The organism is Neobacillus niacini, from assembly GCF_000759675.1.
GTDB lineage: Bacteria > Bacillota > Bacilli > Bacillales > Cytobacillaceae > Neobacillus > Neobacillus niacini_A.
Map to the genome: position 1 here is coordinate 300,770 of NZ_BAWM01000152.1, position 57,671 is coordinate 358,440.

General features: G+C 37.1%; 62 protein-coding genes, 1 tRNA gene, 1 pseudogene and 1 riboswitch (1 of these 65 cut by a window edge). Of the genes and pseudogenes, 18 read left to right on the plus strand and 46 right to left on the minus strand.

Going from position 1 to position 57,671, the window contains the following annotated elements; genetic code table 11:
* Nucleotides 1–33 precede the first annotated feature (33 nt).
* Nucleotides 34–118 (minus strand) — tRNA-Leu (locus TR08_RS27905).
* 264 nt (nucleotides 119–382) lie between these two features.
* Between TR08_RS27905 and TR08_RS32885 the strand changes: the two genes are divergently transcribed.
* A complete protein-coding gene (locus tag TR08_RS32885) occupies nucleotides 383–529 on the plus strand; it encodes a hypothetical protein (RefSeq protein ID WP_193747864.1) in 147 nt (48 codons plus the stop codon).
* 48 nt (nucleotides 530–577) lie between these two features.
* On the opposite strand, the gene TR08_RS27910 is transcribed toward TR08_RS32885, so the two are convergent.
* The 3 genes from TR08_RS27910 to TR08_RS27920 all read right to left on the minus strand — a co-directional run bounded on the left by TR08_RS27910 (nucleotide 578) and on the right by TR08_RS27920 (nucleotide 3,260).
* Nucleotides 578–1,351 carry a class I SAM-dependent methyltransferase gene (locus TR08_RS27910; RefSeq protein WP_045523840.1) on the minus strand — a complete coding sequence of 258 codons (774 nt, stop codon included), beginning with the start codon at nucleotides 1,349–1,351 and terminating at the stop codon, nucleotides 578–580.
* A 94-nt stretch (nucleotides 1,352–1,445) separates the two neighbouring features.
* A complete protein-coding gene (locus tag TR08_RS27915) occupies nucleotides 1,446–2,201 on the minus strand; it encodes an exodeoxyribonuclease III (RefSeq protein WP_045523841.1) in 756 nt (251 codons plus the stop codon).
* A gap of 231 nt (nucleotides 2,202–2,432) precedes the next feature.
* Complete coding sequence (locus TR08_RS27920) at nucleotides 2,433–3,260, minus strand: MerR family transcriptional regulator (protein ID WP_045523842.1); 828 nt, start codon at nucleotides 3,258–3,260, stop codon at nucleotides 2,433–2,435.
* 105 nt (nucleotides 3,261–3,365) lie between these two features.
* Between TR08_RS27920 and norA the strand changes: the two genes are divergently transcribed.
* The gene (norA, locus tag TR08_RS27925; protein ID WP_045523843.1) at nucleotides 3,366–4,559 is read left to right on the plus strand and encodes a multidrug efflux MFS transporter NorA; all 1,194 of its coding nucleotides are present in this window, start codon (nucleotides 3,366–3,368) and stop codon (nucleotides 4,557–4,559) included.
* A gap of 67 nt (nucleotides 4,560–4,626) precedes the next feature.
* On the opposite strand, the gene TR08_RS27930 is transcribed toward norA, so the two are convergent.
* The 4 genes from TR08_RS27930 to TR08_RS27945 form a co-directional block, all read right to left on the minus strand.
* Nucleotides 4,627–5,412, minus strand: coding sequence for a divergent polysaccharide deacetylase family protein (locus tag TR08_RS27930; protein WP_045523844.1), 786 nt, complete (start codon nucleotides 5,410–5,412; stop codon nucleotides 4,627–4,629).
* 116 nt (nucleotides 5,413–5,528) lie between these two features.
* Complete coding sequence (locus TR08_RS27935) at nucleotides 5,529–5,969, minus strand: peptidylprolyl isomerase (protein ID WP_045523845.1); 441 nt, start codon at nucleotides 5,967–5,969, stop codon at nucleotides 5,529–5,531.
* Between the two features lie 222 nt (nucleotides 5,970–6,191).
* Nucleotides 6,192–6,641: a CBO0543 family protein gene (locus tag TR08_RS27940; protein ID WP_045523846.1), complete on the minus strand. Its 450-nt coding sequence runs from the start codon at nucleotides 6,639–6,641 to the stop codon at nucleotides 6,192–6,194.
* Complete coding sequence (locus TR08_RS27945; RefSeq protein ID WP_152597543.1) at nucleotides 6,568–7,695, minus strand: DUF2515 domain-containing protein; 1,128 nt, start codon at nucleotides 7,693–7,695, stop codon at nucleotides 6,568–6,570. Before TR08_RS27945 ends, TR08_RS27940 begins: the two co-directional genes overlap by 74 nt.
* An 81-nt stretch (nucleotides 7,696–7,776) precedes the next feature.
* Here TR08_RS27945 and shc point away from each other — a divergent pair, with 81 nt between their 5' ends.
* Entirely contained in the window at nucleotides 7,777–9,642 is a 1,866-nt protein-coding gene (gene shc / locus TR08_RS27950; protein WP_045523847.1) for a squalene--hopene cyclase, read from the plus strand.
* 155 nt (nucleotides 9,643–9,797) lie between these two features.
* Here shc and TR08_RS27955 read toward each other — a convergent pair whose 3' ends face one another.
* The 20 genes and pseudogenes from TR08_RS27955 to TR08_RS28040 all read right to left on the minus strand — a co-directional run bounded on the left by TR08_RS27955 (nucleotide 9,798) and on the right by TR08_RS28040 (nucleotide 28,990).
* Nucleotides 9,798–10,304 carry a mismatch-specific DNA-glycosylase gene (locus TR08_RS27955; protein ID WP_152597551.1) on the minus strand — a complete coding sequence of 169 codons (507 nt, stop codon included), beginning with the start codon at nucleotides 10,302–10,304 and terminating at the stop codon, nucleotides 9,798–9,800.
* A 54-nt stretch (nucleotides 10,305–10,358) separates the two neighbouring features.
* Nucleotides 10,359–10,934 (minus strand): YitT family protein, encoded by a 576-nt coding sequence (locus TR08_RS27960; RefSeq protein WP_045523849.1) that lies wholly within the window; start codon nucleotides 10,932–10,934, stop codon nucleotides 10,359–10,361.
* Nucleotides 10,935–11,032: 98 nt separating this feature from the next.
* Entirely contained in the window at nucleotides 11,033–12,346 is a 1,314-nt protein-coding gene (locus TR08_RS27965) for a Na+/H+ antiporter NhaC family protein (protein WP_045523850.1), read from the minus strand.
* A gap of 101 nt (nucleotides 12,347–12,447) precedes the next feature.
* Nucleotides 12,448–12,812: pseudogene (locus TR08_RS27970) on the minus strand (cell wall hydrolase).
* Nucleotides 12,813–12,913: 101 nt separating this feature from the next.
* Nucleotides 12,914–13,906 carry an L-glyceraldehyde 3-phosphate reductase gene (gene mgrA / locus TR08_RS27975; RefSeq protein WP_045523851.1) on the minus strand — a complete coding sequence of 331 codons (993 nt, stop codon included), beginning with the start codon at nucleotides 13,904–13,906 and terminating at the stop codon, nucleotides 12,914–12,916.
* Nucleotides 13,907–14,013: 107 nt separating this feature from the next.
* Nucleotides 14,014–15,891 (minus strand): ribosomal protection-like ABC-F family protein, encoded by a 1,878-nt coding sequence (gene abc-f, locus TR08_RS27980; protein WP_045523852.1) that lies wholly within the window; start codon nucleotides 15,889–15,891, stop codon nucleotides 14,014–14,016.
* Nucleotides 15,878–16,018 (minus strand): hypothetical protein, encoded by a 141-nt coding sequence (locus tag TR08_RS32890; RefSeq protein WP_193747865.1) that lies wholly within the window; start codon nucleotides 16,016–16,018, stop codon nucleotides 15,878–15,880. Before TR08_RS32890 ends, abc-f begins: the two co-directional genes overlap by 14 nt.
* Nucleotides 16,019–16,227: 209 nt before the next feature.
* Nucleotides 16,228–16,362, minus strand: a complete 135-nt coding sequence (locus tag TR08_RS33800) for an RAxF-45 family protein (protein WP_095251092.1) — start codon at nucleotides 16,360–16,362, stop codon at nucleotides 16,228–16,230.
* A gap of 222 nt (nucleotides 16,363–16,584) precedes the next feature.
* Nucleotides 16,585–17,001 carry a hypothetical protein gene (locus TR08_RS27985; RefSeq protein ID WP_238579264.1) on the minus strand — a complete coding sequence of 139 codons (417 nt, stop codon included), beginning with the start codon at nucleotides 16,999–17,001 and terminating at the stop codon, nucleotides 16,585–16,587.
* Nucleotides 17,002–17,024: 23 nt separating this feature from the next.
* Entirely contained in the window at nucleotides 17,025–17,915 is an 891-nt protein-coding gene (locus TR08_RS27990; RefSeq protein ID WP_045523853.1) for a peptidylprolyl isomerase, read from the minus strand.
* A 21-nt stretch (nucleotides 17,916–17,936) separates the two neighbouring features.
* Entirely contained in the window at nucleotides 17,937–19,355 is a 1,419-nt protein-coding gene (locus tag TR08_RS27995) for a S1C family serine protease (protein WP_081954680.1), read from the minus strand.
* Nucleotides 19,356–19,653: 298 nt separating this feature from the next.
* Nucleotides 19,654–21,078 (minus strand): sensor histidine kinase, encoded by a 1,425-nt coding sequence (locus TR08_RS28000; protein WP_081954681.1) that lies wholly within the window; start codon nucleotides 21,076–21,078, stop codon nucleotides 19,654–19,656.
* Nucleotides 21,050–21,751 (minus strand): response regulator transcription factor, encoded by a 702-nt coding sequence (locus tag TR08_RS28005; protein ID WP_045523854.1) that lies wholly within the window; start codon nucleotides 21,749–21,751, stop codon nucleotides 21,050–21,052. The genes TR08_RS28000 and TR08_RS28005 overlap by 29 nt, the downstream gene beginning before the upstream one ends.
* Before the next feature lie 261 nt (nucleotides 21,752–22,012).
* Nucleotides 22,013–22,987 carry a quinone oxidoreductase family protein gene (locus TR08_RS28010; protein WP_045523855.1) on the minus strand — a complete coding sequence of 325 codons (975 nt, stop codon included), beginning with the start codon at nucleotides 22,985–22,987 and terminating at the stop codon, nucleotides 22,013–22,015.
* Between the two features lie 125 nt (nucleotides 22,988–23,112).
* Entirely contained in the window at nucleotides 23,113–24,186 is a 1,074-nt protein-coding gene (locus TR08_RS28015) for a phosphotransferase family protein (protein WP_045523856.1), read from the minus strand.
* Nucleotides 24,187–24,300: 114 nt separating this feature from the next.
* Nucleotides 24,301–24,864, minus strand: coding sequence for a TetR/AcrR family transcriptional regulator (locus tag TR08_RS28020; RefSeq protein ID WP_045523857.1), 564 nt, complete (start codon nucleotides 24,862–24,864; stop codon nucleotides 24,301–24,303).
* A 97-nt stretch (nucleotides 24,865–24,961) separates the two neighbouring features.
* On the minus strand, nucleotides 24,962–26,575 hold the full coding sequence (locus TR08_RS28025) for a long-chain-fatty-acid--CoA ligase (protein WP_045523858.1): 1,614 nt from the start codon (nucleotides 26,573–26,575) through the stop codon (nucleotides 24,962–24,964).
* 28 nt (nucleotides 26,576–26,603) lie between these two features.
* A complete protein-coding gene (locus TR08_RS28030) occupies nucleotides 26,604–27,356 on the minus strand; it encodes an SDR family NAD(P)-dependent oxidoreductase (RefSeq protein WP_045523859.1) in 753 nt (250 codons plus the stop codon).
* 120 nt (nucleotides 27,357–27,476) lie between these two features.
* Nucleotides 27,477–28,685, minus strand: a complete 1,209-nt coding sequence (locus TR08_RS28035) for an acyl-CoA dehydrogenase (protein WP_045523861.1) — start codon at nucleotides 28,683–28,685, stop codon at nucleotides 27,477–27,479.
* 110 nt (nucleotides 28,686–28,795) lie between these two features.
* Entirely contained in the window at nucleotides 28,796–28,990 is a 195-nt protein-coding gene (locus tag TR08_RS28040) for a hypothetical protein (protein WP_045523864.1), read from the minus strand.
* Between the two features lie 253 nt (nucleotides 28,991–29,243).
* Here TR08_RS28040 and TR08_RS28045 point away from each other — a divergent pair, with 253 nt between their 5' ends.
* Nucleotides 29,244–30,125: a VanW family protein gene (locus tag TR08_RS28045; RefSeq protein WP_045523866.1), complete on the plus strand. Its 882-nt coding sequence runs from the start codon at nucleotides 29,244–29,246 to the stop codon at nucleotides 30,123–30,125.
* A gap of 26 nt (nucleotides 30,126–30,151) precedes the next feature.
* On the opposite strand, the gene TR08_RS28050 is transcribed toward TR08_RS28045, so the two are convergent.
* Both TR08_RS28050 and pssA read right to left on the minus strand, forming a co-directional pair.
* A complete protein-coding gene (locus tag TR08_RS28050) occupies nucleotides 30,152–30,424 on the minus strand; it encodes a hypothetical protein (RefSeq protein ID WP_052427653.1) in 273 nt (90 codons plus the stop codon).
* 148 nt (nucleotides 30,425–30,572) lie between these two features.
* Nucleotides 30,573–31,064, minus strand: a complete 492-nt coding sequence (gene pssA / locus TR08_RS28055) for a CDP-diacylglycerol--serine O-phosphatidyltransferase (RefSeq protein WP_045523870.1) — start codon at nucleotides 31,062–31,064, stop codon at nucleotides 30,573–30,575.
* A gap of 154 nt (nucleotides 31,065–31,218) precedes the next feature.
* Between pssA and TR08_RS28060 the strand changes: the two genes are divergently transcribed.
* Nucleotides 31,219–31,470: a sigma-G-dependent sporulation-specific acid-soluble spore protein CsgA gene (locus TR08_RS28060; protein ID WP_045523872.1), complete on the plus strand. Its 252-nt coding sequence runs from the start codon at nucleotides 31,219–31,221 to the stop codon at nucleotides 31,468–31,470.
* 204 nt (nucleotides 31,471–31,674) lie between these two features.
* Here TR08_RS28060 and TR08_RS28065 read toward each other — a convergent pair whose 3' ends face one another.
* The 3 genes from TR08_RS28065 to TR08_RS28075 form a co-directional block, all read right to left on the minus strand.
* Nucleotides 31,675–31,857 carry an Arc family DNA-binding protein gene (locus TR08_RS28065; RefSeq protein WP_045523874.1) on the minus strand — a complete coding sequence of 61 codons (183 nt, stop codon included), beginning with the start codon at nucleotides 31,855–31,857 and terminating at the stop codon, nucleotides 31,675–31,677.
* A gap of 12 nt (nucleotides 31,858–31,869) precedes the next feature.
* The gene (locus TR08_RS28070; RefSeq protein ID WP_045523875.1) at nucleotides 31,870–32,736 is read right to left on the minus strand and encodes an SPFH domain-containing protein; all 867 of its coding nucleotides are present in this window, start codon (nucleotides 32,734–32,736) and stop codon (nucleotides 31,870–31,872) included.
* A 96-nt stretch (nucleotides 32,737–32,832) separates the two neighbouring features.
* The gene (locus TR08_RS28075; RefSeq protein ID WP_152597552.1) at nucleotides 32,833–33,702 is read right to left on the minus strand and encodes a YitT family protein; all 870 of its coding nucleotides are present in this window, start codon (nucleotides 33,700–33,702) and stop codon (nucleotides 32,833–32,835) included.
* Nucleotides 33,703–34,854: 1,152 nt separating this feature from the next.
* Here TR08_RS28075 and TR08_RS28080 point away from each other — a divergent pair.
* The 5 genes from TR08_RS28080 to TR08_RS31600 all read left to right on the plus strand — a co-directional run bounded on the left by TR08_RS28080 (nucleotide 34,855) and on the right by TR08_RS31600 (nucleotide 37,508).
* On the plus strand, nucleotides 34,855–35,640 hold the full coding sequence (locus tag TR08_RS28080) for a GNAT family N-acetyltransferase (protein ID WP_045523877.1): 786 nt from the start codon (nucleotides 34,855–34,857) through the stop codon (nucleotides 35,638–35,640).
* A 382-nt stretch (nucleotides 35,641–36,022) separates the two neighbouring features.
* The gene (locus tag TR08_RS28085; protein ID WP_045523879.1) at nucleotides 36,023–36,226 is read left to right on the plus strand and encodes a DUF1657 domain-containing protein; all 204 of its coding nucleotides are present in this window, start codon (nucleotides 36,023–36,025) and stop codon (nucleotides 36,224–36,226) included.
* Nucleotides 36,227–36,290: 64 nt separating this feature from the next.
* Entirely contained in the window at nucleotides 36,291–36,494 is a 204-nt protein-coding gene (locus TR08_RS28090) for a DUF1657 domain-containing protein (protein WP_045523881.1), read from the plus strand.
* A 20-nt stretch (nucleotides 36,495–36,514) separates the two neighbouring features.
* A complete protein-coding gene (locus TR08_RS28095) occupies nucleotides 36,515–37,375 on the plus strand; it encodes a DUF421 domain-containing protein (RefSeq protein ID WP_045523883.1) in 861 nt (286 codons plus the stop codon).
* Between the two features lie 37 nt (nucleotides 37,376–37,412).
* A complete protein-coding gene (locus TR08_RS31600) occupies nucleotides 37,413–37,508 on the plus strand; it encodes a YvbH-like oligomerization domain-containing protein (RefSeq protein WP_238579271.1) in 96 nt (31 codons plus the stop codon).
* Nucleotides 37,509–37,571: 63 nt separating this feature from the next.
* Here TR08_RS31600 and TR08_RS28100 read toward each other — a convergent pair whose 3' ends face one another.
* Together TR08_RS28100 and TR08_RS28105 are read right to left on the minus strand one after the other, a co-directional pair.
* Nucleotides 37,572–37,772 carry a cold-shock protein gene (locus tag TR08_RS28100; RefSeq protein WP_045523885.1) on the minus strand — a complete coding sequence of 67 codons (201 nt, stop codon included), beginning with the start codon at nucleotides 37,770–37,772 and terminating at the stop codon, nucleotides 37,572–37,574.
* Between the two features lie 256 nt (nucleotides 37,773–38,028).
* A complete protein-coding gene (locus tag TR08_RS28105) occupies nucleotides 38,029–38,250 on the minus strand; it encodes a helix-turn-helix domain-containing protein (RefSeq protein ID WP_045523887.1) in 222 nt (73 codons plus the stop codon).
* A gap of 175 nt (nucleotides 38,251–38,425) precedes the next feature.
* On the opposite strand from TR08_RS28105, the gene TR08_RS32895 reads away from it, so the two are divergent.
* Complete coding sequence (locus TR08_RS32895) at nucleotides 38,426–38,599, plus strand: hypothetical protein (protein WP_193747866.1); 174 nt, start codon at nucleotides 38,426–38,428, stop codon at nucleotides 38,597–38,599.
* A gap of 230 nt (nucleotides 38,600–38,829) precedes the next feature.
* On the opposite strand, the gene asnS is transcribed toward TR08_RS32895, so the two are convergent.
* Entirely contained in the window at nucleotides 38,830–40,221 is a 1,392-nt protein-coding gene (gene asnS / locus TR08_RS28110; RefSeq protein ID WP_045523889.1) for an asparagine--tRNA ligase, read from the minus strand.
* A 252-nt stretch (nucleotides 40,222–40,473) separates the two neighbouring features.
* On the opposite strand from asnS, the gene TR08_RS28115 reads away from it, so the two are divergent.
* A complete protein-coding gene (locus tag TR08_RS28115; RefSeq protein WP_045523891.1) occupies nucleotides 40,474–40,704 on the plus strand; it encodes a hypothetical protein in 231 nt (76 codons plus the stop codon).
* Here TR08_RS28115 and TR08_RS28120 read toward each other — a convergent pair.
* Nucleotides 40,701–41,177, minus strand: coding sequence for a GNAT family N-acetyltransferase (locus TR08_RS28120; protein WP_045523892.1), 477 nt, complete (start codon nucleotides 41,175–41,177; stop codon nucleotides 40,701–40,703). The genes TR08_RS28115 and TR08_RS28120 overlap by 4 nt on opposite strands.
* A 98-nt stretch (nucleotides 41,178–41,275) precedes the next feature.
* Here TR08_RS28120 and TR08_RS28125 point away from each other — a divergent pair, with 98 nt between their 5' ends.
* Nucleotides 41,276–41,413: a BA3454 family stress response protein gene (locus TR08_RS28125; RefSeq protein ID WP_045523894.1), complete on the plus strand. Its 138-nt coding sequence runs from the start codon at nucleotides 41,276–41,278 to the stop codon at nucleotides 41,411–41,413.
* A 47-nt stretch (nucleotides 41,414–41,460) separates the two neighbouring features.
* On the opposite strand, the gene helD is transcribed toward TR08_RS28125, so the two are convergent.
* Both helD and TR08_RS30595 read right to left on the minus strand, forming a co-directional pair.
* Nucleotides 41,461–43,785, minus strand: coding sequence for an RNA polymerase recycling motor HelD (gene helD, locus TR08_RS28130; RefSeq protein ID WP_045523896.1), 2,325 nt, complete (start codon nucleotides 43,783–43,785; stop codon nucleotides 41,461–41,463).
* Between the two features lie 183 nt (nucleotides 43,786–43,968).
* Nucleotides 43,969–44,949, minus strand: a complete 981-nt coding sequence (locus TR08_RS30595) for a hypothetical protein (protein WP_052427654.1) — start codon at nucleotides 44,947–44,949, stop codon at nucleotides 43,969–43,971.
* A 771-nt stretch (nucleotides 44,950–45,720) separates the two neighbouring features.
* On the opposite strand from TR08_RS30595, the gene TR08_RS28140 reads away from it, so the two are divergent.
* On the plus strand, nucleotides 45,721–48,123 hold the full coding sequence (locus TR08_RS28140) for an immune inhibitor A domain-containing protein (RefSeq protein ID WP_052427655.1): 2,403 nt from the start codon (nucleotides 45,721–45,723) through the stop codon (nucleotides 48,121–48,123).
* A 43-nt stretch (nucleotides 48,124–48,166) separates the two neighbouring features.
* Here TR08_RS28140 and TR08_RS28145 read toward each other — a convergent pair whose 3' ends face one another.
* The 6 genes from TR08_RS28145 to TR08_RS28170 all read right to left on the minus strand — a co-directional run bounded on the left by TR08_RS28145 (nucleotide 48,167) and on the right by TR08_RS28170 (nucleotide 53,267).
* Nucleotides 48,167–48,898: a DUF3784 domain-containing protein gene (locus TR08_RS28145; RefSeq protein WP_045523898.1), complete on the minus strand. Its 732-nt coding sequence runs from the start codon at nucleotides 48,896–48,898 to the stop codon at nucleotides 48,167–48,169.
* 134 nt (nucleotides 48,899–49,032) lie between these two features.
* Nucleotides 49,033–49,530 carry a L,D-transpeptidase family protein gene (locus TR08_RS28150; RefSeq protein WP_045523900.1) on the minus strand — a complete coding sequence of 166 codons (498 nt, stop codon included), beginning with the start codon at nucleotides 49,528–49,530 and terminating at the stop codon, nucleotides 49,033–49,035.
* A gap of 61 nt (nucleotides 49,531–49,591) precedes the next feature.
* On the minus strand, nucleotides 49,592–51,100 hold the full coding sequence (locus tag TR08_RS28155) for an aminotransferase class V-fold PLP-dependent enzyme (RefSeq protein ID WP_045523902.1): 1,509 nt from the start codon (nucleotides 51,098–51,100) through the stop codon (nucleotides 49,592–49,594).
* 120 nt (nucleotides 51,101–51,220) lie between these two features.
* Nucleotides 51,221–51,568 carry a hypothetical protein gene (locus TR08_RS28160; RefSeq protein WP_045524297.1) on the minus strand — a complete coding sequence of 116 codons (348 nt, stop codon included), beginning with the start codon at nucleotides 51,566–51,568 and terminating at the stop codon, nucleotides 51,221–51,223.
* Between the two features lie 146 nt (nucleotides 51,569–51,714).
* A complete protein-coding gene (locus TR08_RS28165) occupies nucleotides 51,715–52,140 on the minus strand; it encodes a sporulation protein (RefSeq protein WP_045523904.1) in 426 nt (141 codons plus the stop codon).
* Nucleotides 52,141–52,220: 80 nt separating this feature from the next.
* Nucleotides 52,221–52,362, minus strand: a riboswitch (cyclic di-AMP (ydaO/yuaA leader).
* A 176-nt stretch (nucleotides 52,363–52,538) separates the two neighbouring features.
* A complete protein-coding gene (locus TR08_RS28170) occupies nucleotides 52,539–53,267 on the minus strand; it encodes a polysaccharide deacetylase family protein (RefSeq protein WP_052427656.1) in 729 nt (242 codons plus the stop codon).
* 112 nt (nucleotides 53,268–53,379) lie between these two features.
* Here TR08_RS28170 and TR08_RS28175 point away from each other — a divergent pair, with 112 nt between their 5' ends.
* The 3 genes from TR08_RS28175 (at nucleotide 53,380) to TR08_RS28185 (ending at nucleotide 55,803) form a co-directional block, all read left to right on the plus strand.
* A complete protein-coding gene (locus tag TR08_RS28175; RefSeq protein WP_045523906.1) occupies nucleotides 53,380–54,168 on the plus strand; it encodes a Cof-type HAD-IIB family hydrolase in 789 nt (262 codons plus the stop codon).
* A gap of 173 nt (nucleotides 54,169–54,341) precedes the next feature.
* On the plus strand, nucleotides 54,342–55,223 hold the full coding sequence (locus tag TR08_RS28180) for a MerR family transcriptional regulator (protein WP_052427657.1): 882 nt from the start codon (nucleotides 54,342–54,344) through the stop codon (nucleotides 55,221–55,223).
* 22 nt (nucleotides 55,224–55,245) lie between these two features.
* Complete coding sequence (locus TR08_RS28185) at nucleotides 55,246–55,803, plus strand: MerR family transcriptional regulator (RefSeq protein ID WP_370576418.1); 558 nt, start codon at nucleotides 55,246–55,248, stop codon at nucleotides 55,801–55,803.
* A gap of 323 nt (nucleotides 55,804–56,126) precedes the next feature.
* Here TR08_RS28185 and TR08_RS28190 read toward each other — a convergent pair whose 3' ends face one another.
* Complete coding sequence (locus TR08_RS28190; protein WP_045523912.1) at nucleotides 56,127–57,101, minus strand: acyltransferase family protein; 975 nt, start codon at nucleotides 57,099–57,101, stop codon at nucleotides 56,127–56,129.
* 275 nt (nucleotides 57,102–57,376) lie between these two features.
* Here TR08_RS28190 and TR08_RS28195 point away from each other — a divergent pair, with 275 nt between their 5' ends.
* Nucleotides 57,377–57,671 carry the start of an NAD(P)H-dependent flavin oxidoreductase gene (locus tag TR08_RS28195; protein WP_193747867.1) on the plus strand. 686 nt of this gene lie beyond the right edge of the window, so 295 of the gene's 981 nt are visible here — the first part of the coding sequence; it begins with the start codon at nucleotides 57,377–57,379; its stop codon lies beyond the right edge, outside the window.

Consider the following 57,671-nt stretch of genomic DNA (forward strand, 5'->3'; position numbering starts at 1 on the left):
ATATGGAAAATTATTTTGCTTTGCAAAAAATTTTGGTGCGGGTGAAGGGAGTTGAACCCCCACGCCTTGCGGCGCCAGATCCTAAGTCTGGTGCGTCTGCCAATTCCGCCACACCCGCATAATAGAAAACTAAGTTGCTAACTTCGCTACGTCGTAGCAGCGACATTGATAATCTTACAACGAATTACGACAGAAATCAACACTAAATTTTAAGGATTTTTTTGGAAGTAAAAAAACTACTGAAATTATCCTACAATATATTAAATTCCTATAAAAACAGACACAGATTTTGTCACGAAAAGATTAAAAAAATGGTTTAGAACCTTTTTTATGGGAAAAAATACAATATAATTCATTCCCCAAAAAAGGAGATGATGTAACCTTGAGTTACAACCAGAAAAAAGACGCCGAAAAAATTGGTCCGAATCATGTAGATCAGGAAGAAAACTCAAGTAACGGTGAGAAATCACCTGAATTTGATGTTTTTGGAACAGCGCTAAATGACTTACACAGTCCTTTTGAATTCTAAAAAACCCAGTGTACAAAAGAAAAAGTTCTTTTTTGTACACTGGGTTTTTTACTTTCGCTTTAACGCCTTTAAAATAATTGCTTCTCCAACAAAGGAAATAATTTTTTCATCTTGTATGACGATTCTAAATTTATCTTTAATCTTTTCGGAAGATTCAAGAATGTATTTGGTTAAATAAGTCTTTTCTGATTCTGAAAGCTTCATGTTGGCACACCATGGTTCAAATCGAAACGTCTTCTCAAACCGGTGCCATTCAAAAACTTCCAAACCACTTTCCTCGAGCTTTTGGATCCATTCGGATTTCCTCCAGGCGCGAAAATGGCTATAATCACGTTTTTTCTCAATCGTATTATAAAATTGATCGAATTCCTCAGTCTCGGGTACAACATTATCATCCAATAAAAATTGTCCACCTGGCTTCAATACTCGATGTACTTCTTTTATGAATAAATCCACATTCGGAAAATGATGTGGCGCAATCCTGCAGGTAACGATTTCAAACGACTCATCGGTAAAAGTCAATTTCTCGGCATCACCTTGAACAAATTCCACATTTTGATAACCATTTTCTTTAATGAATTCCTCAGCCGCTGCCAACATCTCAGAAGTAAGATCAACTGCTGTTACTTTTTTAACCAATGATGCAAACGCATTGGCTGTATGACCACCGCCTGTTGCAATATCAAGCAGAACTTCCTGTCCATTGATTTGGGCCATTTCCACCATCTTCAATAAGTCTTTACCATCCTTATGAATCGGACTGGAAACGTACGAAGCAGCATTTTTTCCAAATTGCTGTTGAACGTCACTTTTAATATCCATTCTCTATCACCTCTTAATTCTAATTTATTCCATCTTGCTTATAAATAAAATTACGAGGTTTTTATGATTTCCAATAAGAAAAACTTATGATGATTTATAGTTCAAATTCTAGGACGACTGGACAATGATCACTGCCCATTATTTCACAATGTATATCCGCGTTTTTTAAAGAATCACAAAGTCTTTCAGAGACAATAAAATAATCAATCCGCCAGCCAATATTACGCTCACGAACCTTTGCCATGTAGCTCCACCACGAATAGGCTCCTTCTTTTTCGGGATAAAAATGGCGATAGCTATCGACAAAACCTGACTCGAGCAGTGATGTCATCTTTCCACGCTCCTCAACTGTGAAGCCAGAATTACCTAAATTAGATTTTGGATTTCTCAAGTCAATTTCCTGATGTGCCACATTTAAATCACCGCATAATACTACTGGCTTAACTTGGTCTAATTCTTTTAAATGTGAGATGATCCGATCTTCCCATTCTAATCGGTAACCCAGTCTCGCTAAATCTCTTTGAGAATTCGGTGTGTAAACATTCACAAGGTAAAACTTTTCAAATTCTAACGTAAGGATTCGGCCTTCATCTTGTGAATCCTCATTCCCTAAACCATAACGAACTGAAATTGGTTCCATTTTTGTAAAAACAGCAGTACCTGAATAGCCCTTTTTTTCAGCATAATTCCAGTATTGATGGTAACCTTCGAGGTCTAGGGAGATTTGACCTTCCTGTAATTTTGTCTCCTGTACACAGAACATATCTGCGTTAACTTCTTTAAAGTAATCTAAAAATCCTTTATTAACACAGGCTCTTAGCCCATTGACGTTCCAAGAAACTAATTTCATGATTTAAATTCCTTCCTAAGAAAATTACATAATAGATTGATAGAAGACATTGTATCAAGTTTAGATAATGATGGAAAGCACTTCGTTTTCATGATTCCATTATTCTCTTAATAAATTTCAAAAATTTAGTTAGAATAATTTTAAAATAAGGCCGTCTCTATATCAAAGATTTAAAAATAAAAAAAGCTTGGGTTAATTTTCCCAAGCCCAACTATGAAGAGTTATTGCAGATTATTTTTGATCGACTTGTATCATAATTTTGGTGACATAATGTTCCTTATGATTCTTTACAACAGAATCATAGATATACTCTTCAAAAACATAATCTCCTAAGGATAAATATAAACGTTCAATCTCTAAAAAAAGTCGCTTATATGTGTTATGTATTGTTTTCTCATCCCCAATATGATATCCAATGATAAAATCACCCTTAACCGTTTGAAAATACGGATGTCCTTCCTTTGGATTTGGTTGTTCAATATATAAATAGCTATAATTAGTGAATTCTCCCTTTAATACTTGCTCCCGTTTCGTGATAACACCTATTGGATATCCAGTATCAAGATGTGATACGTTCAATTCATTTATAAAATCTGAAACGACCTCTACAAATTCTTCTTCCGTTATATTTTCAATATTTCTACTTAAATAAAGTGTTGCCTCTGGTAATTGTTCAAGTGTAACTTGATGAAAATCAAGGTGTGACGCTTCTTCCATTAATGCTATTTGTGCCTCGATAAATTTTTCCTTCATTTCAATCTCCTGACGCTTTTTCACAATCTCTTCTTTTTTTTGATACATTATTGACAAATAACTTTCAGGAGATTTATTTTGCATGTATTGTCGAATATCGTTAAGCGACATATCAAGATCTTTTAATAAATCAATAACAAAGAATAACTCTATTTGGCGAATTGAATAATAACGGTACCCTTTTTCATTTTTCAATATCGGAGACAAAAGTCCAATTTGATCGTAGTAAAAGAGAGTCTGTTTGTTTACTTTGCAAAGCTTCGCAAATTCACCCGTAGATAAATATTTTCCATTCTTTTTATTCATTTTTTACCGCACCACCCTTGACTATATAGTTACTATATACACTAGGATGGAAAATGTAAACAAATGATAAACAATAAGTTAGTTTTGTTAAGGAGAATGTAGAAGATGAAGACTCAAAAAGTCACCTTAGGATTATTATTAATGAATTTATTCATAGCCTTTTTGGGAATTGGACTTGTGATTCCAGTTTTACCTACGCTAATGAATGAATTAGGCATAACGGGAACAACAGTTGGTTATTTAACAGCAGCTTTCGCAATTGCTCAATTGATTGTTTCACCATTTGCAGGGAAAGCCGTCGATAAATTCGGCAGGAAAATTATGATTGTAATTGGCTTATTTATTTTCGGCATCTCAGAATTATTATTTGGAATCGGCAAAGAAATTGAAATGTTATTTCTCTCTCGTATTTTAGGTGGAATTAGTGCCGCATTCATTATGCCTGCGGTTACGGCTTATATTTCAGATATAACAAATTTGGATACTCGTCCCAAAGCACTCGGTTATATGTCAGCTGCCATTAGTACAGGATTTATCATCGGTCCGGGTATTGGTGGATTCTTAGCGGAATTTGGAACACGTATACCATTCTTTTTCGCAGGTGCACTTGGTACAATAGCTGCCATTCTTTCGATTATTTTATTATCTGAGCCAGATCGTACAAAGGAAAATAATGAACATGTCTCAGAAGCTAAGAATGGCTTCAAACGTATGATTGCACCAAAATATTTCCTTGCGTTTATTTTAATTTTTATTGCCTCGTTTGGTTTAGCAGCTTTTGAATCGTTCTTTAGTCTATTTGTAGACCACAAATTTCAATTTAAACCATCCGATATAGCCATTGTTATTACAGGTGGTGCAATTTTTGGTGCAATTTCACAAGTAATATTGTTTGATAGGCTTACACGGATTTGGGGTGAAATTAAACTGATTCGATACAGTTTAATATTATCAGCCTTGCTTGTCTTTTTAATGACCGTTGTGCATTCATATTTCTCTATTTTACTTGTTACATTTATAGTTTTTGTAGGATTCGATTTATTCCGACCAGCAGTTACTTCATACCTTTCAAATATCGCCGGGAACGAACAAGGTTTCGTTGGTGGAATGAACTCTATGTTTACAAGTTTAGCGAACATTTGTGGACCAATCATAGGGGGTATATTATTTGATATAGATATTAACTACCCTTACTACATTGCCACTGTGATCCTATCTCTAGGAATCGTTATTACATTGTTCTGGAAGAGGCAAGCAAATGTGTCTTCTAACAAAGTGAAGGCTAGTGTAGCTAATTAATCAAATTATAATTAGTTGAACAATCAGAAGAAAAAATGGCTCAATTCTAATGAACTGAGCCATTTTTTTATGGGACGAAATATTGTTCTGTTAATTTTATTGAAAATAGCTGCGAGGCGGGTACTATTTTGATATTGCGTTGCTTAAATTCATCCATCGATTGAAAAATCCCTACATAGCAAACCTTTCCTGTTACCCCAACATGACCAATGGCAATTCCCCTGCCAGTGAATTCAGTTATTTTAGCCAATCTCATCATCTGTTTTCTCACATGGCTAGACGATGAAATGTCATCAAGGAAAACATCTCTTTTTAAAAGCGGCACATTCAATTCCTTCGCAACTTTTGGAAACTTTGATTTTGGGCTTGTTGCACTATCGATAATATACAACTTTCTCTCTTTCGCCACTTCAACAATGGCTCTGACGATTTCCTCGTCCTCTACCGCAAGAGAGCCCATATGATTATTCATCCCAACTGCATATGGAACGGACTTTAATGCTTCCTCCACCCTTTGTTTAACCTCTTTAGTTGAAAGATCGACCGTAATCGGTTTGGGACCCAGCCAAGATCGCTTCCCTTTTTTTGGTTGCATGGGTAAATGAACGATTACCTCAAATCCATTTTTATGCGCCCATTCGGCATGCTTCTTTGAATGTTCTGTAAAAGGCATGACCGCAGCGGTAATCGGAATGTCTCCTTCAAGGAAATCCCTAACTCCGCCTGTTCCACCACCAAAATCATCAATAATAATAGCCGCTTTAAGCTGTTTTTTATCATTTTTCTCAGCTGATGCTGGATTTTGTAAGGATAGCAACAAAAATGGGATAAGTAACAGAGCAAACCTTTTCATAAAAACCTCCCATGGTAATGATTTAAGGTTACTTTGCCCTTAGAGAATAGATTCATTCCTTGAGGAATTGATGGTACAAAAAAAGGACCTTATGACAAGGTCCTTTTAACTAACGACTATTCTTCGTCGTATACTTCCACTTTTTCCATGATATCGCCATTTCTCATTGCTTTCGCTGCCTCAAGACCAGTAGTCACTTTACCAAAAACAGTGTGAACACCATTCAGATGTGGCTGAGACTCATGAACGATAAAGAATTGGCTGCCGCCTGTATCTTTACCAGCATGTGCCATAGAAAGTGCACCTGGTACATGTGTGTGTGGATTTCCTTGTGTTTCACATTTAATGGTGTAGCCTGGACCACCCGTTCCACGACCTTCTGGGCATCCCCCTTGGCTAACGAAACCAGGAATAACGCGGTGGAATGTTAAACCATTGTAAAAGCCGCTATTAACTAACTTTTCAAAGTTTTCAACGGTACCTGGTGCTTCGTTTGGATACAATTCAAATTCGATTTTTTCACCATTTTGCATGTGAATATGTCCTTTTTTTGCCACTATTACCATCTCCTTATGTAAAAAAATTCATTTTAATCATACACTTTCCACAGCAGAAAAGAAAGTTCCATGGTTTAAATCAATAAATTTGTGGTACTATAACAGTACCCCTTCCGAACATTCGCTTGTTGCGGGACACTTAACCACTGTACGGACGGAAGGGGTACGTAGTGTCGCTTCTTAGCGGCATTGCAAAAAGCCAAGACTTCGGTCTTGGCTTTTTTAATGTTCTTTATTTGTCAATAGATAAAATAAATAAATAAATGAGAAGAAAACCAAATAGCCATAGGAGCTATATATATGCTTCCAGTCACTAGAATGCTCAAAAAGACCAAACAGTTCAGAAAACCTCTCAAAGATGGGCATTAATAGGCTGAGAAATAAAGTAATTCCCACTTTTCCCCATTTATTTACCTGCTTCATCTTAATAAGGTACACTAGGACAAGAGTTGGAAGCCCTACGAAGGTGAAAGCAATATTAATCGAAAATACCTCAGGAAACGGTCTTATTGGGAACATGTACATATTCTTGCCAACAAAATAAAGATCCAAGCTAGTACCCAGCAATATCGCCAAAAGTACTGCAGGGGCATATTCTTTAATCAAAAATGGTAATGACTTTTTTTGCCAAGGCGGCAAGTTCAAGCCTTTCGAGCGTTTTACAGTATTCATATTCAATCTCCCCGTTTATTTGTGTTTCACTAAGCTCCGAGAGATAGTCGGCTACCTGCCAATCACTAAACCAATCTCCCTTTTCCGCTTCTTGGTGATGAACATTTTTCCATGCAGACGTTAAATCTGGACTATATATTCTTCTAGCCCCCCATCTCAGCTTGCAGGCATTTAAACGAAGCTGATAAGGAATCCCAGGAATTCCTTCGTTTACATTATTAAAGATATGCGGCCAATAATCTTTTCTTGAACCTGTATGTGGTTGAGCTTTTGACCAGTCTACGAATTGATTTAATCTTTGAAAAAGGACAGCATACAATCTTTTTCCTAATAAAATACGCTCATGTAAGGATTGAAATTGATGGAGCGTTTGCCCGGCTAGACTCTTTTTTCGATAGGGAAACAAAATATGATTAAAAGAAAGGTAATCCTGTAGTTTAAACTCCAATGTGTTTAAAACATCCTTTTGATAGATTGGGTTTTGGATCACCCTTTTTTCCAAATAATTTTGCTCATTAATAACGAGAGCTATTGTGAGAATGTACGGGTCTGGTCTCCTCCAAAAATAATTCCAAATAGTATCCATGAAGGTAGAAACATTTAAATATGGCAGCAGGTAAAAAAGTGGTTTATTTCTATTTAAGCTTTCACTGTATAGTAAAAATTGTGGATAGGCGTCTTGAAAAATCAGCCAATTTCCCCGCTCTAAAAAAGTAAAATAGGCATTCCTTTCTTTTTTCGTAAGCAGACGTGTGAGGAGATCACCCTTTAGATCGGTCATGTTCCAGCCGCCATTCCTTGATACCATATGACCTAGGAATGCCCAATGGATTTCGGGATGTTTTTGATAAAAATCAAAATAAGCCTTAGTCCTTATGACATTATTCTGGTTCAGTTCCCTTGTATTCCTCCTTATCCTTTCTAAAAGACCCTTATCATCATTTGTTAATTTATTGTTGTCGATGACGGCTGTCTGTTTCATTTTTTCCTTTAATTCATCCTTAATGGTTTCAATCGGCGGTTTTTCCCTGCTTCTGATAAAAAAAATAACCATTACCTCCCTCGAGAATTCTCCTTCTAGTTCCTGAATATGTATAGATGAGAATATTCAATTGGGAGAGGATGAACGCTTGCGATGATCAATACAAGTAAAGGCATTGACTGGCTGGTTGAAATGCTTAGAAGGGATCAATCTCCCGATGGCTCCTGGAATTATCCATTTGAAACTGGAATATCGACAGATGCCTATACGATCATTTTATTACGGACATTGGAAATAAATGATGAAGAATTAATTAAGGGACTTGCAGAAAGAATTTTAAGCAAGCAAGAAAAAAATGGTACCTGGAAGCTTTTTCATGATGAACGTGATGGAAATCTCACATCTACCGTAGAATCTTATTACTCACTTCTGTACTCTGGATACTATGATAAGACGGATAAACGTCTTCAAACTGCAAAAAAGTTCATTTTATCCAAGGGTGGGATAGAAGAGGTTAATATGTTCACAAAGGTAATGTTGGCCTTAACAGGGCAATTAAAATGGCCATCCTTCTCTCCGCTTCCGATTGAAATCATCCTATTACCACTCTATTTTCCAATCAATTTCTATTCCTTTTCCGTATACGGCAGGGCAAATCTAACCCCTATGATGATTCTTGCTGATAAGAAAATTACCTTAAAGACGAATAGGAGTCCTGACCTTTCGGATTTACGAGTAGACAGGGATGAACCTGATTCCTGGTTTCGTTCGGAGGAAATGCGTTCTCTCATCTCATATATCGAAGAAGGAGTAAAGAATTTAATCGGCTTGCCCCAACAGCTTCATAAGCTGGCCATACAGCGCGCGAAGAAATATATGCTTGATCATATTGAAGAGGATGGAACGTTTTACAGCTACTACAGCTCTACTTTTTTAATGATTTTCGCACTAATTGCACTTGGGTATAAGAAATCCGATCCTGTTATCACAGCAGCGATTGAGGGGATTCGTTCAATGAAATGTGAAATCACCGGACTTCCGCATATGCAATACACGACAGCAAATGTGTGGAATACCTCGTTAATTGGCTATGCACTACAAGAAGCTGGGATTTCACCAGGAGATGTAATGGTTAAGAAAGCAAATCAATATTTACTAAAAAGACAGCACGATAAATTTGGAGATTGGGTTATTCATAATCCTACTAGTTTGCCAGGAGGCTGGGGTTTCTCCGATGTTAATACCATCCACCCTGACGTTGATGATACAACTACATCTTTACGATCGATTTCTAGAATGGATTCAGGCAATCTTGACGCCTGGAGTCGGGGGATAAACTGGGTACTTTCGATGCAAAACGATGATGGCGGCTGGGCTGCTTTTGAAAAAAATACGGATAAAAAGCTATTTGAAATTCTCCCCATCGAGAAAGCAGAGTTTATCCTAACTGATCCATCGTGTGCAGATATCACAGGTCGTACCCTGGAGTACTTCGGTAACTATACCAATTTATCAAAAGACCACCAAAGTATTAAAAAGGGAGTAAAATGGCTGTTGAATCATCAAGAGTTAGATGGATCTTGGTATGGAAGATGGGGCATTTGTTATATTTATGGTACATGGGGCGCGGTAACCGGTTTAGCAGCAGTTGGTGTTCCTGAAAGTGAGGCTTCGATTCAAAAAGCAGTAGAGTGGCTGTCCCGAATTCAAAACGCAGATGGCGGCTGGGGCGAATCCTGTTATAGCGATAGTAAACAGACATATAAACCGCTGGGTGCTAGCACTTTAACCCATACAGCCTGGGCATTGGATACTTTAATAAGTGTTTCAGATAAACCAACACCAGAAATCCGCAAAGGTATTTCATATTTATTAAAGAATCTACAAAAAGAAGATTGGACGACAGCCTACCCGAAAGGGCAAGGAATGGCCGGTGCTTTTTATATTCACTATCAAAGTTACCGTTATATTTTTCCGTTGCTGGCATTTGCTCATTATCGAAAGAAATTCGAAAAATAACTCGACGGGACTATGAGTTCCGTCGTTGTTTTTTGTGGATCGCAGGTATATTTAGATTATCGCTGATATATTTCATTTTACGCCGATATATTCTAATTAACGCTGGTATATCTTCAAAATCGCAATATCTGTACAGAATTGGAGTTAAATTACTATTAGAGAGATATAATTTCCTCTAGTTTCTTATAAATTTCTACGATTTCCTCCACCTTCATTCTAACTAGACCGCTAGACGATGGTGCGACAAAGTCAATCGTGCCTGGAACCACTGCTTTCTGCTGCCTTCCCCACGGAACATTTTTCAAGCCACTATATTCTTGATACACTCCCTTCCCAACAAAACAAACCACCTTCGGCTTTAACATCTCTATCTTATTGCGGAGAATATCTTTTCCTTCTTTGTATTCTTCCTTAGTAATCTCATCGGCTGCTTTTGTAGGTCTAACCACAATATTAGTGATCCCCATACCCAGACCTAACAGCTTAGCGTCTTCAGAAGCGTCAAATTTCCGAGGAGTCAAACCCGCTTCATATAAAATTCGCCAAAATCGGTTGTTAGGATTGGCAAAATGATGTCCCGTTTCACTTGAACGTATACTCGGATTGAATCCGACAAATAAAATCTTTAAATGTTCTTTTATATGATCATTTACTGGCTTCAACATATTGACCCTCAATTCACTAAACATTATTGACTCTATTTTACTAAACCATTTTCATTTTTCATAATGATTCCAAGAGGTGAAGGCGGTCGCTAGTAACCCAACGATCGAAACGATTAACAACGAATATAGTAATCTAGGTTCCTGAAGAATCAATAGACTCGACAAAATAATCACTGTATCAATCACATAAGCAATAATCCCTACGTTAATTTTTGTCCATTTTGCAAGTAATAATGCGAGCAAATCCATTCCACCTGGACTTATATGATTTCTTAGCATGGTCCCTACACCGATACCAATGATAAGACCACCAATGATGACCGAGCTAATGATCGGTAAATCAAATACATCCTTTAAAGGCATTAACAATTCAATCATGAATCCTGAAAAAAAAGCCCCTATCAACCCATAAAAAAAATAGTCAAAATCCGATTTATATGCTAGAAGGTAAACCGGGATATTCAAAAAAACAAAGGTTAATCCAATACTAAAATGCCATAGATAGTTGAATAATAAGCTAATCCCAAACATTCCGCCATTAATAAGATGGAAGGGCAAAATAAATCCGTTCACACCTATTCCAATCATCGTACTTCCAAATCCGATCACGGCCAATTTTTTAAGCATGATTCCCATCCCTTGTCCAAATCTCTATATAACCACTTATATGTTTGGACAATGATGTTCATCACAACAAAAAAAAACGGAGGATAAACTCCGTTTCGTTAAGCAGCAACTACTCTTTTCGTTTTACGGGCATGTTTGAACATGGAAACCATAAGCGTTAAAAGTGGTAATAGCCATAAAAATATCGCATAGGGCAAATACTCCAAGATGGGAATTCCGACAATGGTACTGCACATAATCGCTAGCACACTCCATGGGACCATTCCTGGGAATAACATCGTTGTATCACCCATGACTCGCGCTAATTCCTCCTTCCCATATTTACTATTCCAATGAGGTAAGAAGGATCTCCCCGTTAAGATAATCGGAAGCGTTTGATTAGCTGCAATAAAACTGATTAATAAGGTAGCTGAAAAGGTTTTTAATGTGTCACCTGTTAAAGAAGTTGAACTTTGCAGCCATTTATCCAGATAAGGCTGAATGACATTCAATTCCTCCAATAGACCGTTATAGGCACCTGCCAAAGCAAGAAACAGCAGCAGTCCGTACATATGAAGGAATCCCCCGCCTAGCCCTTCTATCCCATTCCAAAAAGCGAACGCTATATCTGAAACATCATCACCTTCTATTATAGAAATGATTGCAGCACTTAGTACACTTGATAGAAAAGCATAAATAATGCTCAGTCTAAACAGGACTAGAAGCAGCAAAACAATGGGCGGAATAAACTTCAACAGCGTCAACTCTCTCCATTGCAATGAGACTGCATGATTCATTTTCGACGCGGAAAAGAGGTCAAATGCACTGTAGAACAGCAAAGATACCACAACAGCCATAGCCGTTGTAAGGATCATGGCATTCCATTGCTTTTTTACCGGTAATTCTAATGTATGGGCTAAAAGTTGATGAGCGCTAGAAAAGGGAGAAGTTCGGTCTCCGACAAACGCACCTGAAACCAGCGCTCCTGCTACAACCTCAGCTGGCAAATTTAGGACGACAGCTGTTCCCAAAATAGGAATACCAATCGCGCTAAGAGTTCCTACTGTTGTACCAAGAAGCATCGAAAAGACCATCGCCGTAATAAACGTTAACACAAAAAAATAGTCCGGATTAATAAAATAAAGTGCGATTTTTACCATTTGATCAATTGTTCCCGACAAATACCAGGAAGGAAGTAAAAAACTAACTAGGAATAGAATTAGAATAACAATTCTAGTCTTATAAACTCCTCTTATACTAATCAGGAGGATTTGTTTAATAGATTGCTTATTCTGTTTTGAAAGAATGACAAGAATAAGATACCCTGGCAGAAACCCTATGACGAGCGGATGATGGAAAATAACCGACCAGATCACACCGGCTAATGTAACCGTTAGGAGTAGAATTAATTGTTTTATTGAGAATCTATTCATTTTATACCAACCTTAATTGTTAATAAGTTTAATTATAATGATTGCCGTATATTTCGGAAAGCAAAATAAATAGAGCCGTAAAATTCACGGCTCCATTGAACTTAAAAGGTGTTATAAATATTTTCGCATTCTTCACCAGAAGGCTGATAAAAACAATGCAGCTTAAATCGTCCAACAAAGGGTTGATCATACCATGTTTGCGGACAATCACCCGGAGGTCTAAAATACCAAAGAGCAAATTTAGAAGGCCAAATTCTTGTTCCATTAACGGCTCTTTGAGCTAAGCATCTTTCGGCCGTTCAGCGCGTTGATAAAAATAACCTTTTGTTGTAGCTTCAAATGCATGTGGATGGTAAACCATTTGCGGAATTGTCCTAATACCTTGTTCGCCTTCTCCTTCTGCTTCTGCTCTTAATAGCCTTGCTAAAAGGTCAATATCCGATGAACTGGCTTTTACTACTGCCATAACGTCACCTCCCATATGTGTACACCTATATGATATTATGGGTAGATAAATCGTTAACCGTAAAGCCAAGTACTCTTTACAAACCATAGCGCAAAAACTGATTAACTTTTTAATATATATTCGATTCTATTTAATTCTTCTTCTGAGAAAGAAAGATTTTTTAAAGCAGCAACATTCTCTTCTATTTGACTTACTCGACTTGCACCGATTAATGCGGATGTTACTCTTCCTCCTCTGAGAACCCATGCAAGAGCCATTTGTGCAAGGTTTTGTCCGCGTTCAACCGCAATCTCATTCAGCTTTTTCACCCGATTTACTACATCTTCGGTGACTTGATCTTTGCTTAAAAAGCTTGCTGTTTTTGCCGCACGAGAATCCGTTGGAATGCCGTTAATATATTTATTTGTTAACAAGCCTTGAGCTAGCGGACAAAATGCAATCGAGCCAACTCCATTTTCTTGTAATACATCCTGCAAACCATCTTCTATCCAGCGATTTAGCATCGAATAGCTTGGTTGATGGATGACAAGTGGAGTTCCCAAGCGATTCAGTATTTTTACCGCTTCCTCTGTTTGTTCTGCATTATAGTTTGAAATTCCAACATACAAAGCTTTACCTTGGCGGACGATTGAATCTAGTGCACCCATCGTTTCTTCGAGAGGTGTATTTGGGTCCGGACGATGTGAATAGAAAATATCGACATATTCTAATCCCATTCGTCTTAAGCTTTGATCTAAACTAGCAATGAGATATTTTCTTGAACCCCAATCGCCGTATGGTCCAGGCCACATCGTATAACCAGCTTTTGAGGAAATAATCATCTCATCTCGGTAGGGTGCAAAATCCGTTTTTATCATTCGGCCGAACATTTCTTCAGCGGACCCAGGTGGTGGTCCGTAATTGTTTGCAAGGTCGAAGTGAGTAATCCCTAAATCAAATGCTCTTCTAAGCAATGAACGGCCATTCTCGTATGTATCAACTCCGCCAAAATTATGCCATAAACCTAATGATATCGCTGGTAATTGTAATCCAGACCGACCGCTTCTATGGTATTTCATCGTATCATATCGAGAATTATCCGCTTGATACACCATCAAAATTCCCCCTTTTGTGATTTCATTTCCTATTATAAACCCTTGCAAGAATGAAATCGAAAAAAAATCCCCAAGAGAAATTATTCTCTTGAGGATGGACTGTAAACTTACACCACATCATCTAGTTGTTTATATAAATTGTCTCTCTCGATTTCCATCTGTTCTAATTCTGCGAATTGTTTTTGAAGCATTTCCAAATCAAATCCTGTTTCCATTTTCTGCTTCAATGAGTAAATTTGAGCTTCTAGCTCCTCAAGCTTTTGTTCTATATCCAGAGTCTTGATAGATGTTACTGCAGCTTGGGGAGGAATATCAACCTTTTTAGGTGCTATTTTTCCAGGTGGTGCTGGCTGCGTCACCTTTACTGAATTTAATTTTCCCTTTGCCCAGTCATAGTTCCCATCAAAGAAGTAAACTGTCCCATCTTGAAGCCAATAAATTTTATTAAATAATTTATTAAGAAAATATCGATCATGCGACACAGCTAAAATCGTACCATTAAATTGTTCAAGAGCCTCCTCTAAAACCTCACAGGAATCAATATCAAGGTGGTTCGTCGGTTCATCTAGTATCAGAAGATTGATGTCTTGATACATAAGCTGAGCAAGACGTAATCGCATTCTTTCTCCACCACTCATTTGATTAACCTTTCGGAAAACAGCTGGTCCGTAAAACAAAAAACGTGCTAAAATATGGCGTGCTTCCCCTTCATTAACAGGTACTTCTGAACGGAAAACATCTATTACCCTTTCATCCCCAATACTATGAAAGACATGTTGAGATAAATAGCCGATTTTCACATTACTGCCAACTTTAATAGTTCCTTGGTCACCTTCGCATTCACGAAGAATCATCTTTAACAGGGTTGATTTTCCCGTTCCGTTTTCACCGACAATAGCTGTTCGATCCTTGTACTGAACAAGCATATTTACTTTTTCAAAAAGCGTGCGGCTGCCAAAGCTTTTTGAGACATCATCTAGTTTAATGACATCCTTCCCACTTCGTTCATTGGCTTCAAAATCAATCGCCATTTTTTTCACATCAAGCTTTGGACGGTCAAGTTTCTCAATTCGGTCGAGTGCCCTTTGCATATTCGTAGCCCGTTTATGAAGTGCTGCGCTAGGTGGATTGGCACGATTTGCCCATTCACGAAGTCGTTTTATCGCTTCCTTCATTTTTTTAATCTTCCGTTGCTGCTCCTGATATTCCTGGAACTCCCGTAATAACCGCTCTTCTTTCTCTTTCACAAAGCCGCTAAAGTTTGTATGGTAAAGCTCAATTTCGCCATCTTCCATATCGAGTACTTTTGTAACAACTTCATCTAAAAAGTAGCGGTCATGAGAAATAAGAATAATGGTGCCTGTATATTCCTTAAGGAACGTCCCGAGCCACTCGATCGCCATTAAGTCTAAATGGTTCGTTGGTTCATCTAATAACAGCAGCTCAGGTTTCTTTAATAAGCTTAACGCAAGACCGACCTTCGTCTTTTCACCACCACTTAAGAGTGAAAAAGACCTATCCAAAAGCTCAGTGATGTTTAAGCCATGTGAAACACGATCCATTTGCGCATCCATTTCATAGCCGCCGTTTAAGATGAACTCATCCTGGAGCTTTCCGTATTGATCCATGAGCCTTTGTAACTGGTTAGGAATAAGCACCTGCCCCATTTCAATCTCTAATTGCTGAAGTTTTGATTCTGTCTCCACCAACTGCTCAAATGCTGTCTTTAATACTCCTTTAACAGTTAGGTCCTTATAATCAGGGATTTGTGCAAGGTAGCCAATTTTGAGCCCTTTTTTCCAATGAATAACGCCACCGTCAACTGCTTCTTGATTGGCAAGCAGCTTTAACAATGTCGTTTTCCCGCAACCGTTTCGTCCAACTAAGCCAATCCTGCTTCCTTCGTGGACTTCAAAGGATAAATCTTCAAAAATAATATTTCCGCCAAATGATTTTGCTATATGATTAACACTACATACGATCATGTTCATTCTCCTTTTTTTGAACACTCTCTTTAATAAATGGCTGTGTTAAACTTGTCTGTTGATTTCCGCTCCAGGCGCTTCGCTTTCCGCGGGCGGTCCGGGGAGCCTCCTCGGCGCTTAAGCGCATGCGGGGTCTCCCCTGCCCCGTCCTCCCGCAGGAGTCTCACGCCTTCCACTCCAATCAACAGAGTGCAAAATCAACAATTAGCTTTAACACAGCCTAATAAAAAAATGCAGGCATCCATAGATACCCGCAGCATTAAAAAATGGCATGAAAAAAGAGTGCTATAAATGCACCCTCTTATAACCTATTTTACTAATGGGTAAAGAGACGTGTTATCGTTCTATATTCATTTTGTAATTTTGAAAAAAGGACAGACTCCCCCCTTTGAAAACTACCTCATGAAAAATTGCACGGCACAAATATAGCGCTTCAAGCCACTGTACACGTACAAAAATAGAACGGACCATCTCCTTACACCTCCGTTTCAACTCAAGATAGGTTTATTGTAAATATATCTAGTCTTGATTGCAAGCCTATTTTTTCTGACTAATCAAAAGGTTTTTAACATTATCCCCCTGTTTCAGCCATTTTCCCGCGAGTTTCAGACATAATCCGGCAAGAATTCGAATTATTCCCGCGACTTTTTATAATAATCCCGCCCATTTAGCTGATAATCCCGCGAGACAGCCCTAATGAAGATACTTTTTCCTGCCACCAAACCGCCGCAGGTAAACAAATTTCCTGAAATCTTCTTCGGTTATTTTTCCATCATATGCAGCAAATAACAAGGACTGGAGCTCGCGATAATGCTCCATGACAAAAAGGGCAAACGCCTTCCGTTCGCCCTTTGCCTGTTTTTGAAATTCCTCATCATTGATGATTTCTTCAATCTGATCCTGATAAAACTCCCTCGTATCCTCCCATTTTTCCTTTCGATTCTCTAAAATATCGCGAGCATACTCAGGCAATTTTTCAACAACCAAATCGATATACCCTTGAGACCACATAAGCATTTTGTCTTTTTCAGGTAGATCCATGACCATTTTCATCAGTTCGAACGCATCTACTTCTTCACTAGCTGCATATCTTCCCACCTGATTCACCATTTTCACCTCTTCATGAACAGTTATCAAACTACACTTTCAAGGGAATTTTCAATATCATAATCCTTTTTCTTTTCTTCTAGCCAAGTGGAGTATTCATTTTCCATTTTTTGACCAATCAAGGTTTCTTTAATATCAGCTTTACTGTCATCAAAATTTGCTTCTTTTGCTTCCTTTTTCTCTTCAACCTTAATAATATGATACCCATAATCTGATTTTACTGGATCACTAATTTCATTAATTGGCAGTGCAAAGGCTACATCCTCAAATTCTGTTACCATCGTACCTTTAGGGAAAAAGCCAAGCTCTCCGCCATTTTCTTTAGAACCCTCATCGGTTGAATATTCCTTTGCTAATTCTGCGAAATCAGCTCCATCGGTTAGCTTTTGTTTAATTTCCTTCGCAGTCGCTTCATCTTCAACCAAAATATGACTTGCTTTCACTTGTTCTGCTTCGCCGAAAGTATCCTTATTCTCATCAAAATAAGTCTGTAACTCTTCATCGGTAATCTCTATTTGCGGTTCAAGAAGCTTACGTAACGTTAAATAGTTTTTTAATTCTTCTTTAAGGACATCAACCGAAGTATTATTGGACTCCAACACCTGGTTAAACACGTCTTCGCCACCATATGATTCTTTTAATTTATTTACTTCTTTATTCAAATCTGCCTCTGATACAGAGACCTTTTGTTTTTTTGCTTCAGAGGCAACAATTTTATCGGCTATTAATTGTTCAACCGTAGCCGCTCCATATTGCTTCACCATCACATCATACAATTCATCTTTACTGATGGCGTCACCATTTATTTTTGCAATGGCTTTATCCTTTGATAATGCTAAGCTTAGAAAAATACCCATTGCTAGAATTAGTACCACTATAATTAAAACTATTTTTTTATTTTGCTTGATAAAAACCATTCTTCAGATTGCTCCCTTAGATTATTTCGCTAGCTTAACGTTTACAGTGGTAAGCTTTCCGTCACGATATACTTCAATTTTAATTTCATCGCCCATTTTTACATCAGAATACAAATACTTTCTTAATTCTGAGGAATTGGCGATTTTTGTACCATTCATGGAAACTATCACATCCTGTGCTTCTAAACCACCATTTGCTGCTGCGGAATTTGGTTCAACCGCCGTAATCATGACCCCTTCTTTTACACTTTCAGGTAGATTCTCCCAATATAATTGCGGCACTTCCGATAAATCAGCAAGTCCAATTCCGAGATAAGGTCTATCGACTTTACCATTGTCAATTAATTCATTAACGATTGGAATAAGGTCGTTACTAGGAATGGCAAATCCTAATCCCTCCACACCGCTATCTGCAATTTTTAAACTGTTAATTCCGATCACTAAACCTTCAGGGTTAATTAACGCTCCACCGCTATTTCCAGGATTGATGGCAGCGTCTGTTTGAATAACATTTGTTTCCCAATTTCCCGCTGATGTATTAACGGCGATACTTCTGTTTATCGCACTAACGATACCTTGGGTTACCGTTCTAGATAAATCAAGGCCGAGTGGATTTCCGATCGCATACACCTGGTCACCAGGTCGTAGTGTAGAGGAATCACCAAACTGTGCAGTTGCCTCCACATTTTTACTATCGATTTTTAAAACAGCTAGATCGGTTAAGGCGTCAGTTCCAACAATTTCTGCACTTACTTTTTCACCGTTATATAACGATACCTCTAATTTTGTTGCACCCTCCACAACGTGGTTATTGGTGACAATATAGGCAATGTCATTATTCTTTTGAAAAATAACCCCTGAGCCTGTACCTCTTTCAACACTTTGTGAAGGATTACTTCCATATAATCCGCTGCTTTGCTGCTGCTGATAATTCACGATCCCAACAATCGTTTTTGAAAGATGTTCAACTGTATCTGCTATCGATGAGGATGTTTTTACTGATGTTGGCTGAGCCGTTACGGTATTCGCATCGGTATTCTGTTGAACATTTCCAATCGATTGACTTTCTACATTGCTAGAAAAATTATCTAAGTAGTCTGTGTATGGCAGCACGGTTAAGGTTAAAACAGAACCCACCACACCTGCAGCTACCATTGACGTAAAACCTTTAACATTTCTTTTTTTCTTCTTTGCACTGTTTTTCAGCTCGATCCGGTTAATAGGTTGTTCTGATATAACCTCTTCAGAACTTCCTTCTTCCGTTTCTACTACTTTGCTTTCTGGTTCGTTAGCGATAAAAGCTGATTCACTCTCTCCTTCTTGATTTTGTTGAGTTAATGTTTCATATTCTGGCTTGCTATTATGAACGTCTGAAGTTTCTTCCGGTGTATGGTCGATTGTTTTGTCTTGTTCCCTTTCAAATTCATCTTTATAATTCATACTCTTTCTACTCCTTTACACTTGAATTTGTGTAATTTATTATCTTATTTATACTTTAGCCCACAAATATGAAAAAACTGTTAACAAACTATAACGGGAATTGGAAATTATTAAGAAAAAAGTTCTATTTTTAATAAGAAAAGCGCAAGCGCCTTGCTCAGCCCCGACAAGCGCTGTAGGGCCTGTGGATGAAGTCACGCTTTTCGACTTCATCCGCAGGACCGAAGCGACCTCGAGGGGCTAGGCGCTGAAGTTAGACAATTATCAAAAATAAAAGCAGCAGGGATCTCCCTGCTGCTTACTGTTTGAAGGTAATGGTAAATTTCGTACCTTTTCCTTTTTCGCTTTGTACATCAATCTCTCCGTTATGAAGAAGAACAAGCTGTTTCACAATCGATAGACCTAGACCAAATGCTCCATATGGATTGCTGGTTCTGGAAATTTCAGATTTGTAAAAACGCCGCCAAATCTTTTCGACTTCATTCGGATCAATTCCAACCCCAGTGTCTTCAACTTCAATTATCGTACCATTTTGTTCCTTTCGTCCTCTAAGCCAAATCGTACCATCTGAAGTAAATTGAATACTATTCTTTGTAATATTTATCAGAATTTGTACAAGGCGATCATAGTCAGCATTGACCATCACCTCTTCGTCTGCCTCAACGATGATTTGAACGTTTTTCTCTTCTCCCTGAACTGACAATTGTTCTTGAATGATTTCTAGTAGTTCTAATAACTGAATATCTTCCCGAAATAACTGAATTTGATTCGAGCGAATTTTTTCGTAATCTAGGTTTTCATTTACAAGACGAATAAGTCGTTTTGCTTCCTGACTAACTAATTGTATTCCTCTTTCTTTATCCTCTTCAGGAATCATGTCATTTTTCAAGCCTTCAATGACCCCGCTAATGGTGGTTAGCGGCGTCCGCATTTCATGTGAAACATCAGCCATGAATTGACGTCTGCGATTCTCTAGTGCTTCAATTTCCTCCATCGAATAGTTTAATTTTTTTACCATATGGTTAAAGTCATTGGCTAGTTCACCAATTTCATCAAAATTAGAGGACGGCACATGTACATGGTAATCTCCAGCAGACACTAGCGATGTAGCTTCACGGAGCCGCTTAATCCGGTTAACATGGATTTTTGATAGCAGCCAGCTGAGTAAAAAAGATACACCTAATGCAATTAGAATAGTATAAATTAAAAATTGATTCACTTGGTGAATCATAGCACTTGAACCACTGATAGGCGAGGTTAACAATATCCCGCCAATAAACCTGTCGCGATTATCAATATAAGGTAAAACAACAAAGGTAACACCATCTTGATCAAATCGCTTATAATCACTTTGGACAATAATGGTTTTACCATTTGTAATCTTTTCCCACTCTGAAGGTTTCAACTCAATAGCAGGTCCACTTCTTCCTACAGCATAAAGGTTTGCCTTTTGATCGAACATACTAAAACTAATTTTTCTTGATCGTAAAACATTACTATATTGACTTATAATTTGATCCGTTGCGATCGGATTTCGTTCAATATCCGAAAGGATGGCTTCTCCATAGGAGATCAATTCGTCTGATTTATTTTCATACACCAAATTACCGACATATTGAGAAAACAAAAGACTTAAGACAAGAAAAGCGACAATAATGATACTAATGTGGCTGATAAACTGTTGAGAAAAGTATTTAATTCTTATCTGTTTGAATCGACTCATCAAACTTATAACCTACTCCCCATACAGTGTGGAAGAATGGCTGCGTCTTTGTTTCTACTTTTTTCCGCAGTCGCTTAATGTGAACATCTACAGTTCGTTCATCACCGTAAAATTGATATCCCCAAACCCTTTCCAGCAGCTGTTCTCTAGAAAATACCTGCCGCGGATGTTCAACCATATAATATAAGAGATCAAATTCTTTTGGAGTAAGGTTTGTAATGGGTACCCCATCGACAAGCACTTCACGCGTATTTTTACTAATTTTAAAATGTTCTGACTGCAGGAAATCATTTGTTTGGTTCGTAACTTGAGTTTGATATCTGCGTGTTACCGCCTTAATTCTCGCCATCAGAGTAAGTGGGCTAAATGGCTTTGTGACATAATCATCTGCTCCCATTTCAAGTCCTAACACTTGATCGGACTCGGTATCCTTTGCTGTCAGCATAATAATCGGCACTGTATGTTTTTCTTCCCTTATTTTCCTGCAAATACTTACTCCGTCCATACCTGGAAGCATCCAGTCGACAATCAATGCGTCCCAAGTCCCTGTTTTAAAAGTGTTGTAACCTTCAAGACCGTCATTCACAAAGGTCCCTTCAATTCCTTCCTTGGCAAAAAACATTTCAATCATCGAACACACACTTGTATTATCTTCAATCACGAGTATTTTCAAAATCCGTCCACTCCTTGCAAAAAACTCTTCTTTTCTTCAGTTTAAACTTTTTTTTTTTCATATCAACTATATCGTAAAATCTTCCCGGCTATTTAATAATTTGTTCATAGTTTGTTAATATCCCCATGAAAAAGAGGTCTGGAAATTTCCAGACCTCTCAAATTTCTCGATTCTACGAATTTATCTGCGATTTTAAAAATTTTTTCTGAGAATAAAATTCATATCTGCTTTAATCCGAATATATCCGCTTGGTCGAATTAATTAAGGTTCTAATATTAACTTACCAGTCGTTTTTCGTGATTGTAATAACCGATGTACATCTGCCGCTTCCTCTAGCGGGAACACACCGCCAATCGTAAGCTTCAGCTTTCCTTCACCAAGATAGGTAAGCAATTTTACTAAACTAGGCTGCAGCAACTCATGTCGTCTCATAATCTGCGGCAGGAAAAAGCCCATAACAGATTGATTTCGAGCCATAAGTGAAGACGGATACATTCTGCTCTGCTCCCCGCTGGCTGCACCAAACACAACCAGACGGCCAAAGGCGGCTAGACATTTTAATGTTTTATTGAAAACATCGCCGCCTACCATCTCAAGTGCCACATCTACTCCTTTTCCTCCGGTTGCTTCAAGAACTTGTTCTACCCAGTTTGACTCTGTGTAGTTTACAAGTACATCCGCACCCATCTGACGTGCGAGTTCTAATTTTTCAGCAGAACTTGCGGTTGCAATGACTTTCCCAGCACCAAATAGCTTTGCCAATTGTACCGCTAGAGTTCCTACACCACCGGCTGCTGCATGAACAAGAACGGTTTCTCCCTTCTCCATTCGCCCCATCGTTGTTAACACATGATAGGCACTTAATCCTTGTAGCGGAAGAGCAACTGCATTCTGAAAATCTAATTGCTCAGGAAGCGGAATCAGTGCGCGCTCATCGGCAAGAGCGAATTCTGAATATCCACCTGATTCAATTAACGTAACAACCCTCATCCCTGGATTAACACTAGTTACCTTTTCTCCAACAGCCGCTACCACCCCTGCGATTTCAGCACCGGGAATAAAAGGAAGAGGTGTTTTTACCACATATTGTCCTTCCCTTCTTGCTGTATCTGCATAATTGACGCCAATTGCCTTAATTTCAATTAGCACTTCACGTCCTGTTGGAACAGGTCTATCAATCTCAACGATTTCTAATACTTCAGGTCCGCCATATTCTTGTAATCGAACTGCTTTCATGTTAAAACTCCCTTTCTATCTGCCTTTATATACTTGCTTTTTTTTTCCTTAAAGGCATCGACGCCTTCCTTGTGGTCTTCCGTTTGTACCATTAGCACTTGTGTCAGCCGTTCTTCTTCTAGGAGCTACAACTCTCCAGAAGCAACCTTGACAGCATGCTCAATTAACATTTTTGCTTTATAGTTAAAGTTAGCAAACCGAAGATCATTGGTTTGCCCTTTCTTATAACGGTAATAGATTTGTTGACATATAACGGCTAACTTAAAGTAGGAGAAGGTTAAATAAAAGTTCATATCGGTAACATCCCGGCCGCTTTTCTTCGCATAAAGCTCAATAAATTGCTTTCTTGTAAAAAAACCATCGTTTACTGTCACCGGCGCTTTTCCTAGCCCCTTTTTTAAATCCTCTGGGTCATCGGCTTGATTCCAATAGCCCATCGCTACACCCAGGTCAGCAAGCGGATCCCCCACGGTTGTCATTTCCCAATCAAAAAGTCCAACCATTTCAGATAGGTTCTCATTAAACATCGCGTTATTAAACTTGTAGTCATAGTGAATGATTGCAGCGGCTTGCTGGAGTGGAATATTCTCTGTCAGCCATTTTTCCAGGGAATCCACAGCATCAACTTCATCGGTTTTTGCCCGTTCATAACGAGCAATCCAACCATGGACTTGTCTTTCAGTGAATCCAGCTGGCTTACTGATCGCTCCCAGTCCAGTTTCTTTATAATTAATCCCGTGAAGCTCCACTAATTTATTGACCATTACTTCTGATAGCTGTTGACAATGCTCCGTTGTTACGGTTCTTTCCTCTGGAAAGGATGTATCAATGACGATACCGTTTTTTCGTTCCATGATAAAAAATGAACTTCCGAAAATTTCTTGTTGATTGGAAAATAGGATTGGCTTCGGTGTGACTGAAAAGACTGGATGAAGCTCAGAGATGATTTTATATTCTCTTTCCATATCATGTGCTTTAGGTGCAACAGGTCCTAACGGCGGGCGTCGTAGCACAGCTTCCCATTCACCGATTTTAATTTGATACGTTAAGTTAGAATGACCCGCGGAAAATTGCAGAATTTCAAGGGGGCTATTTGGCAAATTTTCAATATTGCTCCGTAAAAATTGTTCTAAAACTTCTAAATTTAATTCTTCCCCTTTACGGACTGGAATTGTATCCTTACTCATTTGATGGGGCATCATATCCCTCCCTACTATTCTAAAAATTCAGTCTCTTCAATTCATACCAACTGGATAGTATGCAATAGTGAAAGAAGAGTTTAGCTGTTAGACAAAACCCTCCATGAAATTTTATTAATTTGCTTGAATTCCCTCTAATATCATTTCAACAAAAATCTCTGCTACTTCACGGTCCGTTGAAACTCCATTTGGATTAAACCAATGATAGCTCCAATTGGATGCACCTAAAATACCAAAGGTAACGATATGTGAATTTAAGTCCGCCCGAAACTCTCCATTTTCGATTCCATCGTTAAGCAGCTTCTCGACATTCAAACGAAATTCGTCCCGTTTTGGCACAATTAAAGCGAGTCTTTCCTCATTCAAGTTTTTCATTTCTCTAAAAAAGATCTTCGCCGCAGATCCTTGTATTTTAATATTACTTATTAGCATGTAGACAATATCAAATAACTTCTCTTTACAGCTTCTATTGTCATCCAGAATCTTTCTTTGTTGTTCTATTAAGTAATTAATGTATCCGAGATGAATGTCCATTAAGAGTTCTTCTTTACTGGAAAAATAATAGTAAAACGTCCCTTTGGTAACACCAATTGAATCGACGATGTCCTGAATAGACGTTTCCTTAAAACCCTTTTTCTCAAATAGATTAATACTATGTTCAGTTAATTTGTCTTTCACCGCTCATGTCCTCACAATCTGTAATATATCTAGTGAAATTATACCATATTCTTTTTCGTAACAAACACGGACAATCAGCAGAAAAATGTTAGACTTGCTATATTTTTACGGCTTCCTCTCTTAAGGCACGGCGGAGAATTTTACCTACTTGTGTTTTTGGCAATTGCTCACGAAACTCAACACTGCGAGGAACCTTGTAGGCAGCCATATTTTGCTTACAATATTGAATGATTCCCTCTTCTGTTGCTAATTGCCCTCCTTTTAGTACGACAAAAGCCTTTACATCTTCACCACGGTATTGGTCTGGAACACCGATGACTACTGCCTCTTGTACAGCAGGGTGTTCATAAAGCACTTCTTCAATGTCACGAGGATAAATATTAAAGCCGCTCGCAATAATTAAATCTTTCTTGCGATCAACGATATATAAATAGCCTTCTTCGTCTACTTTTGCAATGTCACCAGTATAAAGCCAGCCATCTCTCATCGTATTGGCTGTTTCTTCCGGCATGTTCCAGTAGGCTTTCATAATTTGAGGACCTTTTATAATCACTTCACCTAGTTCCCCAACTGGAACTTCCTCTAATCCACTTGCCACATCCACTATTTTATATTCGGTAGATGGCATACCAATTCCTACACTTCCCGGTTTGCGGTCCGCAAAGGGAGGGTTGCAATGAGTAGTTGGGGAGGCTTCAGAAAGTCCATATCCTTCTAAAATCTTTGCCCCTGTTTTTCTTTCAAACTCACGGAGAAGTTCTACTGGCATAGGTGCACTGCCGCTATTGCAGGTTTTAATACTATTAATTCCGTACTCCTCAGCACGTAGATGGTTTGTAATCGCCACATACATGGTTGGAACCCCTGGGAAAGTAGTCGGTTGTTCATGTTTGATTGTATTTAGTACTTCCTCTATATCAAATCGTGGAAGCATAATCGATTCCCCACCTGTAAAAATGGTTAGGTTCATACAGGCTGTCATACCAAATACATGGAAAAGTGGAATAACCGTTAAACAGCGTTCTTTACCCAATTCAAATTCGTGTTTGAAAAATTCATAGGATTGAAGAACGTTTGCCACGATATTTCGATGTGTCAACATCGCTCCCTTTGATCTGCCCGTTGTGCCGCCTGTATATTGGAGAACCGCAATGTCATGCTCCAGCTCAATGGTAACAGTTGTAACCTTTCCATTTCCTTCTGCTAAGAAGTTTTCAAAACTGCGATCTGGCGTGAAATCTTGTCCAGATGGCTGCAGGCTGACAACGATGATATTTTTCAAGCTTGTTCGTGGCTGAACGCTCTTTACTCTCGGATAAAAAGCATCCATGACAACAATCGTTTCCGCGCCTGAATCAGTTAAGATATATTCAAGCTCACGCTCGACACTCATAGGGTTTACTTGAGTCACGATCGCCCCTGCTCCTAAAACGCCATAATAGGAAATGACATATTGTGGACAGTTCGGCAGCATAAGTGCCACTCTATCACCCTTTTGAACTTGATTTTGCTGAAGTGCAGAGGTAAATCCTTGTGTAAGTCCTAGTAATTGCTGATAGGTAATTTTTCTGCCAAAGAAGGATAGTGCATTATTTGTAGGATAGTTTGCAGTAGTCTCTTGAAGTATTTCTATTAGATTTTTTTCAGGGTTTAAGATTTTTGATGAAATTGTGTCTGGATATTGTGCCATCCCTTTTTTCCTTTCAGCCATTCAATTCCCTCCAAAAATATATAATTTACTAAAAAGTAAGTCCGCCACCATCAACAGATAGAGTTGCACCAGTTATAAACGAAGCTTCATCTGAAGCTAAGAAGAAAATAGCATTTGCTACTTCATCTGGAGATCCAATTCTACCAAGAGCATTTGCCCTCGAAATAAATGGCCATCTTCTTTCATCCTGCTTCCAGGCATCAATAATCTTTGTGTCAATAACCCCTGGTGCAATGGCGTTAACACGGATGTTGTACTTGCCATACTCAAGTGCAGCATTTTGTGTTAGCAGCACAACACCGGCTTTCGAGGCGTTATAAGCAGATTGATATTTTTTCCCCTTTAATCCTAGTAAACTAGCAGTATTAATGATGGCGCCCCCGCCTGATTTTTTTAATTCAGGAACCGCATACTTAATTCCAAGAAAAACGCCTTTTAAATTAATATCAATTACGTGATCCCATTCTTCTTCTGAAAGATCAACACTTCTTACCTCTGAATTACTAATTCCTGCATTATTGACCAAAATATGCAAGCCTCCAAAAGTATTTGTTGTGGTATTGATCAGCTCTTTTACCTGATTAGAGTTCTTAACATCTGTTTTGACAAAAATGGCTTCTCCACCTGACTCTACTATCAGGCTGACGGTTTCTTCACCGCTTTGGGAATTAACGTCTGCTACTGTCACCTTTGCTCCTTCTTTCGCAAAACGAATGGCTGCCTGGCGTCCAATTCCAGCCCCACCGCCGGTCACAATGGCTATTTTTTCATTCAATTTCAAGTTACTTCACGGCCTCTCTCCTAATGTCTATCTCTACAACAATAACTTTCGACAGCACTGCCTTTGAAACCTTATACTCGTTATTCAACTAAATCGATTAAATTTGGAGATTGATATAACTTATTGATATTTCTTTAATTCAAGCTTCGCAATCTGAGCACGGTGCACTTCATCTGGTCCGTCTGCTAGTCGTAATGTTCTAGAGTTTGCCCACATCGCTGCGAGTGGGAAATCATTAGAAACTCCAGCTCCCCCAAATGCTTGAATCGCTCTGTCGATGACACGTAATGCCATGTTAGGTGCCACTACTTTAATCATCGCAATTTCTGTTTTCGCCTCTTTGTTTCCAACTGTGTCCATCATATAAGCTGCCTTTAAAGTCAATAGTCTTGCTTGTTCAATTTCAATCCTTGAATCGGCAATCCATTCTTTAATAACCCCTTGGCTTGAAAGCGGTCTTCCAAAGGCTTCACGAACCTGAACGCGCTTACACAAAAGTTCAAGAGCTCGTTCCGCTGCACCAATCAACCTCATGCAGTGATGAATTCTTCCAGGTCCTAATCTGCCTTGAGCAATCGCAAATCCTTTTCCTTCTCCCCATAGAATATTTTCTGCCGGAACTCGAACATTTTCATAGTTAATTTCGGCGTGTCCATGCGGAGCATGATCATAGCCGAAAACAGGCAGCATCCTTTCAATTGTAACCCCTGGAGTATCAAGAGGAACGAGAATCATCGATTGCTGCTCATGACGGTTGGCATTAAAGTCTGTTTTTCCCATTACAATCGCAATTTTACATCTAGGATCTCCCGCACCAGATGACCACCACTTACGTCCATTAATAACGTACTCATCACCATCATTCACAATGCTTGCTTCGATATTTGTCGCATCCGAAGAAGCAACCGCTGGTTCTGTCATGGAAAAGCAAGATCGAATTTCCCCTGCTAGTAATGGTTTAAGCCACTTTTCCTTGTGTATCTCTTTACCATAGCGAACGATTACTTCCATGTTACCGGTATCCGGTGCACTGCAGTTAAACACTTCAGGACCAATTATAGAGCGCCCCATAATTTCGCAAAGAGGGGCATATTCCAAGTTCTTTAAACCTGCTCCATATTCACTTTCTGGGAGAAATAAGTTCCAGAGACCAGCAGCCTTAGCCTTTGCCTTTAAGTCCTCCATTACCTGGGGGACAGCACTCCATCGATTTTCCTGCTCATTTAATTGCTGCTCATACACATTTTCATTTGGGTATACATGTTCTTCCATGAAGTTTGTCAGCTTTGCCTGTAACTCTTTCACTTTAGCAGAATATAAAAATTCCATTCACTCCACCCTTTCTTACATACTAACCAGTTGGTATGCTGTAATTACTATTATACCTCCAAACATTAAATATTCAAATTTATTTCTAAATATTCTAACAAAATTATAATTTAATATCTCTTTATACCCATTTTTTGCTTTTTCATTAATTCATGTGATTTTTCAATAATATCCGTTAAAACATCTCCTTTATATACTCGACCTAATTTGAGGTTTTCTTGATAGTATTCAACAATTTCGTCTAGTTTGTCAGAGGTTTCTTTTGCAATCCTAACATTTAATTGTATTCTTCCGTTTTCAGCCAAGGGAGACACTCCTATCATTCATATAGCAAACTGCTAGCACTTTGTATAATTCGTGTTATTACTTGATTATATACTATTATTCTACACTTTTTTCAATAATTCCTAAAAAAAGAATGACACTTAATATTTAGTATTACTCCCCTATTAAATATATGGATTTTCTGCTTTATAAAAAAACAGTTCATCATGAATAAATTCTTTTACATAAAAATACATATTTTGCCTCAAATTATCTTGAGGAGGTTGGTAAAATATGAGTTTTACATGGTTATTTACTGTTTTATTTATGATTCAGCAAGTATTACCTCAAGCTAGTGTCCAAATAACAAGAGATGGGAAACCTAATTCCATTATCAAAAGAGAAGATTATTCTGTCGGTGATCCAAGTTACTTTATTCTTGATACAGAAAAATATGATCAACTAGTAAAAGGATTAGAAAAGCAGTTTTCTGTATCCCCTAAAAATGCAAAATTGGATCAGTATGGAAATATTATTCCCGAATATGTAGGTCGAAGTATAAATCGAGACGCCTTTACCGAAAAATTCTATTCCTACTTCTTTGAACATAAGACTTCACCATTGGAAATTCCAATTTATCCGGTTTACCCGAAAGTAGATAGTGAATTACTGTCAGATATTCGAAGTTATCGAATTGGGCGGTACATAACTTCCTTCAATCCAAATAATAAAAAGCGTACTACAAATATAAAATTGGCAGTTGAAGCTATTAATAATCATGTTGTCTTTCCTGGTGAAACTTTTTCTTTTAATCGGGTAGTGGGTAAGAGAACTACTGCGAAAGGTTATTTAAAAGCTAAGGTGATTGTAAGGGGTGAATATGCAGAAGACATCGGCGGCGGAATATGTCAGGTATCGTCGACTTTATTCAATGCTGTTGATAGTGCAGGATTAAAAATTGTGCAGCGTTTTTCTCACAGCAGACATGTCCCTTATATTCCACCAGGACGTGATGCAACCGTGAGTTGGTATGGTCCTGACTTTGAATTTAAGAATATGTACAATCAACCCATTTTAATCCAGGCTAGAACGATGGGAAACCTTTTAGTCATTAAGTTATATTCCTCCGATGTCATTGAATACCAGCCCAAAAAGGTTCCTTTCCCACCATTATGAAAAAGTCCGCAATATGCGGACTTTTTTTACCGATTTTTATTATCATTTCTCAATGCACTTGCTAATAACTCCTCAGAGAACTCAGCAAGTGCCGTGTTGCTCATTGTATTAAGGTTAGTTTTCGGTGTAAAGCTTTGGACAACGTTTTGAAGAGGCACTGCAATATTATTTCGTTTCCCTCTTGTTAGACCAAAAACGGCGGCACTAATTCCGACTCCAAGGAGAGATACCCACATGGTCCCTCTACTCTTTCGTTTCATACCAAACATATTGAAAAACGGCTTTATCATATTTCTCATCCAAAGCACTCCTTCTTCTACCATGAAATTGAAAGGTTAATGACCCTTCCATTAACTTAATCTTTGCGTTTAAGGTGAGAATATGTTTGGGAAACTCCTGGTGAATTGTTATTTGTTAACAGATTATATTAAGGTTAACATAATGTTGTCATAGCTTCTTTATTCTTATTGGACTCACCATAAGTATGGAAAGTAGGATGGTAATAAAAGCATTACTATACAGAAATACTCCCATTAATGCCATTAACAACCCCGCAGCCGTTATCGGCAGCCCCATAAAGTAACCTCTAGTTGGTTTCACATTGAATTTCGCTAACCGTAATGCACCCATTGTAGGAAATAGCATAAACGCTATTGTTGTGAAGATGGATGGTGGTTCCAAAGAATAAAAAAGAAGTGCTGGAGCAACACCAAGGCTAACAATGTCGGCTAATGAATCAAGTTCTACTCCTAATTCACTGTTCAACTTTAATCTCCTTGCCAATCGTCCATCAAAGAAATCAAATATAGTTGATAAAAAAATAAACATTGCAGCCATTTGTAAATATCCAGTCATATTGAAGGTAATGGAAAAGACCCCAGATAATAAATTTCCAATGGTCAATAGATTCGGCACTACTCTAACCAAGCGGTTTATCAAGCAGATCCCCCCTTTTTTGTGGCCAATCCTTCCATCTTATTTCTCTACTTCTATATTCTGCACCATTTTTAATAAAGTGAATCTATATTCTGAACCAAGGTATATTAATACCATTTCGTCAAATGATAAAAATGAAAGGATGGTTGGTGAAAAAATGGATAAAACCTTAGGTTATTTACGTGAAATCTTATCAAACTACAGTGATGAGCATTCTGAAGGAAAACAACTATATCACAAATTATCTGAAGGGAATTTTTCATCGGAGGGAGATTTTGTTAGGAAATTAAATCAGAAGGAAAGCGACTTTTTAAATAAAATACTTCCTAATGAAATTAATTATGCCAAGGAAGAGCAGGATGAAAAAAGGGCTCATGAATTAAATGAAGTTTATGAACTCTTATTTTAGACTTTGGCTACATAAAAAAGAGATGTTAGTTGGGAAACTAACATCTCATCTTCGGGAAATAAATTGACACAATTCTAAATTATTTCCTAGGTAAGCGCATACAACGACAAAAGGCGAGGTATTGTCGTATCGATTTCTTCCGCTAAACGACAGAAAATGAGTAAATTTGTAAACCTGCCTGTTTAATCCGACAAATGCATATACTTATTCATCTTTCTTTCTTCCTGTGTTATCAGTTTTTTTTAGTCTACCTGAATCTTTTAAACCTTTTTTAATGATTATTTCTATTTGTGCATTTACACTACGAAATTCATCCTCTGCCCATTTCTCTAGCGCATCATAGATTTGCTGATCAATACGCAGTAAAAATCTTTTCTTCTCAGCCACTAAATCACAACCTTAGTAGATACTTCCTGTATTAATTATCGGCTGGCTACCCTTTTCAGAAACTAACGCTACCATTAAATTATTTACCATTTGCGCTTTCTTTTCTTCATCAAGTTCTACGATTCCCTCTGTGCTCAATTGGTCTATCGCCGATTTAACCATAGTAACGGCTCCCTCAACAATTACTTTCCTTGCAGCTAATACTGCCTTTGCCTGTTGTCTTTGAAGCATTGCATGTGCGATTTCACTTGAATAAGCCAAATGCATAATTCTCGCTTCGATAATCTCCACACCAGCAAGCTGAAGCCTATGCTGCAGGTCCTTTGTTAATTCATCTGCGACTTCATCAGAATGCTGGCGCAAAGAAATTTCATAGTCATTATTAAAATTATCGTAAGGATACTGACTTGCTATGTGGCGTAGACCAGTTTCACTTTGAGTATGAACGAACTCTTTATAATCTTCAACATCGAAAACCGCTTTTGCGGAGTCAAACACCTTATAAACAACTACTGCGGCAATTTCAATTGGATTACCTTCTAAATCATTAACTTTTAACTTATCACTATTGAAATTGATGACTCGTAAGGAAACGTTCTTTCTAACTGTTAATGGTACTGATAACCAAAAGCCCTCTTCTTTAATAACTCCTAGATAGCTTCCAAAAAGCGTAAATACTTTTGCTTGATTAGGCTGAATAACAGTAAAAGCTGAGATAAGAAGTACCGTTATGATAAGGGATACTAAAGAAACAATCAACATAAGAAAGTTTTCGCTCAAAATAAATTGCCTAATATTAAATACCGTCATTGCTCCGAATAAAAGTAAGAGGATAACACCCAAAAACCCGTTTATTTTAAACATTTCTTTTTCCTTCAAGCCAATCACTCCCTAAAAAATTATTTATCTACTATCATAATGATATCACTTTAATATCAAAAAAGATATCCATTAAAAGCCGCCATACGGCAGCTTTTAATGGATATCTTTTTTCTTAAACCTGCCTCCGCGAACTTCTGCAATATCGGCAACGGCGAGGAATGCATTTTCATCGCTTTCAGTAACAATTTCCTTTAACTTTGCTTCTTCGAGACGGTTGATGACACAGAAAATTACTTTCTTCTCATCACCTGAATAGGCACCCTCGCCATTTATATACGTAACACCTCGACCAAGTCGGTTCATGATCGCCTCGCCAATTTCTTGTGCATTATCACTAATGATCCAAACCGATTTGGATTCGTCTAGACCTGTGACGGTAATATCAATCGTTTTGTAAGCAACAAAATAGGCAATTAGCGAATACATCGCACGATCCCATGAGAAAACAAAACCAGCGCTTCCAAGTATGAATAAATTAAAAAACATGATTATTTCCCCAACAGAGAATGGAAGCTTCTTATTAAAGAGAATAGCTAGAATTTCAGTACCATCCAATGATCCACCATAGCGGATGACCATTCCTACTCCGATTCCAAGAACGATTCCCCCAAAAACGGTTGCAAGTAATATATCCTGGGTGAACGCAGGTACTGGATGAAGTAATGTGGTGCCAATAGATAGAATAATAATTCCATAAAGAGTGGATAATGCGAAGGTTTTTCCAATTTGTTTATAACCGATGTAGAAAAATGGAATATTGAGAAGAAAGATAAAAACACCTAATTTCCAACCAGTCAAATATGAAAGCATAATCGATATTCCTACGATGCCTCCATCAATAACATGATTGGGTACAAGGAAAATTTCCAACCCTACCGCCATTAATGCTGCGCCAATTGTAATCAGCATTATTCTTTGAATAATCTTTCTTTTTGGCAATCCACGGTGTTGGACTTTCTCCATGAGCACTTTTTGTTGCTCGTTTAGATTCATATTGGGAATTCCTGACATTATCTTGCCCCTTTCGAATAGACTTCTACTACCATTATAACAGGAAATTAATAGTTTTTTGAATTTTTATGCACTTTATTTCCCAATATTCCTAGCTGAAAATAAAATATTTGCCCATTTTATTCATTGCAAAAAATATAAAGAAGCCGCCTCATTTGAGACAGCTTCTTGGGAATATTAACCTCTTAGGGGACCCAACCATGACATCAGCCAAAATGTTTTTTCACTCTTCCTTTTAGTCCTTTTACCGATCTAATAGAAGGTTTAGTTTTTAGCCGATGTGTGTTGTTCCGTTGAAGGAATTAATTCACATGGGGTTTAATGGAATTCAAATTCCTTTAAAGAAACAAAATACCGGTATATTACTGATGGACTCATTATCCTTTTACTTGGATTAGCTTCTTGGCAATGTAAGATTTGTATTGGTTTAAGGTTTAGATAATAATATTGATAAAGATCCTTCATTTATCGAATATAATTATCTGCTTACTACTTCTTACCTTTTTAGGTGAGCACCTATATCCAAATTTAAGGACCCAATAGTTTGCTGCCTCTATTTGTTTTAGTTATTGTTTGTTGATTCTTTCTTTTCTTTATTACTTTAGGTTTCTTCACAAAAGGAAGCTTCCATAATAATTTTAAGAAAGATCGTTTTTGGTTTGAGGAATTTATCTACTTACTTTTTTCCATAGGTAGATAAATTTTACTTTACTCCCAAATTACAATAACTTGTGTACCCTAATTTTGAATGAGATGATTCCCTCTGTCACTAAAAAGAAAGTTTCGTTTGGACATACACCCTGCCAATTCAAGTTCCATCGCTCCACTTACCAAACATTGCAAAGGTAAAACCTTTACTACTCGTTCACAAACGGAACGAACACGGATGGTTGAGTCTCCTAAGAAGTTAACTTTGTATTTATCCTTTACACTTATAGTATATCACCAGATACTCTATGTAACACAAAATGTTGTGACGAATTGGTGAACTTTTCAAAATTAATAGACTATTAAAAATACTCATTTTTACCGAAACTATTAGATTATTAATATTGAAAATTGAATGCTATTTGATTAAGATTTAGAAAAAAGGGGGAGATTATGATGATTAGAAAATTGACTATAAATGACCATGACCTGGTCCTCTCTTATTTAAGTGAGGAACCCTCCATCAATTTATTTATTATTGGGGATTTAGAGGTTTTTGGATACGATTCTGATTTCCAAGAAATCTGGGCAGAATTCGATGAACATAGAGAAATCAAGGCAGTTCTTCTCAGATTCTATCAGTCATTTATACCTTATGCAAAGAGTGAATTTAATATCGCTGAGTTTGCTTCGATCATAGCCTCCTTTCCACAGCCGATTTTCTTATCAGGGAAAGCAGAGATTGTCGAGAAGTTTGAACCTTTTCAGGAGCTTCAGCTAGGAAAAAAACAAGAAACCTTTTTTGCAGAGTGTAAAAGTATTGAAAACCTTGGTGAAACTGACTTAGACATTAAAAAGGCTGGTCAAGATCACATTGACCAAATCTTATCCCTTCGCCGTTCTATTGACGAATTTCATCTCAGTGACAATGCAGCTGAAATGTTACGAACATCCATGGAATCCAATACTGCCAGAACCTATTTTACCGAAGAAGATGGTATCATGACCGCTTGTGTATCTACTACTGCAGAAAATTCCATTTCTGCTATGATTGTGGGAGTTTGTACACGAAAAGAATATCGCCGCAAAGGGTTAGCAACAGCCATTATGCAAGTACTTTTTAAAGATGTTTTAAATGAAGGCAAGGTTCTTTGCCTATTTTATGATAATCCTGAAGCTGGACGAATCTATAAACGACTTGGATTTAACGACATTGGTAAATGGACAATGTACCGAAAATAATATTTGCCGCAAAAGCTCCCTTTATTCGGGAGTTTTTTTGTTATTAGGGTAGGTCATTAGGGAAGATTAGTATTCGTAAGAGACATCCACATGTTGAAGCCTTGAATGCTGTGATGAAGTATTATGGTGACGGTGCAACAGTAATCATCTGGGAACACATATATCGACCGGATATAACAGTTTGGAAATTATGTTCCATCTGTCTTGAGCAGTCGGTACGATGGATTAATCTTCGTAGATAAATCACATGCACTACATCCACTTGTAATCGAAAGTCTTATTAATTAAAAATAGCAATATTTTCTCCTCACATAAATTTTGAGTAATTCCACATAATACTGCTTGTAATATAATTTTTGAAAAAGAAAGAAGGATTTAAGACATGACAGTTGGAACACAGGTAAAACAAGCATTAGCAGGATTAAAAAGTGCTCAAGCCAGCTTTGAAACTTTTGCTTTAGAAACTGATAATCAAAACGCAAAAAAACTCTATCAGGATGCAGCTCAACAAACTCAAACCGTCCTAGATAGTCTTGAACCACGACTTCAAGAAATTTTAGCTGAAGAGCCTCAATATAATCAATAAGTTTTAGAAGGGTTGGCATCCCTGCCAACTCTTTTCGTTATCTAATTAGAAAGGAAGTATAATCATGACCATTGCTGCAAGTGTAAAGCAATGCCTAGCGAATATGAAGGGAATTGAAGCACAGTTATCTTCACTTGCCATCAATTCTAATGATGAAGATACACAAGGAGTGTTCCATGATTCCATGGTAACAATCTCTTCCATAAAAAAGGATTTACAGACTCGTGTTTTGGAGCTTGAACGACTTGAACCACAATATAAAGGGTAAAAATTCTGAGGTGAATGAATATGCCTAGTTGGATTGATCTTATCATTCGTTCCTTTGTCTTCTTAGCACTTTTATTTTTCATGACAAAAATACTGGGAAAGAAGCAAATCTCTGAACTTTCTTTTTTTGAGTATGTTTCAGGGATTACCATCGGAAGTATTGCAGGTGAAGCGATAACTGGTCTTGAAAAAAATATGTTCCAAGGAATGGTTGCTGTTATTATCTTTAGCCTTGCAACTCTTTTTGCTGACATTTTAGCATTAAAGAGTAAATCTTTCCGGGACTTTATTGAAGGACGAGGGACTGTATTAATCAAGGATGGCAAGGTTCTGGAGGAAAATTTAAAGAAAGAAAAATACACCATTGATGAATTATCTGCCTTGCTTCGCCAGAAGGACATCTACCGTGTAGCTGATGTTGAATTTGCCGTTCTGGAACCAAGAGGAACTCTTAGTGCTTTACTGAAAAAAGAAAATCGTCCATTGACCCCAAAAGATTTACAAATGAAGGTACCCGCTGAAAAAGAACCACAAACGGTGATCATGGATGGAAGCATTTTAGATGAAGCATTGAGGTCTTCCGGGAAAAGCAGAGGCTGGCTTGAAACGGAATTAGAAAAGCTTGAACTAACGCTCGACAATGTATTTATTGGCCAAGTGGATTCTTACGGTGAATTAACAGTAGATATCTATGATGACAAAATACAAGTCCCCTCTCCATCACTGAGACCCTTATTATTGGCATCACTTAAGAAAACACAAGCAGATTTAGAAATATTTTCCTTAGAGACAGAAGACGAGAAATCTAAAGCGATGTATGATAAAAACGCGAAACTCGTACAGGAGACAATTGATAAACTCACCCCCTATCTAACGAGTTAATAACCTTTGAGCCTAATCAGTAACTGATTAGGCTCTGATTAACCAAGCTGCCTTCCAATGTCTCGAGGAAAGCAAGAAGCAATTTAACGTAAATGATTTTGGCTATGTATTTGAAAAATATATTAATAATTAATAGAGGTATTTATACACAAAGAAACAGACCCATAAAGGGTCTGTTTCTTTTCACACTATGTGATTAAGCTTTGTTTACGTTAGCTGCTTGAGGTCCACGAGCGCCTTTTTCAACATCAAAAGTTACTGCTTGACCTTCTTCAAGAGTTTTAAAGCCTTCGCCTTGGATAGCTGAGAAATGTACGAATACATCTTCTCCACCTTCACGTTCGATGAATCCGAAACCTTTTTCTGCATTAAACCATTTTACTTTACCGTTTTCCATATTTGTTGCCTCCTAGTGTGTAATCCACACATTGTATTACTATTCTTGCTCTTTGTGATCCAGGCGAAAAGCAATTACTTATTCTTCCCTTTACTACCGAACAAAAATAATTCTTCATAATCATACCAGAGAAAGAAGAATTAAGCAAGTTATCGTCCATTATTTACCCTTTCATACTTGCATAAACCTCTTACAGACTGGTCAAGTTATTAAAAATGTCACTAGGATGATTACCCTAGTGACCTCATAGCAGAACTTAAATTTTCTCTTCTAATTCCCAGTCGTATAAATCCTCGATCTGGCAATTTAATTCTTTAGAAATAGTCATGGCTGTACTAAGATTCATCACTTTCTTTGACATGTAGCCGTTAAGCTGTTCTAAAGGGATGTGTGTACTCTTTTCCAAACTTTTAAGATTCATACTGTTTTTTGATAATAGGGCTTTGAGGTTACTCTTTTTCGCTTTATAATTTGACAAAATGACACCTCACTTTTTAAATAGTGTAACACAATGAGAATTCAAAAGAAAGGAATCACACCTTAGCACTATATCCAACAGCTTGATAGTTACTGAAAAACCTTCATACATTAGTAACAGGTGATTTAACAAATAATATGTTATAATTAAATTTGATGAAAAAAGGGGTGTTGATTTGAGAAATTCAAATAACAGATTCAATAGCGGGCAAACTGTGAAACTTAAGGACACTGGCGAAGAAGTTACCATCTTAAAATGGCAATATGTGAAAAATATGAAAAGGTATTCATACATCGTGAAAGAGCATCCTGGTACATTTTTTTTCGAAGAAGAATTTCAAACTCAATAGATAAATAAAAAAGACCAAATCCAACGGATTGGTCCTCTTTTTATTTAGATAATATAATATAAATTTTTTACTATGAGAATTGTCTAGCGCAAGCAGCCTAGGGGCTCGAGTCATAAGCCACCCCCTGAAGAAGGCAAAAATCGCCTTCTTGCAGTGGTCGTCTAATGCCTTCGTCCCTAGGAAAAATGAACTGCTTTTTTCCCTGGGCAAGGCGCTTCCGCTTTTCTTTATTAAAATTCTGCGTTACCTGTCGTTCTTGGGAATGGAATAACATCTCTAATGTTTGACATTCCAGTAAGGTACATAATTAACCGTTCAAAGCCTAGACCATAGCCTGAGTGTTTTGTACCGCCATATTTTCTAAGCTCTAGGTACCACCAATAATCTTCTTCACTCATACCAAGGTCATTAATTTTTCCAGCAAGAATATCCTCGCGCTCTTCACGCTGACTTCCACCGATTAGTTCCCCAATGCCTGGTACAAGTAAATCAGTAGCGGCAACAGTCTTGTTATCTTCATTCAATCTCATATAGAAGGCTTTAATTTCCTTCGGATAATCCGTTACGAAAACAGGTTTTTTGAATACTTTTTCGCATAAATAGCGCTCATGCTCTGTTTGCAAGTCAAGTCCCCATTCAACTGGGTATGCAAAGGTTTCGCCGGATTCCATTAATATATTAATGGCTTCCGTGTATGTCACACGTCCGAAATTTGAAGTGTGAGCATTATTAAGGCGATCTAATAAGCCTTTTTCAATAAAGCTATTGAAGAAATTCATTTCTTCTGGAGCTTGTTCAAGGACATAGCCAATTACATACTTCACCATATCTTCTGCAAGATCCATAATTTCAGGCAGCTCAGCAAATGCTAATTCCGGCTCAATCATCCAGAATTCTGCCGCATGTCTCGCCGTATTGGAATTCTCCGCTCTAAATGTCGGACCAAACGTATAAACATTGCGGAAGGCTAATGCAAAAGCCTCTGCAGATAATTGTCCACTTACCGTCAGATTGGTTTCTTTGTTAAAGAAATCCTTTGTTAAATCTGTTTTCCCCTCTTCGTTTTTTGGAGGGTTATCGATATCTAGAGTGGTAACGCGGAACATCTCACCTGCACCTTCTGTATCACTACCCGTGATAATTGGTGAATGTACATAAACAAATCCCTTATCTTGAAAGAATTTGTGAATCGCATAAGAAGCTAACGATCTAACACGGAAAACCGCAGAAAAAGTGTTAGTACGTGGTCTTAAATGAGAAATGGTTCTTAAGTATTCAAATGAATGTTTTTTCTTTTGTAAAGGATAGTCGCTATTTGAAAGTCCTTCAATAGCAATATTTGTCGCTTTGATTTCAAATGGCTGTTTAGCTTGTGGAGTATGGATGAAATCTCCTTCTACTTTAATAGATGAACTGATTGGAAGTTTAGCGATCTCTTTGAAATTCTCCAATTGTTCGTCAAATACTATTTGAACACCTTTAAAAAAGCTGCCATCATTTAATTCAATGAATCCAAAGGTTTTTGAATCGCGAATCGTGCGGATCCAACCAGATAATCGAACCTTCTGATCGATGTAGTTCTCTGTGTTTCTGTACAAATCCTTAATTAAGGCTTGTTTCATTAAAATACAACCTCCAACTCTTATGTAAAAATAAAAATCCTCCCGCCCTCATGGGACGCAAGGTAGTTTTCCACAATATCATTGTTTCTTATATCCCTTCAATATTATATAAAACTCCCGCCAAATAAGCAATATTCAACAAAAACCCTGTTTGTTTATATGATTTTTCAGAATATTAGCAGGATTTTTCAGAAGGGAAGTCGAAATTATTAGCAAATGTTCGATTCTTGATATAAATAAGGAGTGTTGATGGTGGATAAAGTTACTTGTATTGCTTTTCTCCTGTATCATTCTTCTAAGAGTCAAGACATCAAAGAAAAAGCCATTCAATTACTAAATGGCGATGTATCCATTAGGGATTTAAAAAGAAATGCTTCCATTCAAGCCCAATTAGTACTGGCAGAATCTATGTTAAGAAAGAATAACGTCGACAAACACAAGGTTCAGCTTTTTGCAGAGGAATTTTTGTTACTTGAGGTCTAAGCTTCCTTAGGGAAGTTTTTTTCATAAACAAAAATTTCCTTGCCATAATCACTTTTTGCTGTTTTAATATAAAGAAACCCCAATGATTCCCAGAATTGATTTGCCATTACATTTTCTTTTATGACACCAATGCGAACACGTTCTAAACCTCGATTGCGCATTTCACTTTCATAAAGTGCATATGCCTGTGCACCAAAACCAAATCCTTGATAATCACCATGAATCATCAAAAGTCCCAGCCATGGGTACTGATCTTTTGGATTTTCCATTAAGTAATCCATCACCCCAATATAGGTATCATCAAGTTTGATAAAAACACTAATGGTTTCAGGATTCAAAAACTCTTCTTCTAATTCTGAAAGCTCCCTTTGGGCACTACCATTTTCAATAATATTATAATTTGGATTTGAATTTATCATTTCAAGCGCAATATAAAGCGTTTCTTTTGTTATCTCTTCAAAATGCACTGACATCTCTTAACCTCCTATCTAAAACGAATAAAACAATTATATCAATTTAACCTAAAATGCATACAAATTTTCAAAAAACTATAGATAAGAAAGGTGATTTTATGCTCCAAGTAAATGTAAAAATAACGTATGAAGGAAAAGACTATTTAACAAATGTTTTAGCAAACGCTAACACGTCCGATGAGGAAATATACCGTCTTGCTTATGAACAAGTTCAACAACAATGGAAAAATAACTAGGTATCAAAACAACAGCGACCACCTTTTTGGTCGCTGTTGTTACGCTGTTATTCCAACTCATACAATGTTTCTGGGACATCGTTCATAAGTGGACTGATTTCATTCGTTGCATACATGTGCAGCCTATGCATAGCACGAGTACAAACAGTATAGAATAATTTTCTTTCACTTTCATTCCTATATTGAGAACTATCATATAGAACAACAGCGTCAAATTCGATTCCTTTTGCTAAATACGACGGAATCACCAAAATGCCTTTTTCATAAGCAATTGTTGCCTTCTCAATTAGATGTATAGGAATGTCATCTTTAAGTGCTGCGTATACCCTTTTACTCTCCGCTGCCGTTCTACAAATAACCGCAATGGTTCTATGCCCTTCTTTTAAAAATTCATTTATTTTATCCAAAATAAACCCTTTTAATTGGTTATTCTCAGCTTGTTTAATCGTTGGCTTTTTGCCATGGCGATTAAATGGTTCAATTTTTTCACCGCCCTCAATCAAGCTGCTGGTGAAATCAACAATTTCCTTTGTAGATCGATAGGTCTTGGTTAAAATAATCTTTTCAATGTCTTCTCCCTTTTCTTCATAATCCGATATAACAGTAGCGGAACCTGTCGCACCTGAGAAGATCGCTTGATTAAAGTCTCCAAGAAGGGTCATCTTACTATAGGGGAAGAGCCTTTGAATTAATGCAAACTGAAATGGCGAATAATCCTGTGCTTCGTCAATAAAAATATGACGTATACCTGTCGAAGATTTTCGTCCTTTAATTAAATCCTGTAAGTATACGAATGGTGTCGCATCCTCGTAGGCAATTACATAGTTTGCTAATTTCTCAACTGTCTGCAAACAAATTTGTGTCCAATCATCTAGAAGGACTTCTTGGTTTTCAGAACCCATTTTAAATAACTGACTATACAATCCCTTCATATCGAGAAAATTTAACTTTTTAACTCGAGAAAATAATGGCCTGAATTTCTGTTTCACTACTTTTTCAGCCAGAATCTTTTGTTCCTGATCAAAATCATCAAAGCTTTTTTCGGTAAAACGATTTTTCTCTTGCAATTCTTGATAAGCCTCTAAAAAGTCCTCTTTTTCAAGAAATTGTAGCTCTTCCTCTACCCAGCTTTTGGAGCGTTCCTGTCTGACTTTTCTCTTTAACTCTCTTAACAGCCAATCCTTTACCATTTCCATTCGGTTAGGGATCGTGAAACCCTCATCTAAGGAATAAAAATAATCATAGATTGCTTCATTAGAAATGATAATTTCTCCACGAAAAACTAGATCTTTAAAAAGGAGACCCTTTTGAGACAGTCTATTTGCATACTGATCAATAATTTCTTTGAACTCGAGACTTGACTTATATTGAATTCCCTTAACCCTTGTATGATAGTCTGGCTGTTCATGATTGTTAAGTAAAAATTCCATTTGGTCAAAAGGGTCCTCGACATCAAATTGACTGCCAATACGATTATTTAAATATTCCATAAAGGTGGCTTGTTCCATGTTCTCTTCCCCTAGTTCAGGGAGTACCGTTGATACGTAGGAATTAAATAACGGGTTCGGTGAGAACAACATGATATTTTCCGACTTTAACGTTTCACGATATCGATACAATAAATACGCAACTCGTTGGAGGGCTGCAGATGTTTTACCGCTTCCGGCTACCCCTTGAACAACGAGGAGTTTACTTCGTTCATTACGGATAATCAGGTTTTGTTCACGCTGAATCGTAGCTACAATGCTCTTCATTTGTGCATTAGCATTATTTCCAAGGACCTCTTGGAGCATTTCATCGCCAATGGTTACACCTGTATCAAACATTGCTTTAATGTTGGAGGAACGAATGATAAATTGTCTTTTCAAACTCATTTCGCCTTCTATTTTCCCGTCCAATGTATGATAAGAAGCAGGACCTGGAGCAAAATCATAATAAAGGCTTGAAATGGGGGCTCGCCAATCATAAATTAAAAAATTCTCATCATGCTCATCCATAAGGGAAGCAATTCCGAGATACACTTGATCAGCATTTTTTTCATCTGATTCTAAAAAATCAATCCGTCCAAAATAAGGTGAATATTTTAAGCGTTCAAGGATTCGGATCTGTTTATCCATTTGTTTAAATGTCCGTTCCCGCTCAGATAACAACTCTGCCTGTTGCTTTATGCTGGCTGCCGTTTCAATAACGTCATCCGGCTCATCCATATTAACCGTTACATCCTCCCAGAAAGTCTTTCGAAGCTCAAGAACATCTGAACTAACACCGCCAGTATTTTTCTGGAGTTTATGCTTTTTCTTATCAATTTCATTACTAACAAAATTCACTCGTTCCTGCTCTATCAGCAAGTCACTTTTTACCGTTTCGCTCATTTGACCACTCTCCAGAAAAATTTAGTCCCATAAATATTTGACAGCTATACCTTTGATGTGTTATTATATTATAGAGATAATTTAATTTACTAGTGCATTTTGTCTGAGACCAAATTTCATTTTATCATGATTCTTTTATGATTACAATAAGTAACTAACGCCCTGAAGGCGTTTTTTTTATGTCTATTCTAGATCACATCCTATTTTCGTTAACGATTCATCCTTAAAATTTTCACTCTCAACGGTTTTTCTCGCTCCATAAACCAAATCTCTATATATTCCATATAAAAAAATCAACAGAATACGTACCGTAAAATAATTTACAACATGAAATTTTTCCTTTACTAATTTTCGCATTTTAAAAGTCTGATCTAATCCTATCGTCATTACAAGAACTCTTAGCTTAGAAGTCCAGTTATTTCGTTTCAAAAATGACAATGTTGAAAAGAATGAAAGGGAAATGGCATACAACGGAACGATAATAAAATGTTCTGTCCAAGAATGATACCTCCCAAAACCGAAACGAATCTTACGGGTAGAAGCAAATAGAAATATTATATTTGCTTCTGTCACCATAATCATTAAGAAAAGCGATATAAAGCGAATGAACGGATTTTTTTTACTTAATAAAATATTCCAAAAATCACTGATTTTGAAGTATATTGGGATCAAAACTAAGGTATATACAGTTTTCCACCAATAATGTTTATAAACTTTCAACCTCAAAAACAAGAGTTCAACCAATGAAAAATATAAGCCTCCAAGTAATTTCCAGATCCATCCTAATTTTAATGCAGTAGAGAAAACTGCAGTAAATGGGACAAATATAGCCTGTGATAAAATAGCACCAAGGATATTATCAAAAAAATTTTTTTTCATTACTCTTGGCTTATACCTATAGGCTTTAAAAAGATTTAATACAAAAAATTCCAATAAATACGCAAAACCGATATTTGACATTAAAAGAGTAAATAATTGCTTTTTATTTTTACGTTTATAAAACGAGTACCCCAGTAGACCAGTGTGGATAAGGAATAAAATAATAAAAGGTATTATATTTCGTTTTGGATTCTTCATACACACATATCCCATTTCATAATCAGTATTAATGGTAGTATTTGATTTCCCCCCCTTTTCATTCCAACATTTATTTAACAATTCCACTTTCACATCCAAAAATTTCATAAAAATTTACAAATTATTGATTATAAAGTATTTGACATAAGGTTGGACTTCAATTTATGCCCGTGAAACTGGCGGAGTTCTTGTTGGCGATAAAGTAAAAATCAACCTTCAACTTCAAGTTGCAAAAGCTTAAACCACTTAACGCAAGTAAAAAACTCTCCTGCTGGAGAGCTTTATTTTTCTAATTCATTTTTCAAAACTTTCGCTAGTTCGAGCATGGCCATATTTGCCCGCCTTTTCCTCAGCGTCGGAATTATAATTGTGTTATTACATCTAAACGCTTCGTTAAATGGATTGTCCACTCACTATTTTCATTGATGATATATACCTTCTTCAAAAAGAAAATCTCCCCTCGATATTAGAATAATTGTCATTACACTTAATATTTTTAAATAATGAAAAAGATTTTACAGTAGGGTCTTTTTCCTTACTAAAAAATTATTCAATTTATTCTCCATTTTAATTTCAACCTACTTATGACTTCTAGTTTGATACTTAAATATTTTTCAACAAAAGCATGTTCTATTAATATTGTAAATACTTTATTATTATTTTCATAGCACAATTATTATTCCCTATAATTCGATAAATTACTACAAAATAATCGATTTTCCTGTCTTAAACCATGCCATTAGACCTATATTCTAATGAATGCAGCTAAAAATTAAGGGAAATTCTCCTATTGTTTTACCCTAATTTTCTAAATATTATGTTAGTACGGCCGTAATACATTGAAATGGGGAAATAAATTTGAATAAGTTTATAAAAACAAGCCTTTCTTCAGTTATGCTTGCAGGTACTTTATTTGCAGGATTCCCAAGTATTGATGTTCCATCTAAGGATGGAGAACTCTTACATAAAGCGGAAGCCTCTTCCTTTTCTTCCAACAGCTCGCTAGATTTAGCGATTGTGAACGAAGAAAGATTAATAGAATCTTTTATTAAACAAGGGCTCCTCTCAAAAGATGCAACTGAAGAGGAAAAGCAAAAATTCCTTAAAAACTACCTTGAGATAAAAGGTAAACAATCAAAAGTTAAGGAGTCTGACCCATTAGCAGCAAAAGTAAAAGCTGCAGAAGCTGAAAAACAAAGTAAATTTAAAGAATATAATAATGGTTTATTAAATGGAAAAGGAAACAAAAACGGACACTTAAAGGGTAATCCAGATCCTATTCAAGAAACCGCTTACAATGGTAAAAAAAGAGAAGACAAAGTTCTTGTCTTAGCTGTCGAATACGCTGACTTTGCTCATAATAACATTAAGTCGAATGAAACAGATAACTATTATCCTGATTATCCATTAGACCACTATGAAGATATGATTTTTGGTGAGAATGGTGTAAAAGGACCAAATGGAGAAGATTTTGTTTCCATGAAACAATTTTATGAAGAGCAATCAGGCGGAACTTACTCAGTAGATGGTAAAGCCTACGGATGGTTAAAGGTTCCTGGAACTGCGAAGTTTTATGGTCAAGACGGTAAAACTGGGCATGATAACGTAGCCCCCGGTGGTTCAAAACAATTAGTTCGTGATACCTACAAAGCAGCGTTAGATGCTGGTATTCCTATAGAAGATTATGATCTTGAAGATCCTCATGATTTTGATGGTGACGGAAACTTACTTGAAAAAGACGGTTTAGTCGATCACTTAATGATTATACATTCTGGAGTGGGTCAAGAGGCTGGTGGAGGATCACTAGGAGATAATGCTATTTGGTCACATCGCTCAGCATCATTTTACGATTTAGATGGCTTAGGTTCTGGTAAGCCAGGATTTTATGATTACACCATGATGCCTGAAGACGGCGCAACTGGAGTGTTCGCACATGAGTATGGTCATGATCTAGGATACCCGGATGAATACGATACAGTATACTCTGGTACTGGTGAAGCAGTTGCTTACTGGTCGATCATGGCAGGTGGTTCATGGGCTGGTAAAATTGGGGGTACAGAGCCAACTGGATTTTCACCATTAGCAAAATCTTATTTCCAATCGTACCTAGGTGGTAATTGGTCTGAAGATACTGTTAATTTGGACTGGGAAGATGTATCAACAAAAGGAACACAATTTTTACTGGATCAAGCAAACTCTCCAAACGGGAAAAACCCGATTGCTGTAAAAGTCAACTTGCCACAAAAGAAAACTTTTGTGAATACACCATCTGTTGGTAACTTCCAATATTGGGGTGGACAAGCGGATGAAATCGATAGCCAAATGGTTACAAAAGTTAATTTAACAGGAAAATCATCTGCTACATTAAATTTCGATGCTTGGTACGATATTGAAGAACAATGGGATTTTGCTTTTGTTCAGGTTTCAGAAGACAATGGAGCTACTTGGAAATCAATAGGTAATGCAAATACTCGTTCAGACGTAACAAGCCAGGGTTATCCAACAATCCTAAATTCAATGCCAGGTTTTACAGGGAACTCAAATGGATGGCAGGCACAATCCTTCGATTTATCAGCTTTTGCTGGTAAAGACATTCAGCTTCGTCTCCGATATGCTACGGATTGGGGTACTTCTAATATTGGTTTCTTTGCTGACAACATCAAAGTCGTTGCCGATGGTCAAACTTTAGTGGTTGATGGTGCAGAGGATACAGCATCTGCATTTACTCTAAATGGCTTTGAAAAATCAGACGGAAATAAATACTCTGATCACTATTACTTATTAGAATGGCGTAACCATGCTGGGGTCGACAAAGGTCTAGCAAATATTAAACGCGGACAATCATTAATGAACTATGATGGCGGTCTTGTCGTATGGTATGTAGACCCTACTTATACCGACAACTGGACAGGTATTCACCCTGGTGAAGGCTTCGTAGGAGTTGTAGATGCTCATCCAAATACAGACTTACAATGGAGCTTTACAAACGGTGCGGACCCAGTTCAAGCTTCTACACGTTTCCATATCGCAGATGCAGCATTTGGTTTAAGTCCAACTTCTGGATTAGATCTTGTCTATCCAGGTGTTCAAACATTGGTTGGACCAAGTCAACCAGCGGTTTCACTATTTAATGACAGCAACTCTTTTATGAACACATTCATGCCAGAGGCTGGTCGTAAAATTGGAAACTTTGGTCTTAAGGTTCGTGTGAACGGACAAGCTAAAGACAAATCAGTTGGTTCAATTGTAATCTACAAATAATCAACAAAAATCCCACCTCCGCTTTTATGGAGGTGAGATTTTTTTATTGTGTTAATTTTGCTTTTTCACTTAACTGCTCAAACCAAAGCCGTGTCTGCTCAGGATCTTTATCATTAATAAAAATCTTCTTATCTTTCAATTCAATATAAATATAGGGCGACGATCCATTTTGAATAAAGAGCAGGCTTCTTCCGTAATTCTTCACCTTAAAATGTCCTTTTGAAAGTGTAGGCAGACCCACACCATTTGTTCTTACCGTTACCACTGGAAGTTTTTCCATTAGTTCAACCGAAGTTATATCTTCATATGCCCATTCATCCCCATACATCCCTGTAATCTCGAAGCTTTCCTCCTTTGTTACAAGCTCGTAGCCTTGATAGCCAAAATATGAAGTAGCAACCACACCTCCAACAACGGCAATAAATAACGAAATGCTAATGATATAACTGCGCTTGCACTTTTTTGGGACTTCATATTTTGTTAGGTAAATAATACCCCCCATTAAAAATATGATCATAAATCCAAATTGAACTTCTAACGCATATTTAAACGAGGTGAACATGAGCGGGAGCAGAATTAATATGCCAATCGCCGTTATAATAAGCAAACCACCCATCCTCTGAGGGAAACCATTTCTAATTAACTCCTCTTGTTCTTCCTTCGGTCGGGAGGCAAAACCTGAAATAAGCCAATAGACTTCCTTTTTGCTTATGGCCAAACCAAGGATAAGGAATATAAGTATCACACTTATGTGTACCATTAAAAGTCCTAACATTACCAACACCCCTCCTTCGCACTCTATATTTTTTGTCTCATTATACCTTTTCTACGATTAATCATTTGTTTTGGATTCACTTTTCTACCTAAAACGAGGCCGATTCTTATGTATAATCAGCCTTTGTTGTTTTATTATGTTGGACGGATGATTACCCTTGTGCCGTTGGGAACCTTTTCTGCAAGTTGAAGAACATCCCGGTTATGCATTCTAACACAACCATGTGAAACCGCTTTTCCTATTGAACTCGGATCATTCGTACCATGAATTCCATAGCCCTGCTTGGATAGTGAAAGCCACAATACTCCAAAGGGTCCACCCGGATTCATTTGCCGGTTAACAATGACAAATTCGCCAGTCGGGGTTCCAGTTAGCATTTTCCCCACAGCAATCGGATAAATTTTTTCAAGCCTTCCATTTTTGAATAATGAAAGTCTCCTTTTCCCTACCGAAATTTGAATCGAATAGGGGATCGTGTTTGGATCTGGCAGTCCAGGAATTTGAATTCTTTGCCCTACATACAGCTGCTGATGATTAACTCCTGGATTCGCGGCATAAAGACTGCCGAGGCTTACACGATAATCTAATGAAATTTGGTAAAGTGTATCACCCGGCTTCACAATGTGAATCATGATATCCCACCTTTTTTCTTACCAGCATATGATGGGATCTTTCCACCGTTGCCTATCAACACTATACTTCCTCAAGGTTAAACAGTGGTGCCATATCCTTTCGAATGTGTTGATTATAAAAATAATCATTGCTGGCAGGATCGTATACGTAATCCTGTTTCCATTCCTCGATGTTTCTGGTTATCAATTTAATAGCTTCTACAAATAATAAAATTTCGGCATTAGTCATGATTGGATGTAGAGAAAACCGGACCCATCCTGGTTTAGTAGATAAATCTCCTAAATCAATTTTACTGGCAATTTGCTTAGATTTGTTTTGGTCAATTTGCAATAAAATATGTCCATATGTTCCCGCACATGAACATCCACCTCGAACCTGAAATCCGAACCTGTCATTTAACAATCGGACAATGAGATTGTAATGTATGTGGGTAATGGTAAAAGAAACAATCCCAATTCGATTTCGAAGATTTTTCTCTAATACATGCAGATTAGGTATATCCTCTAATCCAGTTAAAAGCAGCTCTAGCTGTTCTTTTTCTCTCGCTAAAATTTGTTCCACACCCATTTGTTCCTTTAATTTTATGCATAAAGCTGTACGAATCGCTTGAAGTATCCCAGGTGTTCCACCATCCTCACGAAGTTCAATGTCATTAATGTATTGGTGTCCACCCCAAGGATTTGTCCAAGTAACTGTCCCTCCTCCTGGGTGATCGGGTACCTTATTTGTATAAATTCTTTTATCAAAAATTAACACACCGCTCGTGCCTGGTCCCCCTAAAAATTTGTGTGGAGAAAAGAGAATAGCGTCGAGTTTTTCCATAGGGTCTTCCGGATGCATATCAATCTTCACATATGGTGCAGAGGCAGCAAAATCTACAAAGCAAAGTCCGCCGTGCCTATGCATGATTTTTGCCAACTGATGATAAGGGGTTTGTAATCCTGTTACGTTCGAGCATGCCGTAAATGATCCAATTTTTACAGCTCTGTCTCGATATTGGGAGAGAAGTTGTTCAAGATGATTTATATCAACATAACCTTTGGAGTCAGGCCTGATAATCTCAACGTTTGCTAATGTCTCGAGCCATGAGGTTTGGTTGGAATGGTGCTCCATATGTGTTAGGAAAACAACAGGTCTATCCCTTTCAGAAAGCTTTATTCTGTCTTTCCATTGCTCTGGTACTCTAATTCCTAAAATTCTCTGTAATTTATTTATTACCGATGTCATCCCAAAACCGTCAAGAATTACGGCGTCATTCTCATTGGCATTTACATGTTCCTTGATAATTTTTCTCGATTGATTATAAATTCCGGTCATCATTAGACTCGTAATATTTGATTCCGTATGCGTATTTGCCATAAATGGACCAAATACATCTGAGATTTTTTGTTCAATTGGTCTAAATAATCTTCCACTTGCCGTCCAATCTGCATAAATAACCGTTTTCTTCCCATACGGCGAGTCAAATTGCTGATCAACGCCGATGATCTGAGACCGAAACTTATCAAAATAATCTTCAAGATTTTCCGGCAGACGATAGCATTTGCTTCCGATCCTTGCGATAATCATACTTCAGCACCTCTCCATAGAATCCTGCTAATTACTATATGCAAAATTCTTTTCACTTGCCGACGATTCTCAAATTATGATAAAAAAAGCCTGATCCATATGGACCAGACTGTAACCCTTTTATAAGTTTGTATTCTTTGATGATTCCTTACGATTCACTTCATCGATTTTTTGAACAAACATGTGAAAAACTCGTTGCTTTTCTTCTAAGTCTTTAATATATTCTTTTAATTGGTTATAACTTTCCTCAAACGGTTTATGGTACCTTTGACGTATACTTTCAATAATTTCTTCGTTCACCGTTGATTGAATGACTTGCTTGGTAATCCCGTATTTGTAAGAATATACCTTTAATTCTTGTGCCACTTCTTCATATTCTTTATCTATTTCGGTAAGGACTACTGAAATATCATCCTTCCACTCTTCTAGTGATTTCTGTAAATAAGATTTAACCATTGTCTCTTCCATCATTGCACCCGCCCTAATAAAGTCTTATGTTAACTTTATTATAACGGTGATTGTTTACATATTAATTGCTAGCAGTTTACAATGCTATATCAATAAATAGGATAATTTTCCGATTTACAATAAATAACTAGTTTAATAGATATATACTATGAAACGACACCTATCATGATTGGGACATTTTGCGTAATATTGTTTGCGTTTCCTAAATCAATATTAATCATTAAGGAATATTGAAAGGTATTTTGATTTTTTTTTATATCGTCAGGAACATTGATTAAGAAAGGAATCTTTCCTGTCTGGTTTGGACTACACTCAAGAGAACAGAAAACGGAATGACTATTTAATGTTTCTTCTACAAATGCCTGTGAATCGATCTCAACGAGATCAATATCGTATCTTTTTATTTTATTTTTTATCAGTCCGCCTGTTATCTCAATGGTACCGTTTATAACGCTTCCGGCTTCGTAAACCTGTTTATCCAAATGGACTATTGTTTTAGGCAAACCAATTTTCAATTTTGTTAAATAATCTTTTAATGTCATTTTCTTCACCTGTTCCCTAAAAATAGGCATAAATAAAAGACCCTCCATATTAGTCAAGCTGCTTAATATGTTTCAAAAAAACAAAAAAGCCCCTGTACTGGTGGTCTCATGACCTCCTTCGCTTTAGCCGACGAAGTTAGCTGACGGGTAGGATGGCGAAAGAGTCATACTCATCCTTTCTACTATTGTAGAATTAACCCCTAGTGATTGGTTCCTCCGTACCGTAATGACGGGTTTTGGCAGTTATATTAAAATTCATATTGACGTAATTTTATCTTCATCCTGATTCGTTGTAAAGAGTGATATTTACCTAAATTAACCGTCTAATCTCCAATTTTATATAAAAACAATGATTTTTCTTTAGAATGCTCATGAATCATCGATATTTGGTACTTATCTTCCTTTTGTCAAAATATAGCTATTATTTTTTAATTAATCATCTTTGCGAACTCTTCAAGAGTCGTAGAATACTTTACATAAATTCTTGGCAAATAAAAGAGCTCATTTTTTCCACCTTTTTTTGTATAGAGTTCTGGCGTTGTCGTCAATCCAAATGAATAATACTTTTTCGTTTCTGAAGCTACACGTTCATTAAAGTTTCCATATGGATATGCTAGTGCAATAACGGGTTTTCTGGTTATTTTTTCAATTTTTTCTTTTGACCCTTTTAATTCATATTGGAGATTTTCTAATTTTGTCAAATCGGGATGAGTAGCTGTGTGGGACTGAACAGAAATCAGACCAGACGCAACCATCTCTTTTAAATCAGATTGTGATAATCGGTTTGAACGACCGATAAAATCAGAAATTATAAAAAAGGTTGCTGTCGGCTTAAAGATATCATCCTTTAGTTTTTGGAGTATCTCAAACGCATTTTGATTATTTTTATAGCCATCATCAACTGTGATAAAAATAGGTTTGTTAACTTTACCTATTTCATCCCAACGTTCAAATGTTAATAATGTATATCCTTTATTTTTCAAAAAAATCATTTGCTTTTCGAAATTCTCAGGCGTTACAAATAACTCCTTTGAGCCTTGCCCCTTATATTCATCGATGGAATGGTAAATTAAGATTGGAACTTTTTGCTGTGCAAGAGCATGCCCTGGCAGGAAAAATATAAGTAGAATGACGACCACTACTCTAAACATATACATAAGCCTCACCTTTTTTCGTCGATGTCTCGACTATTATTCCTCACAAAGAATATTTTCAGTACAATTTAATAATGGTAAACTGAGACAACATACCTAATAAAGGAGCAGTTATATGTCTGAGTATAAGGTTTTATTTTTAGATATTGATGGAACCATCATTAAGCCCGATGATTCCATTGAGGAAACTACAATCAAAGCAATTCGTCAGGTTCAAGAAAAAGGGATAAAGGTTTTTTTAGCAACAGGTCGACCATTACACGAAATCAGAGAGCTTGCTGATGACTTAAAGGTTAACTCGCTTATTGGGTATAACGGTGCTTACGCCATTTATCAAGGTAAAGACCTGTTCCAGGAACCGATGAATAAGAAAACTGTAAAACAATTCATAAATATAGCAAAAGAAAATAAACATGATTTGGTATTGTATACGAGGGACCAAAATATATTTACTGACTTAGAAGCAAAATGTGTGAAAGAATTTATCGAAAAGTTTCACTTACATAAAAACGACAGTTATTCACCGGCCAAAGATTATGAAGTTCTTGGAATGACATTGATTAATTTAGAATCAGGGGATATTGCTTTATATAATCATGAAGATCAAACCCACTTATCCCAAGTAAACGTTGAAGGTATGCACCATTGTTATGACGTAATCAGAGACAAAGTCAATAAAGGGATCGGGGTTGAATATGTACTTAAGCACCTTGGTCTCGTTAAGGAAAATGCGATTGCATTTGGAGATGGCCTAAATGATAAAGAAATGCTGATGAGTGTTGGTGAAGGATTTGCTATGGGAAACGGTCATCCTGACCTTTTTCAGTATGCTAAGCATAAAACCACAACCGTAAATAATTCTGGTATCTATAATGGCTTAAAAACACTAGGGATTATTCAGTAAACCAAAAAGCTGTGCATTGTGCACAGCTTTTTTTGCATGAATTTGTTAGTATTTCGTGATATCCGTCTTGTTTTGATAGCTTTTGTCAACCTGCAGGAAAATGGGGTGCTCCATAGAGAATTTACTATCAATAGATGTTTTTCCGTAAATTAGATAGAAAGGATTTGAACACTATGAAAACTTTCACCTTAAAGGAAGTTTCCAAAAAAATAAATGTTAAACCTGCTACACTAAGAAAATGGGAGAAGGATTTTGAGGAATATCTTGAAATTCCTCGAACAAATCAGGGGGCAAGAATTTATTCACAGGTAGAAATAGATTTACTTTTAGAAATAAAACATATGTATGAAAACAAGCTAAGTACTGCGATGATTTTACAAACATTACAAAAAGGGTATGAACTTGAAGAAGAAGAAGAAGAAGAGATTTCCGAACCTCCAGCCTTGACCCTGGCAATCGTTCCTCAAGAAATTACCCCAGTTTCGAATGAGGAGCTTGCCATTAAGAATGCCGATCAATTTTTCGATGCTATGGACCAATATAAGCAAACTTTTTTAAATGAAGTAAAAGAGGAGATTAGAAATGTTCTTCGAAAGGAAGTAGTTGAAGAGGTCAAAAAGGAAATTTCAGAGGGTGCTCATTATACAGTGAATTCCATTTCTGAATCGATTACGAAATCTACAGCTACTACAAAAGCAGAAATTGAAGGACTTTCAGGTCATCTTGAAAAAAATGCTGAACAAACGACTGAAAGACTTCTATATTTATCAAAAAGTATTGCCAATGCCTCTCACGAAACTTCAGAAGAGATCTATACTCTGTCGAAGCAGTTGTCTGTATCTACTGAGGAACTCGCTCATTACGTAGATATTACAAACACGGAAATCTTTAACCTATCAGAAACGATTGAACAGGACCGTTTAGCGCGTGGGAAAGAACGGGACCAACTCCGCCAGGAAATCACCCAAAGAGAAGCTGCATTCCAGAATTTGTTAACAGGCTTTCGAGATGTAGCAGCCGCAAAAGAAAAGAAGTGGTGGAAATTCTGGGAGTAAAAATATCAAGACACTTGCTGCTATGGTCAAATTTTTCAAGCAGGGGGGAATTATTATGAACACTAGCGAAGTTGCAAAATTATTAGGGGTTTCAGCTAGTACAATTCAGCGATGGGTAAAACAGCTAGAATTGCCCATGGAGCGGAATGAGCGCGGACATTATCATTTTAATAACGAGGATATTGAACTTCTAAAAAATATTCAGACGCAAATTCAACATGGAACATTGCTTCAAGAAATTGCTCCTGTACAAGAAAAGAAAGCACGTAAAGGTACAGTTAAAACAATTGAAAACAGTGCTGAACTTGAAAGATTGTATTCGATTGTCAGCGAATTAGAAGCAAAGGTGAATTCTAAAGCAGACTCCGTAGCCTCCTATCAGCTCCTGCAGCACCGCCGAGAAATCGAGGATCTACAAAGCCAAGTGATTGAATTATCGAAACAAGTGGAATCCCTCCATTCACAGCTATATGAGATAAAGAAAACTACTATGCCTGATAAATCACTAACATTAGACCAAGGTAAAGTTAATAGAAAAAAGAAGAATATTGTCAGTTCGTTGTTTGGATTTTTAGGGTAGTAAGAAAAGCATAAACGCCTTGCACAGGGAAAAAAGCAGTTCATTTTTTCCTAGGGGCGACAGGCATAAGACGAGCCGGCGAGAAGGTTGATCTTTACCTTCTTGACGGATTGTATGAAATGTGGAGGCGACTGCCCTGGGACGAAAGCATTAGACGACCTCTGCAAGAAAGCGCTTTTTGCCTTCTTCAGGGGGTGGCTTATGACTCGAGTCCCAATGAGCCGAAACTAGACACGCTTATGACCCCGAGCCCCTAGGCGATGAAGCTAGACAAAAAAGCCGAAAGTGTTTTCGAACACATTCGGCTTTTTATCTAACCAACATCATATTTTTAATTCAACAAGCGGCCGCGTATATTTTTTTATCATATAACTGCCAAGAACAATACAAACCATGAAGGAGAATGCAAGTAAGAATAAATAATTATCGGAGATGGCATCCGGTAAAATAAATTGAATTGATTTAATTATAAACCCATGGAATAAGTAGACATAAAGTGTTCTTTCACCTATTTTCGTTATTCGATACTGATTCGATGGGATTAAAGGCAAGAAGCCAAAAACTACAATTAACGTTAAAACATATTGCAATGCTCGCAGCAGTCCATCACTAAGCTGCATTCCTCCCATATTTTCATATGATGTATCTCCTAACAGCCATGGAACGGCGTCTTGAGGAAAACTTAATCCAAAAAATAAAAAAGTCATGATGATAATGACTACTCCTGCTGGAACTGCGAACTTTGCCCCAATTACTCGTTTTAAGTGATCACCATTCAATAAGAATCCCAATAAAAAGTACGGAAAGAAAACGAACGTCCGAGATATACTTAAAAAACTTCCTGCATTTTCAAAATAACCAATAGCTATTCCAAGTATAACGGCAATGATTAAGCCAACCCATTTTAATCTTGCAAATACGTAAAGCAGTAAATTCCAAAAAAATAAACTTAATAAAAACCATAATGACCAATGTGGCTGGAACAGATCAAATTCAAGCGTTTTTTCCTTACCCACTAAATAATAAACAACTGAATAGATAATCTGAAAAATAAAATAAGGTATCAATATTTTTTGAACAGCTTTCCGTAAATACCCTTTATTTTTATATCCTTTGGCAAAATATCCAGATATCAAAATAAATGCTGGCATGTGAAACAGAAATATTACAGTATATAAAGTAAATAAAACTTTATCCTGTTCCTTATACGGGCTAATCATATGCCCGAAAACAACAAGAAAAATTAAGATGAATTTCGCATTATCAAAATACTTACTCCTACTTGTTGTGGAAGACATCAAATCCCTCCTAAATTTCTCACACAAAGATATATTAATAAAATTTCACACCTATTCTACACTATTTTACCTTAGTAATGTTACAAAGGGATTTAATAAAAGTAACTTTTTGTTTCGTTAAATTTACAATTTCAAAATAATAATCTTAATTTCCTATGCTTTTATAACCATTGGTAATAAATGCTATAACCAACTTTTATGACCTGATGATAAAAATCACATACACGAAAAATGAATCATGGTAGTATGCAGAGTAAGTTCTACATTCTTAAACAATGAAACGAGGTTATAAATTGAATTTTCCACAATTAAAGATTGCACATATTATGCCAAAGGTTCCCATTTTTCAAGGTGGTATGGGGGTGGGTATTTCATTAAGTAAACTTGCGTCTGCTGTAGCAAATGCTGGTGGCGTTGGGATCATATCAGGTACAGGTATTTCAACGGATGAAATGCGAGATCATATTAGAAAAGCAAAAAGTTTAGTACAAGGGGCAGGATATATTGGTGTAAATGTATTGTTTGCGATGAATGATTTTGCAGAAAAGATGAAAGCGGCTCTTGAGGAAA

Bases quoted from the DNA above. Each gene is read 5' to 3' on its own strand.
- TR08_RS27910 (WP_045523840.1), bottom strand. From the start codon at position 1,351: ATGGATATTAAAAGTGACGTTCAACAGCAATTTGGAAAAAATGCTGCT.
- TR08_RS27915 (WP_045523841.1), bottom strand. From the start codon at position 2,201: ATGAAATTAGTTTCTTGGAACGTCAATGGGCTAAGAGCCTGTGTTAAT.
- TR08_RS27920 (WP_045523842.1), bottom strand. From the start codon at position 3,260: ATGAATAAAAAGAATGGAAAATATTTATCTACGGGTGAATTTGCGAAG.
- norA (WP_045523843.1), top strand. From the start codon at position 3,366: ATGAAGACTCAAAAAGTCACCTTAGGATTATTATTAATGAATTTATTC.
- TR08_RS27930 (WP_045523844.1), bottom strand. From the start codon at position 5,412: ATGAAAAGGTTTGCTCTGTTACTTATCCCATTTTTGTTGCTATCCTTA.
- TR08_RS27940 (WP_045523846.1), bottom strand. From the start codon at position 6,641: ATGAATACTGTAAAACGCTCGAAAGGCTTGAACTTGCCGCCTTGGCAA.
- TR08_RS27945 (WP_152597543.1), bottom strand. From the start codon at position 7,695: ATGGTTATTTTTTTTATCAGAAGCAGGGAAAAACCGCCGATTGAAACC.
- shc (WP_045523847.1), top strand. From the start codon at position 7,777: ATGATCAATACAAGTAAAGGCATTGACTGGCTGGTTGAAATGCTTAGA.
- TR08_RS27960 (WP_045523849.1), bottom strand. From the start codon at position 10,934: ATGCTTAAAAAATTGGCCGTGATCGGATTTGGAAGTACGATGATTGGA.
- TR08_RS27965 (WP_045523850.1), bottom strand. From the start codon at position 12,346: ATGAATAGATTCTCAATAAAACAATTAATTCTACTCCTAACGGTTACA.
- mgrA (WP_045523851.1), bottom strand. From the start codon at position 13,906: ATGGTGTATCAAGCGGATAATTCTCGATATGATACGATGAAATACCAT.
- abc-f (WP_045523852.1), bottom strand. From the start codon at position 15,891: ATGATCGTATGTAGTGTTAATCATATAGCAAAATCATTTGGCGGAAAT.
- TR08_RS32890 (WP_193747865.1), bottom strand. From the start codon at position 16,018: ATGCGCTTAAGCGCCGAGGAGGCTCCCCGGACCGCCCGCGGAAAGCGA.
- TR08_RS33800 (WP_095251092.1), bottom strand. From the start codon at position 16,362: ATGGTCCGTTCTATTTTTGTACGTGTACAGTGGCTTGAAGCGCTATAT.
- TR08_RS27985 (WP_238579264.1), bottom strand. From the start codon at position 17,001: ATGGTGAATCAGGTGGGAAGATATGCAGCTAGTGAAGAAGTAGATGCG.
- TR08_RS27990 (WP_045523853.1), bottom strand. From the start codon at position 17,915: ATGGTTTTTATCAAGCAAAATAAAAAAATAGTTTTAATTATAGTGGTA.
- TR08_RS27995 (WP_081954680.1), bottom strand. From the start codon at position 19,355: ATGAATTATAAAGATGAATTTGAAAGGGAACAAGACAAAACAATCGAC.
- TR08_RS28000 (WP_081954681.1), bottom strand. From the start codon at position 21,078: ATGAGTCGATTCAAACAGATAAGAATTAAATACTTTTCTCAACAGTTT.
- TR08_RS28010 (WP_045523855.1), bottom strand. From the start codon at position 22,987: ATGAAAGCAGTTCGATTACAAGAATATGGCGGACCTGAAGTATTAGAA.
- TR08_RS28015 (WP_045523856.1), bottom strand. From the start codon at position 24,186: ATGCCCCATCAAATGAGTAAGGATACAATTCCAGTCCGTAAAGGGGAA.
- TR08_RS28025 (WP_045523858.1), bottom strand. From the start codon at position 26,575: ATGGCTGAAAGGAAAAAAGGGATGGCACAATATCCAGACACAATTTCA.
- TR08_RS28035 (WP_045523861.1), bottom strand. From the start codon at position 28,685: ATGGAATTTTTATATTCTGCTAAAGTGAAAGAGTTACAGGCAAAGCTG.
- TR08_RS28045 (WP_045523866.1), top strand. From the start codon at position 29,244: ATGAGTTTTACATGGTTATTTACTGTTTTATTTATGATTCAGCAAGTA.
- TR08_RS28050 (WP_052427653.1), bottom strand. From the start codon at position 30,424: ATGAGAAATATGATAAAGCCGTTTTTCAATATGTTTGGTATGAAACGA.
- TR08_RS28060 (WP_045523872.1), top strand. From the start codon at position 31,219: ATGGATAAAACCTTAGGTTATTTACGTGAAATCTTATCAAACTACAGT.
- TR08_RS28075 (WP_152597552.1), bottom strand. From the start codon at position 33,702: ATGGAGAAAGTCCAACACCGTGGATTGCCAAAAAGAAAGATTATTCAA.
- TR08_RS28080 (WP_045523877.1), top strand. From the start codon at position 34,855: ATGATTAGAAAATTGACTATAAATGACCATGACCTGGTCCTCTCTTAT.
- TR08_RS28085 (WP_045523879.1), top strand. From the start codon at position 36,023: ATGACAGTTGGAACACAGGTAAAACAAGCATTAGCAGGATTAAAAAGT.
- TR08_RS28090 (WP_045523881.1), top strand. From the start codon at position 36,291: ATGACCATTGCTGCAAGTGTAAAGCAATGCCTAGCGAATATGAAGGGA.
- TR08_RS28095 (WP_045523883.1), top strand. From the start codon at position 36,515: ATGCCTAGTTGGATTGATCTTATCATTCGTTCCTTTGTCTTCTTAGCA.
- TR08_RS28100 (WP_045523885.1), bottom strand. From the start codon at position 37,772: ATGGAAAACGGTAAAGTAAAATGGTTTAATGCAGAAAAAGGTTTCGGA.
- asnS (WP_045523889.1), bottom strand. From the start codon at position 40,221: ATGAAACAAGCCTTAATTAAGGATTTGTACAGAAACACAGAGAACTAC.
- TR08_RS28120 (WP_045523892.1), bottom strand. From the start codon at position 41,177: ATGTCAGTGCATTTTGAAGAGATAACAAAAGAAACGCTTTATATTGCG.
- TR08_RS28125 (WP_045523894.1), top strand. From the start codon at position 41,276: ATGCTCCAAGTAAATGTAAAAATAACGTATGAAGGAAAAGACTATTTA.
- helD (WP_045523896.1), bottom strand. From the start codon at position 43,785: ATGAGCGAAACGGTAAAAAGTGACTTGCTGATAGAGCAGGAACGAGTG.
- TR08_RS28145 (WP_045523898.1), bottom strand. From the start codon at position 48,898: ATGTTAGGACTTTTAATGGTACACATAAGTGTGATACTTATATTCCTT.
- TR08_RS28150 (WP_045523900.1), bottom strand. From the start codon at position 49,530: ATGATTCACATTGTGAAGCCGGGTGATACACTTTACCAAATTTCATTA.
- TR08_RS28155 (WP_045523902.1), bottom strand. From the start codon at position 51,100: ATGATTATCGCAAGGATCGGAAGCAAATGCTATCGTCTGCCGGAAAAT.
- TR08_RS28160 (WP_045524297.1), bottom strand. From the start codon at position 51,568: ATGGAAGAGACAATGGTTAAATCTTATTTACAGAAATCACTAGAAGAG.
- TR08_RS28165 (WP_045523904.1), bottom strand. From the start codon at position 52,140: ATGCCTATTTTTAGGGAACAGGTGAAGAAAATGACATTAAAAGATTAT.
- TR08_RS28170 (WP_052427656.1), bottom strand. From the start codon at position 53,267: ATGTATATGTTTAGAGTAGTGGTCGTCATTCTACTTATATTTTTCCTG.
- TR08_RS28175 (WP_045523906.1), top strand. From the start codon at position 53,380: ATGTCTGAGTATAAGGTTTTATTTTTAGATATTGATGGAACCATCATT.
- TR08_RS28180 (WP_052427657.1), top strand. From the start codon at position 54,342: ATGAAAACTTTCACCTTAAAGGAAGTTTCCAAAAAAATAAATGTTAAA.
- TR08_RS28185 (WP_370576418.1), top strand. From the start codon at position 55,246: ATGGTCAAATTTTTCAAGCAGGGGGGAATTATTATGAACACTAGCGAA.
- TR08_RS28190 (WP_045523912.1), bottom strand. From the start codon at position 57,101: ATGTCTTCCACAACAAGTAGGAGTAAGTATTTTGATAATGCGAAATTC.